The organism is Streptosporangium sp. NPDC001681, from assembly GCF_040298085.1.
Taxonomy (GTDB): Bacteria; Actinomycetota; Actinomycetes; order Streptosporangiales; family Streptosporangiaceae; genus Streptosporangium.
Window position 1 is genome coordinate 1 of sequence record NZ_JBEOZN010000045.1, and the last position, 57,671, is coordinate 57,671.

Consider the following 57,671-nt stretch of genomic DNA (forward strand, 5'->3'; position numbering starts at 1 on the left):
GGCCTGGATGAGGCCGAGCGGCGGCGGCTGCGGCGCCGCGACCGGGACGCCGTTGATCACAATGGATTCGACCAGGGTGGATTCCAACCGGCAGGGCAGCGGGTCGTCCGGGGCGCGGGTGAGCGGCTGGTTCACCCCGCCCCCCGCGATGACCATGGCGGGGTCGGTGGTGCTGTAGTAGGACTCCCGGGCGGCGCGGCGCAACTCCAGGGTCTTGTGCAGGCTGCGGTCGGCGGCGTAGCGGGCGATCTGCGGCTCCAGCTCTTCCGGCGTCGTGGCGTGCGGGAGCTTCTTTTCTTCGAGGATCCGCCGCATCGCCGTCGCCGCCGTTACGGCCCGGTGCGCCAGGGTGCCGGGCGTGGCCTCCTGAAGCTGCCGCTCGGCCGCCTCGGTGAAGCCGGCCGGCCGGTTGGGCAGGTCCTTCATCCACCACAGGATGCGCAGCCGTTCCTGCAGGTGGTCCAACTCCAGCGCGTGCGCCTCGAACTCGGCCTGGTCGGCGTTCAGCTCATCCAGCCAGACGGGCTGGGTGGGGGCGGCGCGCGCCGGCTCCGGGCCGTCGGTGCCGCGGGGGACGACCAGCCAGGTGTAGCCGCCGGCGCGGGAGGAGAACCAGGCGTGCTTGGTGACCTCGTCGGCGTCGACGTCCCCGTCGCCCTCATCCAGCCGGTCGATGGTTCCGCTGTACAGGGCGCTCAGCAGCTCGCCGGTACGGGCCGAACGCGTCTGGTGGGCGGCCAGTGCCTCCAGCGCGTCCGCCGTGCTGTGCCCGAACGCGACCTTCATGCTGTCGTGGCCGGGCCGGGCGGAGACGGGCGCGTCGAGGGCGTAGTACTCCCATGGGATGCCCAGCGCGGTTCCGGCGTACACCGAGCGCTGCGGGGCGGGGATGGGCGGGTCGTCGGTGACGTCGGGGAGGCCGGGCAGGTGCCAGCCGAGGCCCGCCAGCACGCCCGCCAGGCCGGGCGTGTCCGGCGGGATCAGGCCGGGGATGTCGGCGGCCTTGGTCAGGATGTCGCTGTCGTCGGCGGAATACCAGCCGACGACCAGATAGCCGAGCGTGGTGGTGGCGGGCTGGTTGTGCCCGTACCCGATGAGGTCGCTCAGGTCGTCGTGGAAGGAGAACACGTCCTGCTGGTAGGGCTGGAAGGCGGCGAAGCCGAGCACGCCCGGGCCCACCGCGGTCAGGAACGGCTCGGTCGGCTCCGGCTCGATCCACGGCCCCTCGCGCAGGTCGTGCACGCGGCCCAGGAAGTCGACCCGCAGCTCGCCGCTCTCGGGGTCCGGCGAGGGGAACTGCACCGTGCCCCAGTGCTCGCCGCCGTGGGCCAGCTCCAGGTAGTCGCTGTGCACCAGCCAGGCCGCGGCCCGCCGCTGCCCCTCGCCGGGGAACCCGCCGGGCACGGTGTGGTGCCGCACCACCAGCCACCGGTTCGGCACCAGAGGGAACGTCGTCTCCTCGGTGTCGGGATCGTAGTGACCGGACGTCAGCGCCTCCGGCAGCTGCCACTGCACGTACACGCCGTCGCCGAAGTCGTCGGTGTGGCCGGGTGGCGGCTCGGCGGCCTGCTTGTCCTCGCCGAGCATCGCATCGAAGTTGAGCGCCCAGCGCTGGAAGGACTCCTGCTGGCGCACCGGGTCGTTGACGATCAGCGCGTGGACCTGGACGGCAACGATCAGGTCGGTGTCGGGCATCACGAGCTCCGCTCGGGCAGGGGACGCAGTTCCTGGATGATCGGTGTGTTCACCAGCTGGAGGGCGAACTCGCCCGGGCTGAGGTCGTCGCGGCCGAGGGCCGCCGCCAGGCCCGGCACGAACCCGTCGGTGCCGCGCAGCCGCAGCACGTCCCGGGTCTGCCCCTCGGGGCGGGGCCGCAGGTACCGGGTGAACACGGTGTCGTCATTGTCGCCGTCGCCGCGTTCGGGGAAGGTTTCTTCGAGCGGTTTGCCGAGCGGGGGTCGGCCGGTGCCGCCGAGGCTGCGCAGGCTGATCACGTCGCCGTGGTCGAGGCCGAAGTGGATACCTTGGCCAGGTTCGCGGATCTCGATCCGGTCCGGGACGGCGTCGAACAGATAGAGCAGCACGTCGTCGGCGAGCCGTTCGCGGCGCAGCTCGGCGAGCTGCGCGCCGTCGGCGAACATGAAGATGGGGAAGTCGGGCCAGGCCCGGACCAGTGTGGAGTAGATCAGCAGCCCGGCGGCGGGCAGGGCCGCGCTGCGCCGCCGCCCCACGGCGCTGCGGATCTGCGCATCGAGCGCGCGGTCTTGAAAGGTGTGCAGGCCGACGTCGGCCGCGCCCGCCAGCACCGCCTGCACCCACGCCAGGTCGATCCGAAAAAGCCGCAGCGATTCGGGCGGCAGCATCCGCCCATCGGGCACCAGGTAGGCGAACGGGACCCCGGCGAAACGGCTAAGCCCCTCCAGCCACTCCGGCATCGAGCCGACGTGCTCCTCCGCTGTCTCGCGCAGCGCCGAGACGCTCCGCTCATCGGCGAGCAGCGCGTCTGTCGTCAGCCGCGCGGACCGGCGGCGCGGCCGCCGCGGCAGCGGCTCAGCGGCCTGCGGGGCGGCCAGCGCCGCAGCGAGCGCTTGGCCGCCTGCCGTCTCGGCCAGCTCCCGCAGCGCCCGCAGGCTCCGCCCGGTCTCCAGGGAACGCCCGGCGCGGGCCGGGTCAGCGGTGATCTTGCGCAGCACCGCGGCCCGGTTGGCGATCTCGCGGCGGGCCCGCGCCAGCTGCGCCGCGTAGTCGGGGTCGGCGAGGGCGAGGGTGCGGCCGAGCGTCCACGCGGCGGCGTAGCTGACGTCGAACAGGCCGTGCTCTTGTTCGTAGATCAGGGCGTGGTCGGCCGTCGTGTGCCCGGGCGCGAGGCCGGGATCCGGCACCTGCGGCGCGGTGACCGGGGTGAACGGTCCCCGGTACCAGGCGTAGGTCGCCTCGCCTGACAGCGTCCGAAACGGCACCGGCGCATACCCCAGGCGCAGCCGTTCCCGCGCGTAGGTCTCGGCCTCATCCGGCGGGCTCTCCGGTGCGGGGATGTTCACGCGCAGCGCTAGGTTGTCGGGGTCGGTGCGGCTGGGGGCGACCAGGTTCGTGATCAGGCCGGGGATGTCGAGGGCAGTGTCGGGGGCGTGGTGGAACGACCACGACCACAGGGCGCACAGCCGTACGGCGTCGTGGCCGGTGGGCGGGTTCGGCGCGGCGTGTGGCTCATAGCCCTCCAGCGACACCAGGTGGACGGCGTAGCGGCCGGGCACGCGGGCGAACCGATTGGCGGTGATCACCGCATAACGGCCCTCGACGAGGTCCTCGCCGCCCTGGCGCAGGGTCGGGACGTTCACGTCGCGCACGTGCGCCAGGTAGTACAACTCGTCCTGGTAGGGGACGACCGCGCGAAACACCCCGGCCGGCACGTCGATCGTCTCGCACTTGCTGCTCAGCACCTCCGGGGTGAGGGACGGGCCGCTCAGATTCGGGCCGATCACCCCGGCCTCGGCGGGGTCGACCAGGTCGGCGACGGTGCGGCGGGTGGTCTGGCCCATCGCGCTCTCGTCGCCGGGCAGCTCACCCTCGGCGAACACCAGCAGCGCCAGCCAGGGCGCGTGCTCGCGTGCCCGGGTGCCGGTCAGCTCCCGCTCCCACGGCAGGACAGCGCGACTCAGCGTGATGTGCGGCAGCACGGTGTCGTAGCGGCCGGCGCTGCCCGCCGGAGGATAGAGGGCGTGCACGGACGCGCTTTTCAGCACGAACCGGACCGGGCGGATCTCGAACCGCTGCGCAGACTCCGGCAACTCCTGTTCGCCGGTGTCGATGCGCTCGCCGTTTTCCTTATACAGCTCCTGCCGGGCGCGCACGGTGTAGATCCCGGCCGTGGCATGCGGAGTGAAGTGGTCGTTGAAGGTGACGTGCAGTTCGGGGGAGTTGTCCTCAGGCATGGATTTCACCTCACGGGGACTGGGGCGTCGGTGACGAGCGGAGAGCTGGTCATGCTGCGGCCGACCAGTTCGGCGTAGTGGCCGAGCAGGCCGTCGGTGTCCTTACCTGGGCCAGCCCCGAGCCGACCCAGCGCGTCGTGGACGGCGGTGCGCCGCTGCGCGGTCGCCGGCGCCGCGAGCGTCCGGGCGATCACCTCGATGCTGGCCTCGTCCGGGCGCGGGGCCGGGCCGGCGACCGCACCGTCCCGTAGCGGCATGTCACCGTCCTGCAGCGGCTCGTATTTGAACACGCGGGAGCTGATGGGGCCGACGCCCGCGCCCAGCTCGGGCGGCGGGACCGTGAAGCGCACGCCGCTGAGGCGGTCCGGCTCCAGGCCCGGCTCGGTCGCGGCGTCGCCCGGCTTGTCGAGTACCCGGCCCCACATCGACCGGGGCACATCGCGGCGGACCTCCTCCAGGAGCCAGTCGTTGGCGCTGGGGTCGAATTCGGTCTCGGCACCGTTTTCGAACCGGGTGAGGGTCACGATGTGCTTGGAGGTGACGTTCGTCAGCCGCATCGGGCGGATGGTCACCGTCGGCCCGGTGGCGTAGACGTCGCCGTTGATCGAGATCTCCGAGGTCGGCAGGAGCGCCTCGGTCTCGAAGACGAACCCGTCGGTGGAGACCAGCAGCGGCGCTTCGCGGGCGGCCCGCGCCTCGTACTCGCCCTTGTCCACATCCGGCAGCAGACCCTTGACGGGGGTGGTGCGCAGCGGCGACGGCAGCTGCACCTGGAACTCGCTCCATGGCACCGGCGGCGCCCCGGCCCGGCCTGCGCCGAAGTCGAAGCTGAACCCGATGAACCAGACCTTCACCGAGACCCGGCCGCCGGTCGGCGGCGTCCAGAACTGCAAGGTGATGCCGACCTCGATGGACACCCGCACCTTGACGAACCAGACCTTGATGGTGGCGGCGACGCCGATCGAGATGCCCAGCGCCAGATCGAGGTAGAAGGGCCGCCACTGGATCAGCGCGTCCACGTGCGCGGTGAACCAGGCGCTCAGTATGCCTTTTTCGTACCGGGCGGCGAGCGCGGCGCCGAACATGATCGCGCCCGGGGTGAGCGCGGTGTACCCGGACGCCTGCACCACGACCCGGCTGCACGGCAGCCAGCGAAATCCCAGCCGCGCCGGGTTCGGATAGTAGGCCGGTTTGACCGCGTTGAACTGCGGGTGGTAGCCGCCGATGGTGATCACGAAGTCGCCGCCGCGGCCGCCGCCGGTCCACACGCAAAACGCCAGGCCGCCGGTCAGCTCGGCCGACTGGGTGAAGACGAACGAGCCGGGGCCGACGGCGGCCTCCAGGCTGAGCTTGTGCTCCTCGGACAAAAACGCCAGCCGCAGGTCGATGTTGAGCCGGGCGTGCACCTTTTTGGAGGCGTCGGCGTTCTTCGGCAGCGTGATCGAGGTGCGGCCCAGCAGCATCACGTTCAGCCGGTTGCCGAACTCGATCACCGCCAGCGCGCGGGTCTCGATGAACCGGAACGAGGTGAACGTCAGCCCGGCCGCGATCCAATACGAGCCCGCCTCCGGCCGCACCCAGCCGGTCCTGCTGGTCAGGTCGTTGAGCACCTCCAGCGGTTCGGGCGGCGGGGGCGGCGGCTCGCCGGGGACCTTCGGGGCCTCCTCCAGCCGGGCCAGCAGCGGGAAGCCGGGAAGCTGGGCCACCTCCGGCGGGCGCATCCTGCTGTTGACGCCGAACCCGGCCGCCAGCCCGGTCACGGTGAACGGCGGCGGCCCGAACAGCGACGCGCCCGAGGTCAGCAGCGCCTCTGCGTACAGGAAGATCATCTGATGGCCGTCGGCGGTGCGTGACCAGGCTCCGGCCCCCATGACCGACAGCGCCGGCGTCTCCACCCGCACCAGCCCGGCCAGCCCGTAGGAGATCGCATCATCACCGAGGCCGGTGTAGCGCAGCGCCGCGTTGATCGTCAGCGGCGGCGCGTCCCGGCGAATGCTGAGCCCGGCCCCGATCAGCTCGGGTCTGGGCACGAACCCCTTCGCCGTCAGCGGGATCATGAAGCCCAGCCCGTCGAGCTGCAACACCTGCCCGCCGACCTTCAGCTCGGCCACCAGCAGCACCCGCAGGTAGTCCTTGGCCTTATCCCGGCCGCGCTTGACCCCAAAGATCGTCAGCGGCCCGAAGGACTTCGGCAGCCCGGGGAAGGAGATCTCCTCCTCCTTCGCCTCGTCATCGTCGTCCTTGTCCTTGTCCAGCCAGATCGACAGGGCGGGCATCTCGCCGCCCCCCAGCTGCCAGGTGATCGCGGCGGCGAAGTACTTCGGCCACACATCGGCGCTCATCGCGTTCGGCACCGGGAAGCGCGCCGCCACCCCGTAGCCGGCGAGCAGGCCGTTGAGCTGATTGACCTCGCCCACGTTCAGCGTCCGGTCCAGGCAGAGAATCTTGAGGCTGGGGAAGACGATCGCGCCCTTGGGCACCACCTCCCCCACCAGGGCCAGGCTCGAGCCGTCGAAGCGCAGCTGCACATCCAGCAGCAGCCCGATGACGCCCGAGCCGCCGACCCGTTTCGTCTGGATGAACACCGCGTCCACCGGGCTGCCTTGGGCCGGATCGTCATACCCCGGGGACCGCGCGGTGACCAGCCGCTCCCCGGCAGGCAGGTTCTGGTATCGGTGGACGTTTTCCAGGATCGGCACCAGCGCGGCCGGCAACTCGATCGGCTCCCCGAAGAACTCATTGATCAGCTCGACGAGCGACATGCGCTCAGGCAGGGACATCAGGCTCTCCTTTTTCGCTTTTTCCCGCCGATCGAGGGCCGCATGCCGCCTTAGGCAGCGCAGCGAACGAGGGGAAGGGCACATGCGGCGACCGTCGGCGGCCAGGTCCGCGGCCCATGGCGGCTCCTGCCACCCGGCGATCGCCAAGGGCGGCGCCGGGCCGCCCGGGTCAGAACGGGGCGAAGATCGCCCAGAACACACGGTCTCCGGGCAGAGAAATGGAAGCGACCTTCTGGCGCGCCTCGACATCGATCACGGCAAGCGAGTAACCGGAATCCTCGGACACCTCGGCGACGTAGGCGAACGCGCCGCCGTGACTGAGAGAGAGGCCATTGCCGGTGCCGCGCCCGCCGGTCGCCTCGATCGGAATGCGGTCTTGCAGCTGATGTGTGGCCGGGTCGGCGACCAGGACACCCTCACCGTCCGCGTTGGGCAGGCAGAGCAGGGTGCTGCCGTCCGGAGTGAGCGCGAGCTCCCTGGAGGCGGGCAGAACGCCCTGAAGGAGGATCTCTCCGGTGCGCGTGCTGAATGCCAGTGTGCGCCCGCCGGCGGCGGTGTGGGCGACCAAGCCGTCCGGGGAGAGCGCCAGGTCGTTAGGCGCGGTCTGTCCGGACAGTGGGAAGAGCTGGCGGACCAGCTTCTGCTCCAGATCGACCTCGGCCACCATCGGGCCGCGGCCCATCACCCCCCCGCTGATGTAGACGAACCGCCCATCCCGGTGCGGCGCGATCCGGTACGGCCCTCCGAGGACAACCGGTGCCCGGCTGGAGTTCTCCGTCGTCGTGGCCCCGGCGAAAACCGTTGCCTTGAGCTCGATCCGGCTTACCTCGTTGAACGTGCCGACCTGCACCGTCTCCAGATAGTTGGAGTAGGAGGAGTCGCCGTTCTGTTGCCAGGAGGTGAAGTGGTAGTGCGCCCCGTCGGGGCTGTAGGCGTTGGCCGGGTCATAGCTGACATACCGGGGGAAGGTCGCCACGATCTGATGGTTCGCCGCGCCCACGCAGACGTAGCCGGAGGGCATGGTTGCCACGTAGAGGAACCGGCCGTCCGGGGTGGGGCTGATGCTCCGGGTGACGTTGAGGGGCATGTCGAGCGTCCCGGTCACGGTGCGCGTCGCAAGGTCCACCACAGCCGCTGATATGGGGTCGCCAGATTCCCCTATTCTCTGCACCACGTACACGCGGCCGGGGCTGAAGGTGCGCCGCAGCCCCGGCCAGCTGCCCTCGTCGACCGGGGCCGCGGCCGTCTCGACGGTCCGAGTGCTCAACGCGACCCGCACGAACTCAGAACCCTTGAAGAAGAAGGCCTTACCCGTCACGGGGTTGACGGCGGCGGCGCTGATCCCGTTGACGAAGGCGGGGGCCTTGGCGCTCAGCCCCTGCCAGGTGTCGGCCAGCGATGTGGTCTCCACCGGCATCTCCGAGCGCAGGTCGTAGCGCACGCACTGGCCGCCCTTGAAGAAGTAGGCCTCCCCGGCGGTGGCCGCCGGCAGCGCCGCGTCGATCCCGGCGCGGAATGCGGCCGGCAGTCCCGGGTACTGGCCGTCGATCGAACCGACCTGCCCGACCGACCCGTCCACCGGGTGCAGCCGCAGGCACTGGCTCCCGCGAAACACCATCGTCCACGGGTCGTCCGCGGGCGCAGCGAGCGCGGCGTCGAATCCGCCGGTGAAGGCCGCCGGGAGCGCCGGCCACCGTTTCCCCAGTACGGGGGCGTAGGGCTCGAGCATCCGCTCTTCAGCCCACCCGAAGCGGGCCGCCTGCCCGCCCTGGACCACGAACCCGACCTTGGCGCCGGAGTCTGTTACCGAGAAAAACGCGTCCACCAATTCCGCAGGCACAAAAATCCTTTCGCCGGAAAGAATCGAAAGATCGGGAAATTCTTTATTGACTATGAAATACGTCGCGAGCACTGTCAATACTAGGAATGAAGATGGGGAGCTAGATCAGCAAATGTCATTTATGGCCGCAAAATAGCTGCGCGTCTGATATGTGGAATGGCGAGGTATCCGAAAAGCGGCGAATTGACCACCGAAAACCGAGCCTGATGCGAGGCGGCACGCCCTGAGAAGGCCGGACGCCGGGCCGTGGGTTGTAAGGCGTCGCCTCGACTCTGACCGCCAGGCACCGCCGTAGCGAACTGCGCAGATTGAAGACTCCGGCGCCCGCATGGGCGCTGCCTGTGGGACAACGAGCCGCTGAATCCCTCCAGCCGACGGCGCTCGGCGACCACTGGTCCTGTCCTGCGGGCCGCATTTCGCAACGACGAATGGAGGCGTTCGCGCCGGCGGCTGTGGCCCGCGTCATACGCGCGACGTGGGCGAAGCGGTCTTGCTCGCCTGGACGACGGCCGAATGCACGCCGTCGCCGTGGTCGGCGGTGAGAGGGATCGAGATGCCGACGAAGCCCGCCCGGCGCAGCAGGTCGCGGTACTCGTCGGCCGTCAGGCAGTCCGCCGCTCGGAGTCGACGGGGCCGTCGGTGACCACGTCGCTCGCCCCGAACCGCCCGCTGGGCCGCAGCACGCGGAAGGCCCCGGCGGCGACGGCGGCCTTGTCGTCGGACAGGTTGATCACGCAGTTGAAGATGACCACGTCGACCGCGTGGCCGGGCAGCGGGACGGCCTCGATCGGGCCGTGTAGGAACTCCACCTTGGTCGCGCCCGCCTGCTCGGCGTTGCGCCGGGCTGGCTCCACCATGTCGGCGCCGACGGCCAACCATAAGCTCTGCCGTACGGGCCGACAGCAGCACGTCGATGCCGCCACCGGAGCCGAGGTCGAGCACGCTCTCCCCGGCGCGCAACTCGGCGACGGCGAGCAGGGTGCCGCAGCCCAGGCTGACCCACAGCGCGTCGTCGGGAAGCTCTGTGGTGTCACCCGAAGCAGCCTCGCTCGAACTCGCCGGCCTCGCAGGTGAGGACGGCCCTGCCGGTGAGAGCGGCGCGGGCCAGTCCGGAGTAACGTTCGACGACCTCGTCGTGTGCCATCGCAGTTCTGCTTCAGTCGCAGGCGGGCGTGGCCGGTAGGGGGCTGCCCATCACCACGTCGGCGGAAGTGGGGAAGCAACTCACGCAGGCCTCGTTGATCCGGTACAGGCTGGTGGTTCCCTGTCTTTCGACCAGCACGAACCGCGCCTCGGTCAGGATCTTCAGGTGGTGGGAGATCGTCGACTGCCCCACCCCGGAGGCGGCGAAGATCTCTTCGACGGTCATCGGCTGACAGCGGGCCGGCAGGGACACGATCTGGATGCGTGTGGCGTCGGCCAGCGCCTTGGACCAGCTTGCGTACTCCTCCGCCTCCGCCCGGCCCAGCGGTTCAGCAGTCTCCTTCATCAATATTCGATGAATCAGAGCAAGGCAATGCTTTCGACTTTTATCATCCTCGGCCCGCGTTTATCACCATCCCTCGGCCTTCAGCCGACCTGCGACCTTGTCTGTGACCCCGCAGTGAGTTATTCGGGACCATCGACAGTGGCGGCCTGTTTGAGGCGGCTGGCGACGTAGCTGGCGCGGTCTCCGCCGCTGGCGGTGTGCCAGCGATAGGCGGTGTTATCGGAGATTCCCAGCAGATCAGCGAGCAGTTTCCAGTGGACCTGGTCGACCATCGCGAGCAACGCGCCGTTGCGGGCGAGTCTGGCGCTGGTCGCACAGCCGGCCCGCGAGGGTGTCGGCTGCGATCGGCCGGCCAGGCCGACGCCCGGGAAAGAGATAGGACGCCTTGGGGTCGGGGTCGGCGATGCGCCGCTCGTCGAGAAGTCGTGCGAGAAGTTGGGAGAGGCGGGGGCGCAGCCAGAGCGGATCGGCGCCGAGCTGAAGTCCGAGAGCTCCCGATTCCTGAGGGTGGTCGAGAACCTGGTCGAGGGTGATTTTGGCGATGTGGGTGACGTGCTGGCCGTATTGGAGGACCAGGCATCCGGCGATTCGGTCTTGCAGGGCGATAGTCTCGTCGTCTTCGAGCTTGAGGGCGAGCAGGACCCGGTCGGAGTCGGCCATGATCGACCGGTCGTCTGAGTGGTCATGGCGGCGATGGCGACGTCGTCGGGGGCCAACCCGCGGGAGGCCGCCCAGACCAGGAAACGTTTGAGGTCACCGCGACGCCGACCGTGCCTGCCGGCCCAGAGGTCGACGAGGGGTTGCGGGCAGTCGGCCAACGTCACATCATGGGCGCGCAGGTGATCGAGGAACATGTGGGCGCCGGTGAACTGCCGGATCACATAGCGGATGCTGGAATGGTGGCTTCCGTCCTGGTGGCCGCGCTGGTGAAGGAACGGCAACAGATACCAGCGCATGAACTGGCCCAGCACCCGGCGGTCCTCGTCCTGCTGAACCTGGGTCAGTAGTTGCCGTAGCCGTCTGTCGGCTCGGGCTTGCTCCTCATTGCGATCTTCGAGCAGGCCGGAGACCACCAGGAGCATGCGGAGGTGGTCGACGACACCGGTCTGGCGGAGCCCGTCGAGGCCTTCGTGGCTGCAGGCCACCTCGCCGGCGACCAGGCGTCGGATCAGCTTCCCGCCAGTGCCCTTGAGGTAGGCGATCAGGGTATAGGCGCTGTCGTAGTGCCGTTCGAGCTGCTCGGCGAGGGCTCTCAGGGAATGCGGGGCCCCGGCCGCCGGCGGGGCGAACATTCTCCGGAGAAAAGTGAGGTGCTCCAGAGATTCCGGACAGACCACTCACCGAGGAAACCACCCCCCACCCCCGGCGGAGGCGGACCCGTCCCGCCCCCTGACCCCCTTCGGCCACGAACACCTCTCGGCGAGGGACGTCGGCCTGTGCCGGCGTGGCCGGGGGTCACCGAGCCACCCGGACCGGGCAGGGCCGATCCGGGACTCCGGGTCAGAACACAGGGTCAGGATGTGCGGACGGCGAGGCCCCCTACGGCTTGCGGCCCACGCCGCCGTACTGGAAGACGTCGCGGTCGCGGAAGCTGGTCTGCGGTTCGGGCCGCCACTTGGGCAGCGACACCACGCCGGGCTCCAGGAACTCCAGCCCGTCGAGGAACTCCTCCAGCTGCTGCCGGGTGCGGAGGGTGAGCGGGGTGGCGGCGCTGGCGTTCCACTTGGCGGCGGCCTCGTCCATCGACGGGCTGTGCACGCTGTGCGCGATGGCCAGGTAGCTGCCTGAGGGGAGCGCGTCCAGCAGCGTGCGCACCGCGCTGTGGGCCTGGTCCCCGTCGGGGACGAACTCCAGGACGCCCATCAGCATCAGCGCGACCGGCCGGGAGAAGTCCAGCGTCCGCGCGGCCTGTCGCAGGATGGGCTCGGGATCGCGCAGGTCGGCGTCGATGTAGGCGGTCTCCCCATCGGGGGTGCCGCGCAGCAACGCCCTGGCGTGGGCCAGCACGATCGGGTCGTTGTCGACGTAGACGATCCGCGCCTTGGGGTTGACCCGCTGGGCGACCTGGTGGGTGTTGTCCGCGGCCGGAATGCCGGTGCCCACGTCCAGGAACTGGTCGATGCCCGCCTCACCGGCCAGATGGCTCACGACCCGGCCGATGAACTCCCGCTCGGCCCGCGCGTTGACCGGCAGATCCGGCATGACCTTCACGATCTCGTCGCCGACCGCACGGTCGGGACCGTAGTTGTCCTTACCGCCAAGCCAGTAGTCCCACACCCGCGCCGAATGTGGGATCGAGGTGTCGATTCGCGCCAACACCTCGGTGTCGACCTCTGTGATTTCCTCGCTCATCAGAGCCTCCTCACCAGCACACCCCGTAACAACACGATCGAAGCCCACCTTAGATGATCTCCGATCGGCCCGGCGAAAAAAACGCCGTACATCAGGGCAATTCAGCCTAGGAACCCCCAAAACATGACGTCTTACCGCACCGGTGAGCCGTAACGGCAGGGGCTCCCCCGGTACGGATAGCCGCCCATACCACGGCGTTATGGGATTTTGTGAGGTATTCGTCTGCCTCGCTCGGTGTCAGCTTTGGGGTAGCCCCGACTCTTAGGGCTCCTTGTATCCCTCTTCCCCCCCAGGGACACCGAGAGGAGTCACCCCCCGTGAATCCGAAGACCAAACTGGGCGCCGTGGCCGTGCTGGCCGTCACCGCCCTGGTCACCCCCACCGCGGTGAGCGCCGCCTCAGCACCGGCGGACATCGCCGCCCGCACCGTCTCCGCCGACCCTCCGCCGTACTCACCGCCGGACGCGGAGGCGCGCAACCGCGCCGTGACCACGGCCAACGCCACCATCGCGATGAGGTCGGAAGCCCTCCTCAAGGGGCAGAACGAGAAGTTCACCCTGACCGCCAACGTCTCCGGCGCCCAGGGCCTGCAGTACCTGACCTACGCGCGCACCTACCGAGGGCTGCCGGTGTACGGCGGTGACGTGATCGTGTCCACCGACCGGGCCGGCGAGCTGGTCGGGTCGGTGAGCTCGGGCCAGCAGTCCAGGATCACGGTCGACGTCACGAGCAAGGTGGACGCCGCCGCGGCGACCGCCACCGCCCGCGCGCAGGTGTCCACCGTGGAGAGCGTGAGCACCCCCCGGTTGCTCGTGCACGCCGCCACCACCACGCCCAAGCTGGCCTGGGAGGTGGTCGTCACCGGCACCAACGGCGAGACCCCGAGCGTCCTGCACGTCTTCGTGGACGCCGTCGACGGGTCGATCTTCGACTCCTACGACGACGTCCGCGCCGGGACCGGCAACAGCTACTACAACGGCAACCCGGTGACCATCCAGACCTCGGGTTCCGGCAGTTCGTACTCGATGACCGACACCACCCGTCCCGGCCTGCGCTGTGGCGGGCAGGGCGGCACCGCCTACACCGGGACCGACGACTCCTGGGGCAACGGCTCGGGCACCAACCTGGAGACCGCCTGCGTCGACGCCCTGTACGCGGCACAGACGGAATGGAACATGCTCCGCAACTGGCTGGGCCGCAACGGGTTCAACGGCTCCGGCGGCGCGTTCCCGGCCCGGGTCGGCCTGAGCGCCGTCAACGCCTACTGGACCGGCACCTATACCAACTTCGGACGCAACCAGGCCAACAACCGGCAGGCCACCCCGATGGACGTGGTCGGCCACGAGTACGGCCACGCCGTCTTCCAGTACTCCGGGGGGCCCGGGGGCAGCAGCACCGAGACCGGCGGCCTGAACGAGTCGACCGGCGACATCTTCGGCGCGCTGACCGAGCACTACGCCAACCAGCCCGCCAGCCTCGACCCGCCGGACTACCTGGTGGGCGAGGAGGTCGACCTGGTCGGCTCGGGCGAGATCCGCAACATGTACAACCCGTCGGCCGAGGGACACCCGAACTGCTACAGCTCCCCCTTCAACTTCGAGGTGCACGCGGGAGCGGGCCCGCAGAACCACTGGTTCTACCTGCTCGCCGAGGGCACCAACCCGGTGGGCAAGCCGGCCAGCTCCGTCTGCTCGGGTCCGGCCACGCTGACCGGCATCGGCATCCAGAAGGCCGGCCAGATCTTCCAGGCCGGGCTGAACAGCAAGACCGCGCCGTGGACGCACCCCAAGGCACGGAAGGCCACCGTGGCCGCCGCCAAGGCGCTCTTCCCGAGTAGCTGCGTCGAGGTCAACGCGGTCAAGGCCGCCTGGACCGCGGTGAACGTCCCGGTGCAGAGCGGCGAGGCGACGTGCCCGTAGCACCGGGCGACTCCCCGCTCCGCAGATGAGCCACGGTTCGGGCCCCGGCGACTCGCCGGGGCCCGAACGGTGATTTGAACATCCGAAAGGGGTACGTATCGGCTGCTGAAAGCCGAAGGCGGAGAACGGGGGCGGCATGCTGGTCCTCAGCCGGTCACCCGTACCGCCCGAAGATCTGGAACGCGGCGGGAGGAGAAGACCGGCGGACCGGGAGGCCGGGCCCCCGCACCGCGCGACCGGATGAGCGACGAGACGACGGCTCTGAGAGACCAGGAGGGAGCCGACCCACGCCGCTGGAAGGCGCTGACCGTCTGCCTCGTCGCCGGCTTCATGACCCTGCTGGACGTCAGCATCGTCAACGTGGCGCTGCCGGCCATCCGCAACGGGCTGAACGCCCCGCAGAGCGACCTGCAGTGGGTGGTGTCGGGGTACGCGCTCACCTTCGGGCTGGCGCTGATCCCCGCGGGGCGGTTCGGCGACATGCACGGCCGGCGCAACGTGTTCGTCCTCGGTGTCGTCCTGTTCACCCTGTCCAGCGCGGCGGCCGGGATGGCCGGGGACCCGAGGTTGCTGGTCATCGCGAGACTCATCCAGGGGATGGCCGGCGGGGTGTTGAATCCGCAGGTCAGCGGATTGATCCAGCAACTCTTCCGGGGAGCGGAACGGGGCCGGGCGTTCGGGATGCTGGGCACCGTCATCGGCTTCTCGACCGCGATCGGCCCGCTGCTCGGCGGGGCGCTCATCCAGCTCGGCGGCGGCCCCGACGCCTGGCGCCTCGTCTTCTACGTCAACGTGCCGATCGGCATCCTGGCCGTGGTCCTGGCGTACCGCTACATCCGGCCTCCGGCGCACGAAAGGCGCCCCCGGGAGAGCATGGATCCGGTGGGCGTGCTGCTGCTCGCCCTCGGCGTCGTGCTGGTGCTCCTGCCGTTCGTCGAGGGGCAGCAGTGGCAGGGCGCGGAGAGGTGGCCGACGCTGTTCACCGGGCTCGTCGTGCTCGCCGCCTTCGTGGCCTGGGAGCGCCGGTACGGGCGGCGGCGCCAGCCGGTCGTCGACCTGTTCCTGTTCCGCAGACGCTCGTACGCGCTCGGCGCCCTGCTCGGCACGCTCTACTTCGCCGGCTTCAGCGCGATCTTCTTCATTCTCACCCTCTACCTGCAGAACGGCCTGGGCTACTCGGCACTGGAGGCAGGGCTGGCGACCACCCCCTTCGCGGCGGGGTCGGCCGTGGCCGCCGCGCTGGGCGGCCGGACCGTCACCCGGCTGGGCCGGCCGCTGGTGGTGGCGGGGCTGCTGCTGGTCGCGGCCGCGCTGGGCGTCACGGCGCTCGCCGTGCGGCTGGTCCCCGGCGAGCACGTGGCCTGGGCCATCGCGCTGCCGCTGCTCCTCGCCGGCCTGGGCAGCGGCCTGGTGATCTCCCCCAACCAGACGCTGACCCTGTCGGAGGTGCCGGTCGCGATGGCCGGCACCGCCGGCGGGGTGCTCCAGACGGGACAGCGGCTCGGCACGGCCGTCGGCATCGCGGCGATCGGCTCGGTGTTCTTCGCCGAGGTCGCCTCCTCCCGCGGCGACTACGCGACGGCGTTCCGGCACTCGCTGCTGGTCGCCATCGCCTTCGTACTGGTCTCGCTGGTCGTGGCCGTCGTCGACGTGGTCACCGCCCGGCGTGCCGGGCTCCGCTGAGAGCGAGGGCGGTCACTCCGTGAGCACGCAGCGGGTGCCGGAGTAGATCGTCGACATACACCGGTTGCAGTGGATGCACCGGGATTCGACGGCCCGGTTCTTCATGATCCGGTTGGGCAGGTCCGGCTCCATGAGCAGGGCCCGGCCCATGGCGGCGAACTGGAAGCCCTCGCGCAGGGCCAGTTCCATGGTCGCCAGGTTGGTGACGCCGCCGAGGAGCACCAGCGGCATCCTCAGGGCGGCGCGGAAGGCGCGGGCGTCGTCGAGCAGGTAGCCGTCCCGGTAGGGGTAGGAGCGCAGGAACCGGCCGCCCAGCAGCCGCACCCCCAGCCGCTGCGGCTGCCGCAGGGCCGCGGCGAAGTCACGGATCGGGGCGTCGCCCTTGAACAGGTACATCGGGTTGAGCAGCGAGCTGCCCACCGTCAGCTCGATGGCGTCGAGGCCGCCGTCCGCCTCCAGCCAGGTCGCGACCTGGAGGCTCTCGTCGGGCGTCAGGCCGCCGCTGACCCCGTCGTCCATGTTGAGCTTGGCCAGGATCGCGATCCGGCCGCCGACGGCCTCCCTTACCGCCAGGGCGACCTCGCGCGCCAGCCGGGCCCGGTTGGCCAGGCTGCCGCCGTAGCCGTCGGTCCTGTTGTTGAGCCGGGGGCTGAGGAAGGAGCTGACCAGGTAGTTGTGCCCCAGGTGGATCTCGACGGCGTCAAAGCCCGACTCCTCCGCCAGGAGCGCCGCGTCGGCGTGCGCGCGGACGATGCGCTCGATGTCCGCGACGGTCGTCGCCTGGGTCATGCTCATGCCCAGCCAGTTGAACCGCCGGGACGGGCCCAGCGCGGGGAGCCTGTTGGAGGCGGGGTTGGCCACCGGGCCGGCGTGGCCGATCTGCGCGGAGATGGCGGCGCCCTCGGCGTGTACCGCCTCGGCGAGGCGGCGCAGGCCGGGCACGGCCTCCGGGCGCATCCAGATCTGCCGCCACTGCGTGCGGCCTTCCGGTGCCACCGTGCAGTAGGCCACCGTGGTCATGCCGACGCCTCCGGCGGCCACCCGCCGGTGAAAGTCGATCAGCTCGTCGGAGACCAGCGCCTCGGGGGTCATGCCCTCGAAGGTGGCCGCCTTGATCAGGCGGTTGCGCAGGGTGATCGGCCCGAGCTTCGCGGGCGCGAAGACATCGGCGGCGGTTTCTGCCATGGGCCAGTGTTACCAAACAAGCGCTTGGATGCCAAGGGGCCGGGCCACCGTCCCGTCGCCGTACGGCTCGCCCGCCGTCAGGCCGGCGCGTACGTGAGGCAGTCGATGTCCTTCTGCGCGTAACCGACGACGATGCCGGAGGCCTGGCATTCGTACTGGACGTTGTGCTGGCAGTCGGACATCTTGCAGGCGCCGACGCGGCCGGTGGCGGCGGGGTCGCCACCCTTCAAGTCGACCTTGAAGAAGGTCTCGCACTCCGCGTGATGACTGTTGCCGACCGTGATGGCCAGCGCGTGGCAGACGTGGTCCGCGTTGTAGGCGCACGCATCGACCTGACACTCGTTGACTGTGGGCATTTTCATGGCTGACGTCTCCTAGGACTCGGGCCGGCCCCGGACGCGACCAGCCGTCGTCGGGGCCGGTCCCCCGACGCTCTGTTCGGTATCACCGCGCGGCGGTGCCGGCGCGTCCGGCCGGCACTCGGGCCGTCAGGTCCTCATCACGCTCTCTCGCGCTCACGAGTCGGACATGACACGGCCCCCGTTCCCGCACGCGGACTACCCGGTTTAGTACCGTGCCCGGATCACCTTCACGCTCATCCGGTCCCCAAGGCTTCTCCAAGAGCGGCTTCCGGCGGACCTACACGATCGGGAAAGGCTGGACGGCGTCGCCCTCGACGGTGACCTAGGCGGCGCCGTAGTCGGTGTGGAGGGCGAAGTCGTACGGCGTGAGCGTGTCGCGCGCGACGTTGCCGCGGACCACCGCGCCGTTGTCGTGGGAGTCGCCCTGCGGGCCCGGCCGATCCCGTCCACGATCGTCACACCGGAACCCGGGAGCCGCTCGTCCCGAGCGGACGCCTACTTGCGCGAGTCGCTCAGCACCGTGAAGGTGATGCCCGCCCGCACCAGGCGGCCGATCAGCGCGTCGCCCATCGCCACGGCGGTGGTCAGCTGACCGGAGACCTCCGGGAGGTCGTCCGTCGCCAGGCAGAGCGCCGACTCGCCGAGCATCTTGGCGGTCTCGCCGTAGCCGGGGTCGCCGCCCGCGACCTCGGTGACGACGCGCGCCCCGCCGCCCAGGCCGAGGAAGGTGACCTTGAACCAGCTCCTGGCCCGCTGCTCGACGCCGGGCCCCTCACCGGGTGCGAAGCGGCGCAGCAGCAGGGAGCGCGCCGGTGGGATCTGGGCGAGCAGCGCGAGGGCGCCCACCCCGGTGGCGAGGCCGAGCGCGACGGGCAGTCGCCTGACCGCGAAGTGGTGGCGGTAGGTGAAGTCGGGGCCGTAGCGGTCCAGCGCGCGGGCCGAGCGGGCGACGATCTGCGGGTCGAGCGTGGGCAGCGGCAGTGCCCACCCTCCGACGTAGCGGACCGGGCCGGGCATGCCACGCGTCTTCCTGGTCCTGGAGGCCGCGGCGGCCCCGGGCACGATTTCCAGCTCGCGCCGGACGTGCGCGGCCTCGGCCGTCTGCCGGAAGCGGGAGATCGCCATGACGGCGGAGTGCGCGGTGCCGCCGGAGGCGGCGCCGGAGGCCCGGACGAAGCCGCTGACCTCCAGCGGCACTCCCTCGGGCAGCCGCCTGACCGTGAAGTAGGCGCCGAGGTCGTGCGGGACGGAGTCGAAGCCGCAGGCGTGCACGAGCTTGGCCCCGGTCCTCCTGGCCCGCTCGTGATGGCGGATGAACATGCGGTCGACGAACTCGGGCTCGCCGGTGATGTCGGCGTAGTGGGTGCCCGCGTCGGCGCAGGCGGCCACCAGCGGCTCGCCGTAGGAGACGTAGGGGCCCACGGTGGTCGCCACGACCCTGGCCTGCCTGGCGATCTCCACCAGTGAGGCCGGGTCGGTCACGTCGGCGTGCAGCAGCGGCAGTTCGGGCAGGCCGATCCGGTCCCTGACCGCTTCGAGCTTGGCCCGGTTACGCCCGGCCAGTGCCCAGCGGAGGGCGGGAGCGGCGTTGCGCGCGAGGTATTCCGCGGTGAGCGCCCCGGTGAACCCGGTGGCGCCGAACAGCACGATGTCGTACGGGCGGTCGTCAGGCATGCACCGAGATTCCTCCCCGCGGAGATCACGCGCAAGACGGGCTCGCCGGATGTGGCCGTGATCACCCCTGGACGGGCGCGGCGACGCGGGGAAGCACGTTCTCGCCGAACCAGTACGCCTCCTCCAGGTGGGGGTAGCCGGACAGGACGAACTCCTCGATGCCGAGCGAGGCGTACTCCTCGATCCGCTCGGCGACCTGGGAGTGGCTGCCGACCAGCGCGGTGCCGGCACCGCCCCGCACGAGGCCGACCCCGGCCCAGAGGTTCGGATGGATCTCCAGGTCGCGGGCGGTGCCACCGGTGAAGCCCTCGTGCAGCTCCAGCATGCGCCGCTGGCCGACCGACTCGCTACGGCCGAGCAGCTTCCTGGCCGAGACGATGTCGGCCGGGTCGATGGCGGCCAGCAGCCGCTCGGCCTCCGCCCAGGCGTCGCGCTCGCTGTCGCGGGTGATCACGTGCAGCCGGATGCCGAAGCGGAGCTTGCGGCCCTGCTCCTCCGCCAGCTCCCGAATCCACTCGATCTTCTTCGCCACCTGCTCGGGGGGCTCGCCCCAGGTGAGGTAGACGTCCACGTGCCTGGCCGCGACCGGTCCGGCAGCCTTCGAGGAGCCGCCGAAGTAGATCTCCGGGACGGGATCGGGCGTCTCGGCGACCATCGCGCCCTCGACGCGGTAGTGGCCGCCGTCGAAGTCGTAGGGGGTACCGCTCCAGGCACCGCGCACGACCGACAGGAACTCGTCGGTGCGCGCGTAGCGTTCGTCCTTGGACAGGTGGTCGCCGAACCTGGCCTGCTCGGCGCTCTCCCCGCCGGTCACCACGTTGAGCAGGAGCCTGCCGCGCGAGAGCCGCTGGTAGGTGGCGGCCATCTGCGCGGCCAGCGTCGGTGACATGAAGCCTGGCCGGAAGGCGACGAGGAACTTCAGCCGCTCGGTCTCGCGGGTCAGCGCGGCGGTGACCAGCCAGGCGTCCTCGCACCAAGTGCCGGTCGGGGTCAGGACCGCCTCGAAGCCGAGCTGCTCGGCGGAGCGGGCGACCTGCGCCAGGTACTCGATGTCCGGCGGGCGGAACGTGGCCGCCTCGGAGCGGCCGTGTCCCCTGCTGAGGCCGTGGCCGCCCCCGGTGAGGACCCGGCTGTCACCGGCGGTGGGCAGGAACCAGTGGAACTTCATCGGATGCCTCCAGGCGTGGATCCCCCGGGCACGGACCTCGGGGCGGGCGTCACGAGGGGTTGTCCAGGGTGGCGTCGAACCTGGTGTCGACGAAGTCCGCGAACGTGACGGGGGCGGGGATGAGCTTGGCCTCGCTGAACGCGTCGGCGACGAGCTGCTCGCGGTCGACGACATCGCCGGCGAGCTTGAGGTCCCGGTACGAGCTGCGCCTGACCGCCGTACTGATGATCGTCTGGTCCAGCCCGGTGAGCTCGGAGAAGACCTTGGACCACACGATTGTTAATCCTTCATATGGGGGTGCCATTACCACCCTCGGATAATCAGCCAGCGGACATACACATATTAACCGATCGGATGTACATGAAACGATGGCCAAAAAGCGATACCCGGTCCTCGAATTCGAGGACCGGGTATCGCGCACGCCGACGATCACAACCAGGGCATCGACCCCGCCCACACCGCGCCGCCGCCCGCGTCCAGCCGATACCAGCCCGGGCCGTACGCCGCTCGCAGCAACACCGGCTCCGTGCACGGGTCCCCCCGGCCCCAGTAGCAGACCCGGCTTCCGCACGATCGTTCGGTTCAATGGCCAAGTGCGTGTCGCGATCACAGCCGAGCCTGGGCGGGGCAGTGGTTCGACGATAACCGTTCTACGTACGCGGCCCGAAGGAGATGATCGCGGCGTTCCACGCGATCGAGCACCAGGCGCCCGCCGGAGACGAGGTCTTCCTCGACGTGTTCGAGACCATCAGCAGCGTGGTGGTGCCGCTGCCACATGAGATCTTCAACGGCCCGCATGACCGCCGGTTCGCGCCCACGCCGGACGGCGATGGGCTGAGTCTGCTGCCACAAAACGCCTGAACCTCCCGCCTGGGCACCGTTGTGGCGTCGATCGGTGGCCCCGGCCCATGGGGCGGCCTGGTAGCCGACGGCCAGTTCGGCTACCCGCCGATGCAGGACCGACACCGGGATCAGGTTGCCGCCGGGGGTGGTCCATACAGCGAGGTTGGCAGGCATGCCCAGGTTCAGCAGCACCCAGAGGACCCCGGCGGCTCACCCCTCATCGAGCAGCGGGTAGGCCAGCTGGGTGAGAAAGTCAGCGTAGTCGTCGGACAGGACGAGCCTGCCGACGAGCTCACGGGCCGAGGTCCAGTGGCCCAGGGCGTACGCGGCCTCGCCGAGTTCCTCGCGGATCGCGGCCAGACGCTCGTCGAGAGCATGGGTCAGCATCTGCGCGGTGACGGTGACGCCGTCGTCGAGCCGTACCGCGTTGTGGCGCCACTGCCACAGTTGAGAGCGGCAGATCTCGGCGGTCGCGACGTCCTCCATGAGGTTGTGGATGCCGACCGCGCCGCTGCCGCCGAGCCAGGCCGCCAAGTAGCGCAGGAGCACGTCGGCGGCGTTGTCGAGACCTGCGCGGGTGAAGCGGTCACCCGCCGAGCGCACGTCGAGGAGCTGGTCGGCGGTGATCTGCACCTCGCGTCGCAGCCCGAGCTGGTGGGGACGGTCTCCGAGGGTCTCGTCGAAAACCTCATGGCAGACGGGCACCAGGTCGGGGTGGGCCACCCAGGAGCCGTCGAATCCGTCACCGGCCTCTCGCCGTTTGTCGGTGCGCACGTGGTCCAGTGTGATCCGGTTGGCCTCCGGATCCCGTCGCGAGGGGATGAAGGCCGACATGCCGCCGATGGCGTGCGCCCCCCTGCGGTGGCAGGTGGCGACCAGCAGGTCGGTGTAGGCACGCATGAAGCCGGCGGTCATGGTGACGGTGTTGCGATCGGGTAGCACGAAGGCCGGGCCCACGTCACGGAACGTTTTGACGATGGAGAACAGGTAGTCCCAGCGTCCGGCGTTGAGCCCGGCGGCGTGCGGGCCGAGGGCGTGCAGGATCTCGTCCATCTCGAACGCGGCGGTGATCGTCTCGATCAGCACCGTGGCGCGGACCGTCCCGGCGGGCAGCCCGAGGGCCGCCTGGGCGGCGAGGAAGACCTCATTCCACAGTGCGGCCTCGCGGTGGCTTTCGAGCTTGGGCAGATAAAAGTACGGCCCGCTGTCCCGTTCGAGGAGGATCTGGGCGTTACGCAGGAAGTAGAGGCCAAAGTCGACGAGGGCCGCGACCGCCGGTTCACCGTCGATCTCCAGATTCCGCTCGTCGAGGTGCCACCCCCGAGGGCGCATCACGATCGTGGCCAGCGGGCCCTCAGGCAGCCGGTAGCGCTTTCCGTCGATCTCCTCGTCGATGTCCCGGGCGATCGCGGCCGAGAGGTTGATCTGCCCGGCGATCACGTTGCTCCAGCGGGGGGCGAGGGAGTCCTCGAAGTCGGCGAGCCAGACCTTGGCCCCGGAGCGCAGCGCGTTGACGGTCATCTTGCGCTCGGCCGGACCGGTGATCTCCACACGACGGTCGGTCAGGTCGGCGGGGGGAGGCGGTACGCGCCAGTCCCCGGCTCGCACGCCAGCGGTCTCGGGCAGGAAGTCGCACCGCCCTTCGGCAGCGATCTTCTCCCGCCGGACGGCCCTTGCCGTCATCAACTCGTTCCTGACCGGGGCGAACCTGCGGTGCAGTTCGGCGATGAATGCCAGGGCAGGGCCGGTCAGCACTTCCTCGACACCCGCCACCGGTGGACCGGCGACCCGGACGCCGGGCGGGGGGGTGACGGCGGACTTGGTCATGGAATCTCCCTGTGGGCCGGACGGGATCACCCCGCACGAATTTCTGACACATTAGTCTAATATTTAACGCATGAGAAGGGTGTTTCGGGGCGCCGACCGGAAGGGCCCGTTGCACCGGCATGGCAGATGATTTACGGTTACGTAAAATATTCTACGCAAAACTAAGGAGCTCCATGGGCAATCGCACCCTGGTCAGCCTGGGTGGTGGCCCGGCCGGCCTGTTCCTGGCCCGGCTATTGCGTCGGGCAGACCCGTCCTGGCACGTCACGGTCTACGAGCGGGACGCTCCGAGCTCGACCTTCGGCTTCGGCATCGGCCTGGCGGACCGCACCATCGCGGCGCTGGCCGAGATCGACCCCGAAACGCAGCGTCGCATCGTCGAGGCCGGAGTGGTCGGCCACGGCATCTCACTGCGTCACCGCGCCACCGACGTGCGGTGGGGCCCACGAGGCGGGACCGCCATCGCGCGCGCCGCACTGCTGGACGTCCTGCGCGAGCAGGCCCTCGCGGTGGGAGTCACCCTCAAGTACGGCACCCCCGCCGAGCTCGGCGAGATCGGCGCCGACGTGATCGTGGCAGCCGACGGCGCCAACAGTGCCACCCGGACCGCGCTCAGCCACGAGTTCGGGGTGACTGACGGGCTCGGCCGGGCCAAGTACATCTGGTTGGGCGCCGAACTCGAACTGGCGGGGATGACCTTCAGCTTCGTCGCCGACGAGCACGGCGCGTGGGCCGCGCACGCCTACCCCTACGCGCCGGGCATGGTGACCTTCCTCGTCGAAACCGATGAGGACACCTGGCGCCGTGCCGGACTCGACCGGCCCTACGCCCCCCTGGGACCCGACGGCACCGATCTGCGCAGCAAGGAATACCTGGAGCGGCTGTTCGCCGCCGACCTCGAAGGCCGCCCGCTGCTCGGCAACAGGTCACGCTGGGCGAACTTCCGCAACGTCGACTGCGCACGCTGGAGTACCGGCAAAGTCGTCCTCATCGGCGACGCGGCCCACACCGCCCACTTCTCCGTCGGCTCGGGCACCACACTGGCCATGGAGGACGCGGTCGTACTCGCCCGATGCCTGGCCGCCGAATCCGACCCCGCTACGGCTTTCGCGCGTTACGAGGCCGAACGCCGCCCCGCCGTCGAACACCTCCAGACGCGGGCCATGGCCAGCCAGATCTGGTGGGAGACCTTCGGACAGCGCATGGACCGCGCTCCCAGCCAGCTCGCCTTTCAATGGCTGACCCGGACCGGGGCCCTGTCCTACGACCGGTTGCGCGCCACCGATCCCGGCCTCGCCCGCGACGTCGAACGCTGGTTCACCGAAGCGACCTCCGCCGAGGTCGAACTCCCCCTCAGCACGGGCGCCGACCCCCTGTGCACCCCGGTCCGGATCGCCGGCCGCACGCTCCCCACCCGCGTCGTCGTCACCCGGCCTCCGGCCCCCGCGGACTCGGCGGGTCGCCACGAGCGCGACCTCACCTTGTTCGGCGGCCTCGCCCTGGCCGGCGCCGGTCTCGTCGTCGCCGACCTTGCCGCGGTTCCGGCCGACACCCTTGACTGGACCGCCCTGTCTGGACTCGCCGACTTCGTCACCACCCACACCGAGGCGCTCGCCGGACTGCGGCTTCCCACCGACACCACCTTGGCCAAGGCCGCCGCCGAGGCCGGTTTCGGCTATGTCGAGTACACCTGCCCTGACGTGTCCGAGACCTCGGCCCAAACCTCACCGATGGACCTGGCCACCGTGATCCGGGCCACCGCCACCCCGCTGCGCGGTGTCGCCCTCACCGTACGGGCCGAGACCGCCACGGCCGCCGTCGTCGCCTGTGTCCGGGAGCTGAAGGCCGCAGGAGTGAACCTCGTGCGCCTCCTCCACACGGCGGGGCAGCCCGAAACCCCCACCTCAGAACTGGCGCTGACCGCGCTGGCCGAAGAGATCCGGGCCCTGGCCGGAGTGGCCACCCTGGTGGGCGACGGATCCGCCCGCACCGAGCACCTCCGCACCGCCGTGGTGGCAGGCCAGGCCGACCTGGTCGAATGCTGGCCCATCACCTCGGCTGCCACTGACCGCGGACCGGCTTCCCAGCCGGGCTCCCCTCGTAGTGGGTGAACCGGCCGGGCGCCCATAGCAGGGTAGTGGGATCGGGGAATCCCACTACCCCCGGAGGCTGAGGGCGAGCAGTTCCATCACGTGCATGACCTGCACCTCGGAGCCGGAGTCGCGCAGGGCGTGGCGGATCTGCATGGCGCAGCCCGGGTTGGCGGTGGCGAGGACCGCCGCGCCGGTGTCCCGTACGTATTCCGCCTTGCGGTGGCCGAGGCGGGAGGCGGTGCCGGGCTGCAGGAGGTTTTGAACTCCTCCCCGGCCTGGGGGCCGGAGACTCTCCCGTCGCGTCGCGGTCAAGCGGCGCGCGGGGGTTGACGCTTCGCAGACCGGGTAACCCCGAGGTCTCCACGTCCTGACACCGGCGTTCCGACGGCGTTCTTGATATTGATCGCGGCGTTGGTGTCGGCATGCCCGACCCAACCGCACGCAGAGTTGGCGCAGGCGTACCGTGTCCCGTCCCGGGCCGCCGGGTCACGGTGGCCGCACCGGTGACAGGTCTGCGAGGTCCCCCGCGCGGGGACCTTCACCACCTGGCCGCCCCGCTCGGAGGTCTTGTACTCCAGCAGGGTGACCGTCCGGCCCCACGCCTGCCCGGCGATCGAGCGGTTCAGCCCGGCCTTCTGCGCGACGTTCACGCCGGGGCTCTCGACCGTGCCCCTGGCTGAACGGACCATGTTCGTGATCTTCAACTCTTCCACCACGACCACGCCGAAGGTAGCGGCGAGTTCGGTGGTGGTCTGGTGCTGCCAGTCGACGGCTCGGCGCTTGGCTCTCGCGCGCAGCCGGGCGATCTGGTCGTAGGTGCGGGCCAGCCGATGCGAGGCCGGCTCAGCGCGAGGCCGGGTGCGCCGCTGGCGGGCCGACTTCTTCTCCAGCCGGCGCAGGTGTTCCTTCTCGCCGTTGCGAAGCCAGGGTGCGTGCTCACGCATGGTGCCGTCCGACAGGGCCAGGGCGACGGTGATGCCCCGGTCGATCCCTACCGTGTGGCCTGGGTGCACGGTAGGGGTCGGCGCGATGAGGGTTTGGGTGCGGAACACGACCTGCCAGCCGTGGGCATCCTTGACCAGCCGCGCTCCGGTGATCCGCCCGGCAGGGCCGCCCCTGGTGAGGCCGGGCAGGTCCTTGGTCCACCGAAACCGTACCCGCCCGACCTTGGGCAGGTTGATCGCGCCCCAGCGCCGGTTGACCCGCGTGATCTGCAGATCGCGGGCCTGGGGGACGTCCACGGCCAACCGGGTCCGTAACCGGCTCTTGAACGTGGGCCGCTTGGCCGGATGATCGGGGTTGAAGAAGTTCGCCCACGCCTGCCGATACGTTTTCAGCACCGCTTGTGCCGCCTGGGCGGGTAGTTGTCCCATCCAGTCGATCTCGCGGCGGGCTGCCCGGATCGCCGCGTCGCAGTCCTTCAACGTCGCGAACCGGCCTTGGCGGAAGGTGAAGTACTCATGCAGCAGATTCCACAGCGCGCGGGCGGTGTGCGCCTGAGCGTCCAGCACAGCCACCTGCTCCGCGCCCAGATCGAGTCGCGCCACGTGCGCACGAGCCCGCCTCGCCAACTCCACACAGTGATCGTATCCTTCGGTTTACGTCACCGCCGTGGAATCCAACCCCGAGGTACGCACCGGACGCCCTGTTGTGCACCACCTCCACGCACACGTGGTGTTCGTGACGAAGTATCGGCGTGGGGTGTTCATCGACCCGATGCCGGTCCGCTGTGAGGAACTCATGGGCGAGGTCCGCGCCGACTTCGAGGTCGAACCTCGCGAGTTCAACGGCGACCACGACCACGTCCACCCGCTGGTCCACTACCTGCCGAAGGTCGCCCTGTCCAAGCTCGTCAACTCACTGAAGGGCGTCTCGGCGCGGATGCTCCGCAGGGAATACAGCGCTCACGTCCGCCGCCGCCCTGTAGGGCGGGCATTTCCGGTCCGGCTCCTACGTCGCCGCAAGCGTGGGCGGCGCACCGCTCACGGTCCTCAAGCAGTACATCGAACAGCAGAAACGACCCGCGTGGGTCGGCCTGCTCACGGGCACGGGAGGCTAGGGCACTCCCGCGTGGGCCTTCACCCCCGGCGTGAACGCCGGAGCACTGGCCCACAGTTCGTAGATTCCGGCGGATCCGCAACAGACACCGGATTCGGCGATCTCCCGGAGGTCGAGGCCGGGAATGCCGCTCAGCAGGGCACTGGGCTGGGCGGCGTTCCCGGCCGCGGGCACCGGGGACGGGCCCGGCCGGGACGGTCACCCGCGCTCCGCGAGGAGTGCCCCGGCGTCCGGCACCACCGGGGCCAGTCCGAGGGAGGTGAGCAGCGCGTGTGTGGTGGCGGTCGCGGCGCTGAGCACCGGGATGCCGACCTCGTCCTCGACCCGCTGGATCATCTGGAGTGACGGCATCTGCACGCAGGCCGACAGCACCAGCGCGTCACAACCGGAAAGGTCGAGCCTGCGGTAGTGCTTGAGCAGGTCGGCCGGGTCGAGGCAGCCGACGGCGAGGTTGTCGGCGACGCCCAAGCTGAGGGCGTCGCGCACCGTGACGCCGTGGCTTTCGAGGTAGCCGCGTACCAGGTCGGTCAGTTCCGGCAGGTACGGCGTGACCATGGCGACGGTGTGCGCGCCGAGCACGTCGAGGCCGGCGAGCAGGGCGCCGGCGCTGGAGATGACCGGGGCGGCCCCGCCCGCGTCGGCGGCGACCCGGGCCAGGCGCTTCTCCGCGGCGTCGTGGTAGCCGGGGCCCGCAGCCATGATGGCGACCAGGCAGGCGTAAGCGTAGGCGTCGCAGCGGGCGTCGGCGAGTTCGGCGACGCAGCGGTCCGCCTCGGCGTCCATGCGGCGCAGTTCCTCGGCGGTGACATGGCGCATGCGCATCCGGCTGCCGTGCACGGTGAACATGTCGCCGGGGTGGCGGCTCGTTCTCCGGCGCAGGAGCTCGGGGATCTCCGTCTCCATGGTGATGTTGGAGCTGGGCACGATCAGGCCCACCCGGTGGGTGCTCATCGGTTCTCTCCCGGCTTGCGGTACAGGAACCAGAGCCGCGGGCCGCCGTCGGGGAGTTCGGCCTCGGCGACGACGTCGAATCCGGCTCTGCGATAGAAGCGCACGTTGGCCTCGGTGGCGGTCTCGGTGAAGGCGGGGACCCCCTCGGCGTCGCACCGGCTGAGCACCGGTTCGAGGACCCGGCTGCCGAGGCCGCGGTTCTGCCAGTCGGGGTGGGTGCCCATGGAGGCGAGGTACCAGTGCGGCTCGGCCGGCCGCATCGGGTCGACGATCTCGGCCGCGGACATGGCGGCGGGCAGCCGGTCGCCCATCAGTTCCACGATCGTCGATCCGTGGCGTTCCTGGAACGCCTCGTCGGGGCCGACGACACCGGGCGGGAGCCAGGAGGCGACGGCGGCGCAGTCGTCGGTGACCCAGACCCCGTCGAGGCTCGCGGCGAACTCGGCGACGAACAGGGTGTAGAGCCCGCGCAGCCGCTCGTGCCGGTCATCGGCCTGAACGGTCCAGAGGGTGTAGGGGTAGTCGGCGAAGGCCCTGGCCATGGTGAGAGCCATCTGGGTGGTGTCGCCGGGCAGAAAGGGACGCACGTCGGTCATGCCGACCTCCGGAATACGGGTAGGGGCGGGGCGTCGGCGCGGGGCATCCAGGCCACCTCGACGACGTCGCCGATCTCACAGGTGGGGCCGGGCGCGCCGTCTTCGCCGACGATGAGGGTGGTCATCCGAGGGCCCTCGGCGAGCGCGACGACGACGACGGTGTACGGCGGAACCAACTCGGGCCGTACCTTGACGTGGACCTCGGTGCGCGAGTAGATCACGCCGGTGCCGCTCGCGGACGTCCAGGTCAGCCCGTCGTGGTCGCAGGCCAGGCAGAACAGCCTGGGGTAGAACTGATGGGCGCCGCAGCAGTCACATCGCTGCAGCAGCAGGCCGTGGCCGGCTGCCTCCCAGAAGGGGGCGGTGATGGCGTCGCCGTACGCCTCGGTCATGGGGCTCTCCTGTTTGACGGTCGTTGTCATCTGGCCAGGACCACCGTGGACGCGGTGGAGTTGTAGCCACCCACGCCGTGGGCGACGGCGATCTCGGCGCCGGCCACCTGCCGGTCACCGGCCTCGCCGCGCACCTGCCGTACGGCCTCGACGAGCAGCAGCGCGCCGAGGGCGCCTGGGTGGTTGTAGGACAGGCCGCCCCCCGAGGTCATGGCCGGCAGGTCACCGCCGGGGGCGAGGCGGCCACCGGCCACGAAGGCGCCGCCCTCGCCCTTGGCGCAGAAGCCCAGGTCCTCCAGCGCGAGCAGCACGGTGACGGTGAAGGAGTCGTAGGGCTGGAGCACGTCCACGTCGGCCGCGGTGATTCCGGCCATGCCGAATGCCTCGCGTGCGGAGGCCGCTCCGGCCGTGACGGTCATGTCGGGCATGCTGGCCAGATGCCAGTGAGTCTGGCTCTCGCCCGCGCCGAGCACACGTACCGAGGGTTTGCGCGCGTCGCGGGCGCGCGCGGCGGTGGTGACGACGATGGCCGCGCCGCCGTCGGTGACCAGGCAGCAGTCGCTGCGCCGGAGCGGGGTGGAGATCATCCGGCTGGCCAGGGCCTGCTCGACGGTGAGCGGGTCGCGGGACCAGGCCTTGGGGTTCAGCCGGGCCCAGGAGCGGGCGGCGACGGCGACCTCGGCGAGTTGTTCGGGGGTCGTGCCGTACTGGTGCATGTGCCGGGTGGCCATCATCGCGTAGTGGCCGATGGGGGCGGGCAGGCCGTACGGCGACTGGAACTGCGCGGCCAGGCTGTCGGTGTCGACCACGCCGCCGCCGATGCTGCGGGCGCGGCGGGTGCGCTGGCGTGAGGCGTAGCCGATGAGCGCGACCTCGCAGCGTCCCTCGGCGACGGCGAGCATGGCGTGATGCACGAACGCCTCGAACGCGGCGCCGCCGATGTCGGTGGAGTCGACGTAACGCGGCGCGGTGATGCCGAGGTACTCGCCGACCTGGACGGTGCCCTCCTCCCCCATGTAGTTGACGAACAGGCCGTCCACGTCGCGCAGGGTCATCCCCGCCTCGGAGAGCGCCTCCCGCGCGGCGGTGGCGAACATCGACAGTTCGGTCTGGCCGTACACCTCGCCGAGCGCGGTCTCGGCGACCCCGGCGATGTGCACGCCGTACCTGTCCCGGACGGAGCGGGTCATGCGGTCCTGCTTTCCTGGTGAGTCTCGTGCGTGAGTGGCCCGGCGGCCGGAAGGCCGTCCTTGACCACGAGAGCGATCCGGTCACGTAGACCGGTCAGGTCGGTGATGTCACCGCGGAGGGCGACCAGGTCGGCGCGTTTGCCCGGCGCGATCGTGCCCAGGTCGCCGTCCAGGCCGAGCAGCGCGGCCGCGGCACCGGTGGCGGCGTGCAGGGCGCGGTGCGGAGTCATTCCCCCGGCCCGCATGAGGTCGAGTTCTTCCAGGTTGCGGCCGTGCGGGTAGCCGATCGCGTCGGTGCCCATGGCGACGGTCACCCCGGCGGCGACGGCCCGGCGGAAGGAGTCGGCGTGCGCTTCGACGATCTCGGCGACCTTGCGCTGGGACTGCTCGCTGAACGCGGCGCCCGAGGCGGCGGCGGACAGGACGCTGTGCGGGGCGAGCAGGGTCGGGACGAGGACGGTACCCCGTTCGCACATCATCTCGATCAGCTCGTCGTCGAGGTAGATCCCGTGCTCGATCGAGCGGACCCCGGCGCGTACGGCGTTGCGGATGCCTCCGCCTCCCTGCGCGTGCGCCATGACCCCGAGATCCGCCGCGGCGGCCTCGGTGACAGCGGCGTGAAGCTCCTCGGCGGAGAACTGGGCTCGGCGCGGGTCGGTGCGGGGTGACATGACACCGCCGGAGGCGGCCACCTTGACCCAGTCGGCCCCGGCCCGCACCAGCTCGCGTACGCGCAGGCGCATCTCGTCGGGGCCGTCCACCACCGGCTGCGGCGCGCCGGGTGTGACGGGCAGCACCGGGACACAGCTTCCCGAGGGCAGCCAGGGGTCGGCGTGGCCGCCCGTCTGGCTGAGCATGGTGACGGCGATCCGCAGTCTGGGGCCGCGCACCACGCCGGTGTCCACCGCGACCTTGGTTCCCAGGTCGGCCCCGCCGGCGTCGCGTACGGTGGTCAGCCCGGTGTCCAGCAGGTCGCCGAGGTTACGCACGGTCTGGTAGTAGCGGAGCGAGTAGGGGTCTCCGAGGTGCTTGAGGGTATCGATGCCGTCGACGGTGACGTGGACGTGGCAGTCGATGAAGCCGGGCAGCAGGACGGCCCCGGCCAGGTCGACGCGGGTGTCGCCGTCGAGGCCGGGGCCGACCTCCACGATGCGGTCGCCGTCGACCACGACGTCGGCGGGCGCGGGAGCCGCCCCGGTGCCGTCGAAGACGGTCGCTCCGGTGTAGAGGGTTCTCATCGGCCTGACTCCGTGCCGCTTCGCGCGGGCTCGGCACCACCGAAGAAGTCGTCCAGGACGGGCGGGGTGCGGAGCGCCTCGGGGAGCCTGCGGTCCAGTTCGGGAAGGGTCCATCGGCCCTCGGTGCGCAGCCTGGCAGCGACCCTGGGCATGTCGACGACGATGATCTCCTCACCCGAGCAGTGGAAGACCTGGCCGTCGGCGGGGCAGCCGGCCTGGGCGAGCCAGGCCACCAGGGGGGAGACGTTGGCCGGGTCGGCGGGGTCGAAGGCTCCGTCGGGAACCTCGTTCGCCCCGGAAAGCCCCGCGCTCTCGGTGATGCGCGTGCGCGCGCCGGGTGAGACCGCGTTGGAGCGCACGCCGTGGCGGCCGGCCTCCAGCGAGACGCAGCGCGACAGGGCGAGCATGGCCATTTTCGCCGCGCCGTAGTTGGCCTGGCCGATGTTGCCGGCGAAGGCGGCGACCGAGGTCGTGTGTATGACGGAGGCCTCCGGCTTCGCGCCTTCCCCGGCCCTCCGCCGCCAATAGGCCAGGGCGTGGGCGGTGGGGGCGGCGTGGCCCTTGAGGTGGACGCGGACGACCGAGTCCCACTCGGCCTCGCTCATCTTGGCCAGTGTCCGGTCCCGGAGGATGCCCGCGTTGTTGACCAGGACGTGCAGGTCTCCGAAGGTCGTGACGGCGAGGCCGACGAGGGCGGCTGCCTGGGCCCAGTCGGCGACATCGTGGCCGCTGACGACGGCCTGGCCGCCCGCGTGGCGGATCTCGTCCACGACCTGCCGGGCGGGGGTGGTGTCCTGGCCCGCGCCGTGGACGTCGCCGCCCAGGTCGTTGACCACGACGGCGGCGCCGAGCCTGGCGAGGAGCAGCGCGTGGGCCCGGCCGAGACCGCGACCGGCACCGGTGACGATCGCGACGCGACCGGCGAGTGCGGACACTGGGGCTCCTTTCGGTTGGTTGATCTTTTCCATGAGGACTGCCGAGGGGCTGCTGAGGGTTTTGTGAAGGTCGCGGGGTTTCGCGCGGGCCGGCCGGGTCAGCCGAGACGGTCGCGCAGCCAGTCGACGACGACGGTTCTGGCCCGGCCCGGCACATCGGGACCGTCCCCCTGAAGCGGGCCGCCGAAGTGGTCGCCCCGCACCCGGACATGGGTCTTGTCGGTGGCACCGAGCGCGTCGTGGATGGCCCGCACCTGGGTGGGGAAGACGCAGTTGTCGCCGGTGTACTCGACCACCAGGCAGGGCAGCGTCATCTCCGGCGCGGTGCGGGCCATCTCTGCGTTGCTGCTCAGCCCGGACCAGGTGGACAGCCACGCCTCGGGGGTGGTCGTGCGGCCGAATCCGACGAGGCCGTAGTTCGTCACGTCGGGGCGGACGCCGAAGACCGAGCCGTAGCGCCGCTCTGAGGGGTCGAGCGACAGGTCGACGGTGCGGGGGTCGGCGTCGGTGCGGTGCACGGTGACGACCGGCATGTGGGTGGCCAGGCGCAGGTCGGCGGCGGCTCCCAACCGCTTGTGCCGGGCTCGGGCGGCCCTGCGCCGCTCGATGAGCGAGCGGGCCCTGTCGTCGATGCGGGCGACCCTGGCCCGCTGGGCGGCGCGATAGCGCTGGAGGAACTCGGCGGTGAAGGACGCGGAGGCCGGAGGTTCGGCGAATCCGTTCGCCGGGTCGAAGGGGTCGAGCGCGGGGTCGGCGGACAGGGCGTCGTCCTCGTCGGTCACCGAGGGGTCGATGCATTCGAGGAGCAGTGCCCCCTGCCCCGGGTGGGGCGCCAGGTAGGCGACCGCGTCGGGGGCCGGGAGGTCGGCGGTGTCCAGACCGCTCGGGCGGCCTGCCGGGGTGACCGCGATGCGGTCGGCCGGGCCGCGCAGGGCCTGCTGCACGTAGAAGGTGTACAGGCTCGCGCCGCCGGAGTTGCCGAGGGCGGCGACCTGCTCGAAGCCACGCCCGCGCAGGAACGTCATTCCGGCCGCGACATCGAGCAGGGCGCTCTCATGGACGAGCCTGAGGTCGCTGCCACCTCCCCTGCCGGTCTGCGCCCAGACCGCGAATCCGGCCTTGAGCAGGTCGGGAATCAGGTAGTGGCGGCTGGCGTCGGCCCGTGGGTGCATGACGGTGACCACGGAGCGGGCGCGGGGCGGGGCGTAGAGCCAGCCTCGGGTCGCCGATCCGTCAGCGGTGACCAGCAGGTGGGAGGAGACGTCGATCCCGGCGGGCAGGTCCCGGGGATACCAGTCGCCGTTGAGCGCCGCAGGCGGGCGGCGGGCGGTCGTGGTGCGCACCCCGCCTCATCTCCCGTCCGGGAGGACCCGGATGCGGTCCTGGTCGAAGCATTCCAGGACGCCCGTGTATCCCCCGGTGAGCGCGCTGAACCAGACCGCGTCGACCAGGTCGGTACCGGCCCGCCGTACGGTGATGGGCCCTTCCGCGGTCAGCCGGATGTAGCCCGCGCGGCGGGTCAGGAGCAGATCGTCGGCGACGGCGGCGTCGGCCAGCGGCGAGAACTCGGGAACGTCGAGCACGTATATCGCGGTCATGTCAGTTGGCCTCCTCGGTGTGGCCGTCGGCGGAGTCGTCCGGAGTGACCTCGTTGTCCAGTTCCTTGGCGACGAGTTCGGCCTTGCGACGCCAGAAGGCTTCGAGGGTCGGCTCGGTGTCGTCTGCGAGGGAGTCGAGGAGTGCCTCCAGGGAGAGTTCGGCGTCCCGCCGGTCGCGCTCGGTGAGGTCCCGCAGGGGCCGGGTGATCTCGAAGACCATGCCGTTGGGGTCGCGGACGTAGATCGACTCGATGGTCTCGTGGACGATCTGGGCGATGACCCGGACGCCGTGCTCCTCGAAGCGCCTGCGCCAGGCGAGCAGTTCCTCCTCGGTGTCCACGTGCAGAGCCAGGTGGTAGTTGGGCGGCTTGGCCTCTGGATCCTCGGGCACGCCGAAGTAGTAGAAGAAGGCGAGCCGGTCGCCGTTGCCGATGTCGAAGAAGAAGTGGACGAAGTCGGGATGGGGCTTGCCGCCCCACCCCTTCGCCGTGATGGCGTGCGGGGTGGGCAGACCCATGACGTCGCGGTAGAAGCGGATGGTCTCGGCGGGCTTGGTCGTCACATATGCGGCGTGGTCCACACCCCGGGTCCGCATTACCTTCGGCACCCCACCACCTCCTGTCGCTATAGTAGATAATTTTACGCTCAAGTCAAATAATTGGACGGCGTGTTCCCGGCGCACCCGTGTGCCCTGTCCTGCCCCTCTGCGGACCGGCCGCCGGACGTTCCCGGCGCGGTCTATGGCAGGCGGCGCGCCCGCCTACCCGGAGGGTGAACCGCTAGCCGAGCGCGGCGGCCCCGCGCATCTCGAACGGGCCCATGGGCCAGCGCAACGCGTCCTTCATGATCGTGTCGACCTGCTCGGGGGTGGCCACCCCCTCTGCGACGATCATGTCGGCCTCCCTGCGGACCGCGGCGTTTATCCGGTTGGCGACGAACCCCCAGGCCAGCGGCTGGTCGTTGACGGTGACCACCCGCCGCCCGCACGACTCGGCGACCTCGACGGTCAGCCGGTGGGCCTCGGGGGTGACCGCGTCGTGCACGACCAGCTCGGCGCACCGCATCGCGGCGCACGGCTGGAACCAGTGCCAGCCGAAGACCTGCCCGGGCCGGTCCGTGGCGTAGGCCAGGGCGGCGACCGACAGCCCGGCCGTGTTGGACAGCAGCACGGCTGCGGGCGGGCTGACCAGGTCCAGCTCGCGGAAGACACGGACCTTCAGGCCCATGTCCTCCGGTACGGCCTCCTGCACGAGATCCACCCCGTCGCAGGCGGCGGCCAGGTCGGTGACGTAGGTCAGCCGGTCCTGGACGGCCTGCGAGTCCTCCTCGGCGAGCTTGCCCCGCGCCACCGAGGCACGCAGCCCGAAGCGGCCGTCGAGGATGCGCTCGCGCGCCGCGGCGAGCCTGTCCTCGGTGAGGTCGTGGACGCGGACGGTGTGGCCGTGGGTGGCGAAGACCTGTGCGATCTGCGCTCCCATCACGCCGCCACCGGTCACGGCGATGGTCTTGGGCTTCATCAAATACCTCCAGCGTGGAAACCTCGTCCTTCGGGACGGGAAGGAAACGCGGCGCGGTGCCGTACGGGTTCGGTAAGGTTTTCGGCGGTGGCGACAACCAAGCCGTCGTATGCGTGAGGTGAGACCCTCGCCGCCGGGCTGGCGGAGAGGTGAAACGCCTGTGGAGCCGGTGTAAGACCTCAAAGGAGGAGTTTTCTCCTGGCGGGCGACTGGCGGTGAAGCAGGAATTCCCACGGGTGACCGCGGGAGTCCCCTCCCTTCAGGGAGGGGAGAATGTCAAGAGTCACTCCTGACGGGAATGTCGGGGACGAGTCCGCGCCTGCGCAACTTCCCCGCCTCGTCGCGGGGGAGCCTGGCGCGGAACTCCACACTGCGTGGCACCTTCTCCGACGACAGCCGCTCACGGCAGAAGGCGGCCAGCTCGGTCTCGGTGAGTTCCATGCCGGCGGTGAGCTCCACCACGGCGTGCACGCGCTGGCCGTACTCCTCGTCGGGCAGGCCCACGACCGAGACGTCGGCGACGGCGGGATGCTCGGAGATCACCGCCTCCACCTCGGCGGGGTAGACGTTGGTCCCAGCATTGTTGATCATGTCCGAGAGGCGATCGGCCAGGTAGAGGTAGCCCTCCTCGTCCAACCGGCCCATGTCGCCGACGCTGGTGTAGCCGTCGAGGGTGCTGGTCGCCGGGGACGAGCCCAGATACTCGTAGGTCGGCCCGGTGACGTGCAGAGGGCGGGTGAAGACCTCGCCGACCGTGCCGGTGGGCACGTCGCGCCGGTCCTCGTCCAGGATGCGGATGTGGGTGTTCTCGCCGCGGCCGACGCTTCCCGGATGGGTCAGCCACTCACTTCCGGTGATGCAGGTGTTGCCCACCGCCTCCGAGGCGCCGAAGCGCTCGACGACCCGCTCCGGTCCGATTCTGTCGATCCAGGCCCGCTTCAGCCAAGGCGGACAGGGCGCGGCCGTGTGGAACAAGGTTTCGATGCTGGACAGGTCTCGCTCGGCGATGCCGGGCAGCCGCATGACGCGCTGCATCATCACCGGGGCCATGAACAGGAACTGCACGCGGTGCCGTTCGATCAGGTCCACCGAGTGGGCCGGGTCGAATCGGTCGGTCAGCACGAGGTGGTGTTCCTCACACAGGCCGAGGTAGGCCCAGCAGAAGGGCGCGTTGTGATAGAGCGCCCCGGCCACGAGCTGGGTCTGGCCGTGGCCGAACCCGTGCGCCGAGCCCACGCCCATCACCTCGCCTGATCGGTGCACCCAGGGGCGGGGGTCGACGATCACCTTCGGGCGGCCCGTCGAGCCGCCGGAGGCCACCGCCTTGCCCGGATGGGGCACGATCGGGGGCAGCGCTCCGGAGTCCAGGTTCCCGGTGGCGTCGAGTTCGGCCGTGCCGAGCAGCGTGACTGCCGGGGGCCGGTCCCACCCGTCGGCCACGACCACGACCGGCTCGACCAACTCGACGAAGCCGGCCTGTTCCCTCGGGGGCAGGGAGTGCTTCAGCGGAAGCACCATCGCTCCCACCTTCCAGGCGCCGATGCAGGCCAGGAAGTGCGCGGGCCCGTTGCGCAGCGCCACGATCACGCGCGTTCCCGGCCCCGCGCCGTGGGCGGCCAGCAGGCGGGCCACCTGATTGGCGCGGCTTTCCAGGTCGGCCCAGGTGAGCACGGTCTCGGGGCCGCCGACCGGGGCGAAGGTGAGTGCCGGACGGTCGGGGGTTCTGGCGGCGATGTGCGTGATCCGGGTGCCGAACCCCACCGGATCAGCCATTGGCCCGTTCCCTCTCCAGCGTCTCGGCGATCCGGGTGCGCAGATCACGCTTGGACACCTTGCCGACCTTGGTCCGGGGCAGGTCGTCGACGATCTCAACCCGTTCCGGCAGCTTGTACTTGGCCAGTCCCAGATCGAACAGGAACTTGGCCAGATCGGCGACGGTGGGCGCCCAGTCCCCTGCCGGGCGGACGAACGCGCACACCTTCTCGCCCAGCAGCCGGTCCGGCATCCCGACCACCGAGACCTCCGCGACGGCCGGGTGCCGGAGCAGGAGCGCCTCCAGCTCGTCCGCGTGGATCTTCTCTCCACCTCGGCTGATGTTGTCGGTGATGCGTCCCTCGTGGGAGTAGTAGGTGACGCCGCCGATCACGTGCGCGCGGGTGAGGTCTCCGGTGCGGTAGAAGCCGTCGCCGGTGAAGGCGTCACGGTTGCGCTCAGGCGCCCGGAAGTAGCCATGGATGGTGTAGGGCCCCCGCGCGGTCAGCTCACCGATCTCGCCGACCGGCGTCTCCTCCTCGGTGCCGGGAACCAGCACCCGTATCTCGTCGAGGGGAGACAGCGGCGCGCCGCAGGTGCCCTTGCGGACGTGCTCGGGAGCGTCGTCGGGGGCGGTGAGGAAGATGCCCTCCCCCGCCCCGAAGAGCGGCACCACCGTGCAGCCGAAGAGTTCCTCCGCCTGGTCTCCCGCGGCCGGGATGGAGGGGGCGAAGAAGACGCGCCTGAGTGAGGAGAAGTCGAAGGTGTCCAGCTCGGGGTGTTCGGCGATGCGGGTCATCAGGCCGAGCCCCATCATCGTGTCCGTCACCCGCTCGGTGGCCACGGCCTCGACGATCGTCTTGACGTCGATGCGCGGGACCAGCACCAGGGTCGCCCCGGTGAGGTGAGCCGACTGGACGGCCACGATGACGCCCGCGTTGTGCATCATCGGGGCCGCGTGCAGCACCACGCTGCCGGGGCCCCAGTCCCAGAACTGGCCCCAGGCCCTGGCGTTGTAGGCGTACTCGCAGTGCAGGCGCGGGATCACCTTCGGATCGCCCGTGGTGCCGCCGGAGAGCTGGAAGACCGCGACCGACTCGGGGTCGATGCGCCAGGTGGCCACCTCGGCCGCCGCCTCGTCGGGGTCCACGCCTTCGATCAGCGTTTCGTAGGCGTGCTGCCCGGTGCCGGCCGGGCCGCCGCACACCACGATGGTGTGCACGTTTCCGTGCTCGGCGGCGAGCGAGGCGGCGAATCCGGGCAGGTCGTAGTCGCGGAACTCGGCCTCGACCAGATGGGCACGCGCCGCGGTATGCCGGATCAGGTAGCCGATCTCCCGCTCCCGGTGCTGGGCCAGCGAGCAGATCGGGATGAGCCCGGCGCGCAGCACCCCGTAGTAGGCGACCACGGTGTGGACCTCGTTCGCGAGCTGGAACACCACCGGGTCACCGGGCTCAAGCCCCAGGCGGCGCAGCGCCACGGCGAACCGGTCGGCGCGGCGGTCCAGCTCGCGATAGGTGATCCGCTCGGCGGCGGTGACCACGGCGAGCGTGTCCGGCTGGCGCGCGGCGACCAGCTTCAGCTCACCGGCGATGGTGTACGGGCGCCACATCCCGGATTCCCGGTAGGCACGGGCCAGATGGGCCGGATAGGGAACGACATCGAGGGCGTCGGGGACGTTGGAGAGCGTCATGGAACCTCCGGGGCGGGGCCGCCCGGTTATACGGGTGCGCGGTCAAGCGAGATCGGCTGGTCGACGGGGACGACCTGGGTGAGCAGGGCGGTATAGCAGCCCGGGCAGTAGAACTGGCGGAACTCGATCGGAACATCGACGTAGTCGGCGGGGTCGGCCCAGGCGGTGGGCCCGGCCTCGCCGGGCGACCCGGCACGGCGAGGCAGCGTGGCGAGGTAGTTCTCCCCCCACCGGCCGAGCGGGTGGTCACAGTGCGCGCAGACGACGACGCTGCCGCCCTCGCCGTCGGGGGCGAGTTTGAGGTTGTCGTCCAGCGGGCGGCGCTCACCGGCGACCGCGAGCACCGGCTCCGCCGCGCTCGCCGGGGCCGTCGCCGACTCCCGGCGCCGGACACGGGCCCGCCGCCTGGCGGCGTCCGTGGCCGTCGGATCGGCGGCGCCGGCCTCGTCCAGCACGACCGCGTAGAGCGTGCGGGCCGCCTCCGGTGACACCTTGCCGTCGACCACATCACGCGCGACCCCGGCCGGCTCGCGTAACAGGGGATCGCCGTAACCACCGCCGGCGCCCCAGCGCAGCACCACCGCGCTGTCGGGGTGTACCAGCACCTCGTCGTGGGCCTGCACCAGGTAGCGCTCGCCACCGAGTTCCTCCGTCGAGGTGGGGATGCGTCCCCCGGCGAGCGCCTGGCGTGCCCCGCTGTCGTGGACGACCAGGTCGAGCTGGGTTCCGCCGGGGTAGCCGCCGGCCAGTCCCGGGCTCATCGACGCGGCCTTGCCGGAACCGGTGAACATCGCCGTCATCGATCCCCGGGTGCCGTGCCCGATGACGCAGACCGAGCCGCTGAGACCTCCACGACGGCGCCCCGCGCCTCCGGTGTCGGCCTCCTCCCGCCGCCACAGGTAGAGCAGCGGCTGGGTCAGCTCGGTCATCTCCACGTCGGGCGCGCGGCCCATCGGGATGACGAACAGACCCGCGGTGTCCACACCGTCGGCGTCGGTCTGCGCCCCGTATCCGGAGGCCATCGTGTCGGCGAGGCCGCCGATGAAGGGGCGCCCCTCGGCGTCCATCCCGGACAGCAGGCATCCGTCGTAGGTGCCCGCGCACACCGACTGCACGCGGGGCCTGGACTCCAGCGTGGTGTCGAGCATCTTGCCCAGGCACTCGGCGACCAGGTTGGCCGTCGCCCAGGCCGGGCCGACCGGGGCCTTGGCCACCGCAGCGGGGAAGGAGGCGTTGTTGATCGTGCCCTCCTCGCTGACGAGGTCGAAGCAGCGCATCAGGCCACCGGCCGCCCAGGGGATGTCCCCTGCCAGGACCGGAAGAAGGGCGAACATGACTCCCGCGCGCATTCCCGCGTAGGGACAGTTGATCATGCCCTGCTGCGGGTCGGTGCCGGTGAAGTCGAACGTCAGATGGTCGCCGATTTTGGTCATCCGCAGTTCGATCTGGTAAATGCCTCGGTCGCCCAGTTTGGCCTGCTCCTGGTATCCGACCGCATGCCAGGAGCCGTCCGGCAGCGCGGCGAGCTTGGCGCGCAACCGGTGCTCCGCGTCGTCCATCATCCGCTTCATCACGGCCTTGACCAGGTCCGGTCCGTAGCGGCCGACCAGGGTGAGCAGGCGTTCGGTGGCCAGGCGGTTGGCGCCGATCTTGGCACGCAGATCGAGGCCGACCATCTCGGGCACCCGGGACCGGCGCAGGTAGGCGTCGACCACGTCGTCCTGGATCTCGCCGCCACGTACGATCTTGATCGGCGGGGTGGGGACGGCCTCGGAGAAGATGTCGGTGGCGGACGGCGAGAACGAGCCGGGCGCGCTGCCCCCCAGGTCGGCGACGTGGCAGATGGCCGTGGACCATCCGAACAACTGCCCGTCGTGGAAGACCGGGGCGAGCACGGCCACGTCGTTCTGGTGCAGGCCGCCGCCCACCCATGGGTCGTTGCACAGGAACATGTCGCCCTCGGCGATGCCGGGGTTGTCTGCCCGATGGAGCAGGGTCCAGTAGATCGCCAGATCCATGGCGGCGACCAGGCCCGTGTTGAACAGGCCGACCTGGACCTCCTGGCCCAGTTCGTCGCCGATGGTGAAGTCGAAGTCGTTGACCTCGGTCACCGAGGTGGAGCCGGACATGCGCTTGAGCGTGTCCCCCATCTCGTCGGTGATCGACCAGATGCGATGCCGTACGACCTCGTAGGTCAGCGGGTCGATCGCGTCGATCGCCGCCTGGTTCACGGTGTGCAGCCGCAGCTTCGGCGAGATGGCGCGGCGCAGTTCTTCGAGCGGGATCGGCCGGCTGGCGAACCGGTCGGAAAATGCGGCAGGCACGTGCGTCCCTCCTAGCTGTGAACTCAGGGCAGGTGGATGGCGAGGTTGCCGAGCCTGTCGATGTGGCCCTCGGCGTCGGCGGGGATGACGACGGTGGTGGTCGCCACTTCGACGACCGCCGGTCCGGCGATGACGTGTCCGGGACCGAGGGCCCGGTAGTCGTAGACGGCGGTGTCCGCCCAGCCGTGCGCGATGTCCAGGAAGACCGGCCTGCTCCCCTTGCGTGCCTCCTCGACCTTGCCGGACGGGGCGGGCGGCGTCGGCAGCCTGGGGTCGACCGGGAGTGTGCCGACACCATGGACGCGGTAGGTGATGACCTGGATGCCAGCCTCGCGGTAGCCGGTGCCCGGGCCGAACTGCCGGGCGTACTGGGCTTCGAAGTCGTCGCCGATGGCGGCCACCGAGGCCTCGTCGAAGGCGCCGTCGGCCACCGGGGTGGTGACCTCGCAGATCTGCGGGCCGTATCTGGCGTCGACCTCCCGGCGCAGGACCACCGATGTGAAGTCCAGTTCCTGATCGGCCAGGGCGGCCCTGACCCGCGCGGTGAGCACGTCGAAGTTGGCCTGCACCCGGGCCGGGTCGAGGGGCAACGACGCCGGATCGCTCAGCTCGGCCGAGACGGTCACAGCGCTGGAGGCCAGGCCGTACGCGGAGAACACCCCGGCTGTCGGGCCGAGCGGCACGACCAGCCGACGCGCGCCCAGTTCGGCGGCGTAGGCGAAGCTGTGCATCGGCCCCGCGCCGCCGAAAGCATAGACCACGAAGTCACGCGGGTCGTGTCCCGTCTCGACCACGACCTTGCGAACCAGGTCGCCGGTCTGACCGTTCTGGACGGCGAAGACCGCCGCCGCGGCGCCCTCGGCGTCCAGCCCGAGAGGCCTGCCGACCTGTTCGAGCAGGGCCTTCTCCGCCAGCTCCCTGGACAGCGGCTGGCGGCCGCCGAGGAAGAAGTCGGGGTTGAGGATGCCGACGACGAGGTCGGCGTCGGTGACCGTCGGGTTGAGGCCGCCCTGCCCGTAGCAGGCCGGCCCCGGCCTGGCTCCGGCACTGTTCGGTCCCACCCTCAGGTTGCCGCCGGCGTCGACGGCGGCGATGGCGCCTCCGCCCGACCCGATCGCGTGCACCCGCAGCGCGGGGGTGTTGACCGGATGCTGGTTCAGGATCGTTCCAGCGGTGGACACCGGCCGGCCGTCGACGATCAGCCCGACCAGGAACGTCGTGCCGCCCACGTCGGTGGAGACCACGTTCGGGTGGCCGAGCTGCTCGGCGAGCCTGGCCGCGCCGACCACTCCGCCGGTGAGCACCGAGCCCACCGTGGTGATCGCCACCTCGGGCGCCTTGCGCGCCGAGACCGTGCCCCCGGAACCCTGCATGACCAGCAGCGGCCCGGTCAGGCCACGGTCGCGCAGGCGTCGCTCCAGCGGGTCGAGGTAGGCCCGGAGCGTGGGTCCCACCTGAGCGTTCATGATCGTCGTCGCGGCGCGGGCGAACTCGCGAATGCGCGGGGTCAGTTCACTGGAGAGCGTGACGTAGAGGCCGGGCGCCTCCTCCCGGGCCAGCTCCCTGATCCGCAGCTCGTGCGCCTGGTTGCGGAACGACCACAGCAGGCTGACCGCGAGCGCGCCCACTCCCCTGGCGACCAGTTCGCGCAGGTGCGCACGGACCTCGTCCTCGTTGAGCGGCACGACGACCTTGCCGTCACGGTCGATCCGCTCGGTGACCTCACATCGCAACGACTTCTCGACCAGCGGGTCCGGTTTGCGGGTGCGCAGGGTGTCCTGGGCATCATGGGGGGAGAGCCCGAGGTAGCGGCCCTCGACGTTCATGATGGTGATCGCGTCACCGTGTCCCCGGGTGGTCAGGAATCCCACGGTCGCCACGTCACCGGTGACCAGCGCGTTGAGCGCCGCCGTTGTGCCGTGCGCCACATGGCTGGTCCGGGCGAGCAGTTCCTCGGTGGTCAGGCCCGCCTGTGAGGCCAGCAGATCAAGGGCGTCCTCAAAGCCGCGCGCGAAGTCGGGCGGCGTCGATGGGGTCTTCGCGGTGTACAGCGCGCCGGACGAATCCGCCGCGACGGCGTCGGTGAAGGTCCCTCCGACGTCCAGGCCGATCACATATGTCACGCCCGCCTGCCTTCCTGGTCGGGTGGCCGTCGTCATAATCTGACAGTAACGAAAACTATTCGAATGAAGCGTCAAAGTCAACGGGAAACGGGGGCGCCGACCGGCAGCCCGGCACCGCCCACCCCACATGACCGTACGGAGACGTGACGCCGCCGCTGGAACGCCGGCGGCGTCACGTGGCAGGAGTCTGCGCAGGTCGCACGCGGGGGCCAGGAACGGGATGGGGACGGAAGAGGTGGCGGAGCCTTCGGGAGCAGGCATCCACAGGATCGGGAGAACCCGGGCGGGGACCCTGGAGGCGGGCGCCCCACGGAGGACGGCCTCCTTCAGGAGGCGGACAGGGGACTGGGGCGGACAGGGGGCGGCAGGGGGGTGCTTCAGGAGGCGGGACGCTCACCGTCGGCGAGCAGGCGCTCCAGATGCGTGAGATCCTCGCGGAGCAGCGCGACCGCGCCCTCGACCCCCCGCGCCGGAACCCTGTCCTCGCCCCGGAGCAGGCCGCGCGAGACCAGCGTATACATCTCCTCGGCGATCTCCTCGGGGGTGTTGGGCCCCTCCGGGTTGTACCACCAGGCGATCCAGTTGATCATCCCGATGACGGAGAAGGCCGCGACCCGCTCGTTGACCGGCCGGAACTCCCCCGACCTGACACCATCGCCGATGATTATGCTGAGCTCGTCGAGGATGCGCCCCTTGCTGGCGTTGTGCTCCTGGAGGATGTTGTCGGGCAGTTCCGCCTCGTTCCGCTCCAGCAGCCGGAACTGCACCGGGCTCTCCGCGACGCGTATCGCGGTGCCGATCACCACCGTCCGCAGTTTCGCCGCCGCGCTGAGATCGGCGCGTTCCCTGAGCTTGCGGAGCTCCTGCGAGCCGACCCCGGTGATGCCCCGGACCAGCTCCCGCAGGAGCGTCTCCTTGCTGTCGAAGTAGTAATAGAGCGCGGGCCGGGTCATGCCCATCGCATCGGCGATGTCGCGCAGACTGGTGCCCGCGAAGCCGCGTTCAGCGAACAGCACGGCCGCTTTCTCCAGCACCGCGTTGCTCATGAGTTCCTTGCGCGAGCTGGTCTTGGCCACCGGGCACCTTCCGTCACCGCCTACGGGTACGTCCAATACTTTACGGCAGTAGCAACATCCGGACGGCAACTGCGGTGATCACCTACCTTCACCGGGCTTGGAGCCTTCAGAGACGCCGGTACGGCGAGCGGAGACACCGACCCGATCGGCGCCGGCGGGCGGTGAGCGGCCCGGTGAACGTCGGTGGTCACCCCGCTAAGTCCGTTCGACGATCATGGCCATTCCCTGACCGCCTCCGACGCACATCGTCACCAGACCGACCGCGCCGTCCGTCTCGCGGAGCCCGTGCAGCACCGTACCGATCATGCGTGCGCCTGTCATGCCCGGCGGGTGACCCATCGCGATCGCCCCACCCCACACGTTCAGCCGGTCGTCACCGATGCCCAAATCCTCGGCACAGGGGATGACCTGGGCGGCGAACGCCTCGTTCAGCTCCACGAGGTCCACATCCCGCATGCTCATCCGCGCCCTGGCGAGGGCACGGCGAGCAGCCTCGACCGGGCCCAGTCCCATGATCTCGGGGCTGAGCGCGGACAGGCCGGTGGAGACGACCCTTCCCAGCGGCACGATCCCGAGGTCGCGGGCCAGCCGGTCGCTCACCACCATCAGGGCCGCCGCCCCGTCGTTGACCGGACAGGCGTTGCCCGCGGTGACCTTCCCCTCGGGATGCAGAAGGGGTTCGAGCGCGGCCAGCCCTTCGAGGGTCACCCCCCGGCGCGGGCCGTCGTCCCGGTCGGCGACCGTGCCGTCCGGCAGCGTGATCGGAGTGATCTCAGAGGTCCAGAACTCGTGATGGAGCGCCGCCCGCGTCTGCGACCGCAGCGCGAACTCGTCCATGGCGGCCCTGCCGACTCCCCGCAGCGCGGCCACGTACTCCGCCGTCTGAATCATCGTCAGGTAGGCGTCCGGCCGCTCCAGACGATCGCGGGGGTCGCCCCAGGCGAAGTCACCCCGGCCGCGGTGCTCCGCCGTACGGCTCGCCGCCGCCGTGTAGCACGTGTTGGGGGCGCCGGAGCTCTCGGCGTATCCGTGCTCGTAGCGGCTGGCCGTCTCCACCCCCGCCACGACGAACGCGTCCCCCTCGCCCGCCCGGATCGCGTGGGCCGCCATCCGGGTGGCCTGGAGACTGGACGCGCAGTGCCGGGTGACCGTGGTTCCCGGCAGGCCGTCGAGACCGAGCAGCACGGCGACCATTCTGGCGAGGTTCCAGCCCTGTTCACCGCCGGGGCTGCCACAGCCGAGCACCAGGTCGTCCAGACGCGCCAGGTCGACCTGAGGCACCTGGGCGAGGACCGCCGACACGACGGCCGCGGTCAGGTCGTCGGCACGCATCTGGCGCAGACACCCCTTGCCCGCCCGGCCGATCGGCGAGCGGGCAGCAGCCACGATGACCGCTTCTGTCATCTTTCCTCCTGGATGAAGTCCCCGGTGAGGTCCTCGGTGAAGACGGTGCCGGGGATGGGGTCGAGCGCGTCGAGCAACGCGCGGGTGTGCGGATGGGCGGGAGTGACCAGGACCTCCGCGCACGGGCCGCGCTCGACGCACTCGCCGAGATACATGACCGCGACCGAGTCGCACAGGTATCGCACGATCGGCAGGTCGTGCGCGATGACCAGATAGGACAGGTCCAACTCGGCCCGTAGGTCGCGCAGCAGGTTGAGGATCAGGGCCTGCACTGAGATGTCCAGCGCCGAGGTGACCTCGTCGAGCACCAGTGTCCTGGGCCTGACCGCCAGTGCGCGGGCGATGGCCACGCGCTGGCGCTGGCCGCCGGAAAGCTCGTGGGGATAACGGTCGAGCAGGCCGGCGGGCAGGCCGACGAGGTCGAGCGCCTGCCGTACGGCGGCCCGGCCGCTGTCACCGGCCTGCCTGGCGGCCTCGGCGATGACGGCCGCCACGGTCATGCGGGGGTTGAGCGACCCGTTGGGGTCCTGGAAGACCATCTGGATCTCAGGGTGGGGCCGAGGGCTGCGGCCGGCCGCCTGGAGCACGGTTCCCTCCCCGCGGATCTCGCCCGCGGAAAGCGGCACCATGCCGGTGACCGCGCGAGCCAGGGTGGACTTGCCGGAACCCGACTCGCCAACCACCCCGACCGCGCCGCCCGCCGGGACGTCGAGCTCCACGCCGGAGACCGCGGTCACGGCCTTCCCTCTCCGGCCGTAGCGCACACTCACGCCTCGCAGTTCGAGCCGGTTCAAAGGAGACTCCCCTCGACCACCCAGCAGGCGGTGCTGCGCCCGCCTGGGACCTCACGCGGCACGGGACGGGACTGCAGACAACGGTCCTCGGCCAGCGCGCATCTGGGTGCGAACGCGCAGCCCGGCGGCTCCTCGCCCGGCCGGGGCGGCTGCCCGTCGATGGCGGGCACCGGACGGCTGAGGTCGGTGGTCATGGTGAGCGAGCTGTCGAGCAGCGCCCGGGTGTAGGGATGCCTCGGGGCCGCCATCACGTCGGCGGTCGGCCCTTCCTCCACGATCCGGCCCGCGTACATGACCGCGATCCGGTGACAGAGCCCGCTGACCACGGACAGGTCGTGGGAGACCAACACGATCGCCGTTCCGTGGGCGGTGTTGACCTCGCGCAGCAGGTCGAGCATCCCTCGGCGGAGTGTGTTGTCCAGCGCGGTGGTCGGCTCGTCGGCGAGCAGCAGACTGGGCGCGCCGACCAGAGCCATCGCGATCGTCGCCCGCTGCCGCTGCCCGCCGGACAGCTCGTGCGGGTACTGTCGCAGCCGCCGTTCGGCTTCGGGGATCCGCACGTTCCGCAGCCCTTCCAGGGCCAGTTCACGAGCCCGCGCACGGTCGGCACCCCGGTGCGCGCGTGACGCCTCGGCGAGCTGGACCCCCAGCTTCAGCGCAGGGTTCAGGCAGGCCGCCGGGTTCTGGAAGACCAGCGCCAGCCTGGTGCCAAGCAGTCTCCTGAGCTCTTCCGGCCGATCGGAGTACAGGTCGTGCCCGTCAAGTGTGAGCGTGTCCGCGTCTGAGTCCACCGGGTACGGCAGGAGCCTGGCGACGGCGAGCATCGTCATCGACTTGCCCGAGCCGGACTCGCCGACCAGCCCGAGGATCTCGCCTCGGCCGACCCGCAGATCCACCTCGGACACGATGGCGGCGCTGTCCGGGCTGCGGTCCACCGTGACGGTCAGGCCACGCACGTCAAGCAGGGCCGGACCGTCCACGGCATCGCCCACCATTCGTTCCGCGCCCTTCGCGCCGGATGCCCTCCGGACCCGGTGACCACGCCCGGCATCGCCGGTCGTCCAGAGCGAGGGGTTGGCCACGCGGGCCAGTGCCTCGCCGAGCAGGCCGAAGGCCAGCCCGGTCAGCGCGATCATGGCCGCCGGGGCCAGCGCGACCAGCGGGGTGACGTAGAGGTCGCGGACCCCCTGCGACAGCATGCCGCCCCAGTCGTAGGCGGGCGGCTGGACCCCGACTCCGAGGAAGCTCAGCGACGACACCACGACCAGGCTCATCCCCGCGACCACCGACAGGCTCACCGCGAGGCTGTCGGCCACGTTGGGCACGACGTGCCGCACGAACACCCTGATCCGGCCGACTCCGAGCCCTCTGGCCGCCGCGACGTAGTCACGGGCGAGCACTGTCATGGCCAGAGTGACCACGATGCGGGCCACCCCGGGGGCGCCGGCCACGCCGACCGCCACCGCGGCGCTCACGGTCGCCGGCGGCAGGACCAGGGTGGCCAGGATCGCCACCAGGATCGAGGGGAAGGCGAGCACGGCGTCGAGCACGCGCAGGCCGGCCGACCGCGCCCGGGGGCCGGCCGCGGCCACCGCGCCGCCGAGGACCATCCCGCCCAGCGTGGCCACCGCGGCCGCGGTCAGGCCGAGCAGCAGAGAGCTGCGGGTCGCGACCAGCGTGCGGGCGAACACGTCACGACCGAGCCGATCGGTGCCGAGCCAGTGTTCGGTGCTCGGCCCGAGCACCGCGTCGGCGGCGTTCACCGTGACGGCGGGACCGTTCCCCAGCGCGGGCGCGACCAGTGCGACGATGGCCAGCGCCGCCAGCACCGTAAGGGCCACCGGCCCCACCAGCGTGGACCGGAACGCCCGCCAGCCTCCCGGCCGCGCCGAGGCCGAAACGGCCTGGGGCACGGCCGGGCCCATGATCGCGGTCACGGGGTGGCCGTCCGGACGCGGGGGTCGAGCAACTTGACGGCTGCCTCGACACAACTGTTCACCAGGACGATCGCCGCGCCGAGCAGCAGGATCACGGCCTGCACCACCGGATAGTCGCGGGCCATGACCGACTCGACGAGCTTCGACCCCAGCCCCGGCAACGCGAACACGTTCTCGACCACCACCGTCCCGCCGAGTAGCCCGGCGAACACCAGACCTCCGATGGTCAGGGCGGCCGTCAACGCGTTGGGCAGCACGTGCATGCCGTACACCCAGAGTGGGCGCAGCCGCTTGGCCCAGGCCGCCCGCGTGTATTCCTGCGCGAGTACGGCCAACGTCTCCACCCGCACGATCCGGGAGAGCACGGCCGTGGGCGCCAGGCTCACCGCGATCGTCGGCAGGATCAGACCGGCCGGATCGGCCAGGCCCGCGACCGGCAGCCAGCCGAGCACGACCGCGAACACGAGCGCCAGAAGCGTCCCCATCACGTATTCCGGGACCGCGCCGACCAGCGAGGTGCCCAGCGCGAACGAGGCCTCGGTTCCCCGGCGCCTGCCCTCCCGGGTCAGCGCGCCCATCACGAGCCCGATGATCACGCCGACCGACATCGTCACCACGATCCCGGCCACCGCGAGGCGCAGTGTCACCCCAAAGCGTGAGCCGATGACCTCGGTGACGGGTTCACCGGTCTGGAAGGAGCGGCCGAAGTCGAACTGGAACACGTGCGCCACGTAATCGACGAACTGCCGGTGGATCGGCTGGTCCAGTCCGAGTCTCTGACGCACCGCCATAACCTGCTCGGGAGTCGCGTTGAGACCCGCGACCCGGACAGCGGGGTCACCGGGAACCAGGTGCAGCAGCAGGAACGACACCACCAGCAGCCCGGCCAGCAGGGCCGCCGTCACGCCGATCCGGCGCGCGACCCAGGTCAGCACATGCACAACCGTCACCGTCTACGACCGGAGGAGGTGGTGAAGATCGACCATGGTGCCGCCCCCGGCCAGCCTGGCAGTGAGCCCCGCACGGGCGAACCAGGAAGGCTTCAGGTGCACCAGCGGGACGACGTCGGCGGACTCGACGATCGCCTTCTGCGCCTCGGCCCAGAAGGCACAGCGCTTCGCACCGAGCGACGCCTGCGCCTTGGCGACGGCACTCTCGAAACCGGAGTTGCGGATGCCGGCGAAGTTGGCCCCCTTCGGAGGGGCCTCACCCGTCACGAACAGCCCCAGCGCGCCGAGACTGGGGGCCAAGGGGGTGAACGGATAGACCGTGACATCCCAGTCGTCGCCCTTGAACAGGGTTTCGGCGAAGGCGTTGAGCTCGACGAGCTGGAGTTCGACGGAGGCACCGGTTTTGCGCAGGGCCTCCAGTACGTATTCGAACCCGGCCGCGTAGTCGGTCGAGCCAAGCAGCTTGATCCTCAACTGCTTGCCGTCCCGGACCAGCTCGCCCCCTTCCAGGGACCAGCCCGCCTCGGTGAGCGCCTTGGTCACCGCAGCCGAGTCGACCGTGGCGACGGGAGGTCTGACCTGGTTATGGCAGGGGACCTCGGGACTCACCGGGCTGGCGGCCGGATCACCCGCGCCGAAGAAGGCCGACGTGTTGAAGTCCGTGGCGCTGACCGCCCCAGCGAGCGCCGCGCGCAACGCGGGGTCGGCCCCCGGCCTTCCACTGGCCTGGTTGAACACCAGGAAGAACGCCCCGTAGATGGACTGCGTCACCGCGGTCAGCGACTTGTCCCCCTGGGCCCGGCGCACGTCCGGCCCGCCGATCCACGCCAGGTCGAGATCGCCCGAGCCGAGCATGTTCGCGGCTGTGCTGTCGTTCTGCACGACGCGGAAGGTCACCTCGCGCGGATAGGCACCCGTGTGGCCTGCCGGACCCCACGCGTATCCCGGCCTGGCCTTGAGCGTGTAACTCGCGCCCCTGGTCGTCCCGCCCAGCGTGTAGGGCCCGCTCCCGGCCGGAGTGGCGGCCAGGGTGTCGGAACTGCGCAGTCCTCCGGGGCAGACGATCGAGGCCATCGGCTGGGCCAGGCCGATCAGCAGGTCACTATAGGGCCGGCCCGTCTTCACCGTCACCGTACGGGCGGCGTCGTCGGCCTCGACGGTGTATCCGGCGTTGCCGAAGACCAGGTTGGCGTACGGCGCGCCGGTCTCCTCGGCCCCGAGCCGCTTCAGCGAGGCGGCGACCGCCGCCGGCGTCAGCTCCGCACCGTCGGCGCACGTCACGCCTTTGCGTAAGGTCAGCGTGACCGAGTCGGGGGTCTGCTTCCAGGACTCAGCGAGATAGGGGACGACCTTGCCCCCCTCGACCGCGACCACCCTGTCGTACAGGGCCGTGACGAGCTGGTAGCCGTTGGTCGTCCGTGTCTTGGCCGGGTCGAGGGAGTCCCAGTCGGAGTTGAGCCGCACCACGACGGCGGCGGCTGGATCGGGGGCGTGCTTCCCCGCCCCCGCACCGCCACAGCCGGCCGCCGTGAGAGCGGTCACTATGGCGATGGAGGTGAGTGTGCGCAGCCGAACACGGGACATTCGGTCGGATGGGGGGGCGCTGAGGCCGCGAGCCTTCGCCATGAGGCATCACCTAATTTCTCGACAGGTGCGTCAAATAATGCACGCTAACGTCAACGAATGTGGCGCGTCAACGCCCCGCCCTCGAGCAACACCTACCGGCGGTTTGTTGGATCAAGGGTTGCGGCTGGTAGTGCGCCGATGCAGGGGTTCCTGGTGAAGGGAGCCGGTGATGACCAGGCGGTTGCCGTGCCCGCCCACCTGGTTCGCCGATCTTGCCGAAGGAGAGCGCGGCCAAGGCGTCCAGGGCGCCGAACGGCTCGTCGAGCAGACGATCACGTCGGCGCGGAGGATGAAGAGCGAGATCAGGCCGAACAGCGGGAGCGCCCGCAGCATCTGCAGCGGCGGGTCGACGGCGTTCTCGCCCACGCGACCGAGCCCCGCGACGAGGGCCAGGCCGATCGCGGCCCGCTGGAACGAGACGGCGATCGCCTCGGACAGGACTCCTTAACCTACAAAACAAATCGGTAATACCGGTTATGCTCGGCGTCACTCGACAAAGCCCGAGTTGGTAGGTTCTCCTGGCAAGAGAATCAGTCATACACACGCAAGGAGCTGGCACGGTGGAGGTCGAGCAGACGGCACTGCCAGGTATAGGGCTGCGGCACGAGTTCACGACGCGGTCAGGCAGGCGAATAGGAATCGTCTCTCACCGCACGGGCCGTCGTGACCTGGTGCTGTACGACCCGGATGATCCCGACAGCGCATGCGAGACCATAAAACTGAACGACGAGGAGGCCGACGCGCTCGCCGAACTGCTCGGCGCCCCGCGCATCGTGCAGCGCCTCAACGCCCTGCACAGCGAGGTCGAGGGGCTCGTCAGCCTGCAACTGCCGATCGTGCCCGGTTCGCCGTACGCCGGCCGGCCGATGGGGGACGCGCGCGTCCGCACCCGCACCGGCGCCTCCATCGTGGCCGTGGTTCGCGAGGGCCAGGTGTTCGCCAGCCCCGCCCCTGATTTCGGGCTGCTCGGAAACGACGTGGTGGTCGTGGTGGGCAGCCCGGAGAGCACCTCCGCCGTCTCCGACATCTTGTCCGGCGGGTAGGAAACCTGGTGCACACGGCTATTCTTTTTCTTGAGCTCGGTGCTGTCCTTCTCGGGCTCGGCATCCTCGGTGCACTGGCCCTCAAAGTCGGCATCTCGCCCATCCCCCTGTATCTCATCGCCGGACTGGCCTTCGGCACCGGCGGCATCCTGCCCCTGGCCACCAGCGAGGAGTTCACCTCCGTCGGCGCCGAGCTCGGCGTCATCCTGCTGCTGCTCACCCTCGGCCTGGAGTACAACGCCTCCGAGCTGGTGACGAGCCTGAAGGGCAACGCCCGCGCGGGCGTGGTCGACCTGGTGCTCAACGCCGCGCCGGGCGCGATCACCGCGCTGCTGCTGGGCTGGGGGCCGGTGGCCGCCATCGCCATGGCCGGTGTCACCTACGCCACCTCCTCCGGCATCACCGCCAAGGTCCTGTCCGACCTGGGGTGGATCGGTAACCGCGAGACACCGGTGGTGCTGTCGCTGCTGGTCTTCGAGGACCTGACGATGGCCGTCTACCTGCCGATCCTCACCGCGGTGCTGGCCGGGCTGAGCTTCGCCAGCGGTGCGATCGCCGTGGCGATCGCACTGGGCACGGTCAGCGTCGTGCTGCTGGTCGCGCTCCGCTACGGCAGGTTCATCGAGGCGTTCGTCTCCAGCCCCAACTCCGAGGTGCTGCTGCTGAAGGTCATCGGTCTCGCACTGCTGGTCGCCGGGGTGGCCCAGCAGCTCCAGGTCTCGGCCGCGGTCGGCGCCTTCCTGGTCGGCATCGCCCTCTCCGGCGAGCTGGCCGAGGACGCCCAGGAGCTGCTCACCCCGATCCGCGACCTGTTCGCCGCGGTGTTCTTCGTCTTCTTCGGCCTTCAGACCGATCCGACCAAGATTCTCCCGGTTGCCGGGCTGGCCGTGCTCCTCGCCGTGATCAGCATGATCACGAAGCTGCTCACCGGCGCCTACGCCGCCCACCGGGCGGGTATCGCCAGAGCCGGACAGGCTCGGGCCGGAATCGCGCTCATCCCCCGGGGCGAGTTCAACATCGTGATCGCCGGTCTCGCGGTGGCCGCCGGGGTCCATCCCGACCTGGGCCCGCTGGCCGCCGCCTACGTGCTCATCCTCGCCGCGTTCGGCCCGCTGGCCGCCCGGATCATGCAGCCCTTCATCACCGCCATCGCCAAACGCGCCTGACGCGCCCGACCTGACCTGTGGGCCCGGCCGCGGCCGGGCCCACAGGTCATCGCTCCGCCGCGGCGAGGTACTCCTCGCTGAGCTCGATGATCTGGATGTAGTTGCCGTCCGGGTCCACCAGCGTGCCGAACAGCCCGGCGTCCCGCCGCTCGACCTCGACCAGCCAGGTCGCCCCCAGACCGTCGAGGTGCGCGGCCGTGGCACGGGCGTCCTCCACGTGGAAATTGAAGATCACCCGGCCGGGCTCGGCGGTCGCCGGAGCGACGTCGGTGCGGTTTTCGAAGAGGACCCGGACACCGCCGAAGTCGATGAAGCCGTCTCCGAAGTGCTCGGGTGCCAGCGCGGCGAGGTACCAGGCGTGGAGCCTGACGGGGTCGACGCTACCGAGCAGGATGCTGCCGAGGGCAGAGCTCTTCATGTCTTGTCCTTTCCCGCACCCGGCACGGGGCGGTTCTCTTCCGGCGGCGAATCTCAGGACGCCCTCGTCGGGGGCGTCTCACCTGGGACGTCGGAGCCGACGACGCGTTCTCGACATCACGCCGGAAATATCTTCGGCGGCGGCCGTGGCCGCCACCGGGTGCCGGGTGCAGGAAGCCGGGGAGGCCGAGTACGGGCGGCCTCCCCGGCCTTGGGCGCGCCGGGACGGTGTCCGCCCGGCAGGCCGTCTGGGGCTCAGGCGACGAGCCTCGACCACTCCTCGGCGAGCAGCTCGTAGGAGCGGACCCGGTCGGCGTGGTCGTGGGTGATGGTGGTGACGAGCAGTTCGTGGGCGCCGGTGACGTCACGCAGGACGCGCAGCCTCTCGGCGACGGTACGCGGGGAGCCGACGAACTGGGTGTCCAGCCGGTCGGCGACCAGCGCGCGGTCCTCCTGGCTCCACTCGTGGGCCGCGGCCTCCGCCGGTGTCGGGAAGGGGATCGCCCCGGCACCGCTGCGGATGCTGCGGACCCAGAGCCCGTACGGGGAGGCGAGCTCGCGGGCCCTCTCGTCGTCCTCGGCCACCACGACGTCCGCCGAGACGATCAGGTGGGGTTCCGCCAGGGTCTCCGAGGGCTTGAACGCCTCCCGGTACGCCTCCGCGGCCTCCAGCACACCGGACGGGCTGACGTGGTAGTTCGCCGCGAACGGCAGCCCCCGCTCCCCCGCCACCTGCGCGCTCTGCCCGCCGCTGCTGCCCAGGATCCACAGCCGCAGGTCCGCGCCCTCGCCGGGCACCGCGTGCGCGGCCACCCCCTCCGGGGAGCGGTAGGTGCCGGCGATCAGCGCCGCGATGTCGTCCACCTGGTCGGCGAAGTCAGGGCTTTCCGCGCCGGGCTGCTGGAGCAGCGAGCCGTACAGGGAGAGCAGCGGCGACCTCGCGAGCGCGGTGAAGGAGAAGGGTTCGGGGATGAGCAGGCCGTCCACGACCCTGGCGGGCCTCGGCGCGGGCGGGGCCTTCTTCGCCAGCTCGGCGAACTCGGCCTTGCGCTGGCCCGACCGGCCCAGGCCGAGGTCGATCCGGCCGGGGTGGAGCGCGTCGATGAGACCGAACTGCTCGACCACCGACAGCGCGGTCTGGTGCCCGAGCTGTACGGCTCCCGAGCCGACCCTGATCGTGCTGGTCGCGGCGGCCACCAGGGCGATGAGCACGGCCGGGGCGGCGCTGGCGACGCCGGACGCGAAGTGGTGCTCGGCCACCCAGTAGCGGAGGTAGCCGAACTCCTCGGCCCGCCTGGCCAGGTCCAGGGTGTTGCGCAGCGCGTCGCCCGGCGTGCCACCGGACGGGACGGGGGCCAGGTCGAGGACGGACAGGGAGGTCATGAGCGCCCCCCGTGCTCCGTGTCCTCGTACCGGGGGAACGGTCTGCTGGGGATCTCCGCGCGCAGCACCGGGGCGATGTCGCTCTGGAAGAGTTCCAGTGCCGTCCGGTGCTGCTTGTCGGTGAGGCCGTCCGCGTCCGCGTGCAGGTGCATGACCTCGTGCCCGAGCCGCTCGTGGTAGCGGTGCACCTTGTCGATGATCTGCTGCGGGCTGCCGACCAGGATCGAGCTGCGCTCGATCGCGTCCTCCAGGGTGTGGAAGACCGGGTCCACCCCGACCTTCTTGAACAGCTCCAGCCTGGCGTTGAAGATCGGCCGGTAGGTCTCTATCGCGTCCTGGGAGTTCCTGGCCGCGTAGTACCCGGCGGTGCCCGCTCCCACCAGGGCGTCGGCGGGGTCGTGACCGTGGAACTCCCAGCGTTCCCGGTAGTAACGGATCAGCTCGGCGTACGGCTCGACCGGGTTGCTGACGTTGGCGGAGAACAGCGGGTCTCCGTACTGGGCGGCGAGGTCCACCGACTCCTTGCTGGTGGCGCTGCCGTGCCAGACGCGGATGGGCCGCTGCAGCGGGCGCGGCCAGGTCTCGGCGTCGGTCAGGGACGGCCTGAACCTACCGGACCAGGTCACCCTGTCCTCCCGCCACAGGCGGCGGAACAGCTCGTAGCCCTCCCGGTTGCGCTCCCACTGGTCCTCGCCGGTCACATGGAAGAGCTGGGCCTGCGCGGCTCCGTTGCCCTTGCCGATGATGAGCTCCAGGCGGCCGTCGGAGAGGTGGTCGAGGGTGGCGTAGTCCTCGTAGGCCCGTACCGGGTCCAGCAGGCTCAGCGTGGTGACCGCGGTGAACAGTTTGATCGTCGACGTCTTCGCCGCGATGTGGCTGAGCACGACCGGCGGGGAGGAGGAGATGAACGGGCGCTCGTGCCGCTCCCCGACGCCGAAGCCGTCAAAACCGAGTTCCTCGGCCAGCACGGCGTTCTCGACCACCTCGCGCAGGCGCGCGTTGGTCGACTTGAGCTCGCCGGTGACGGGGTTGGGGCCGTGGACGATGAGGGTGATGGCGAGGAATTTCAACGGTGCTCCTCCAGCCCCAGGTGACCGCGTAGCGTGGTGGTCTCGTACTCCGCGCGGAGGACTCCGCGCTCCTGCAGCAACGGGACGACCTTGTCGACGAAGCCGTCCAGGCCGCCGGGGGTGAGGTGCGGCACCAGGATGAAGCCGTCGGCGGCGTCGCTCTGCACGAACTCGTTGATCTCCTCGGCGACGCGCGAGGGCGAGCCGATGAAGGACTGCCTGCCGGTCACCTCGATGACCAGGTCGCGGATGCCGAGCCGTTTGGACTCGGCCAGGGCCCGCCACTCCGCCGCCGTGGCGAGCGGGTCCCTGGACATCCGGGTCCGGCCCTTGATGATCGAGTCTTCCGAGACGTCCGGGTCGATCTCGGGCAGCGGGCCCTCGGGGTCGTAGGCCGACAGGTCGCGGTTCCACAGCTGCTCGAGCAGCAGGATCGCGGTCTGCGGGCTGACCTGCTGGCGGCGGATGTGGTCGGCGTTCTCCTGGGCCTCGGCGTCGGTGTCACCGAGCGCGAACGTGACACCGGGGAGGATCTTCAGCGAGTCGGGGGACCTGCCGTGCGCGGCCAGCCTCGACTTGATGTCGCGGTAGAAGGCCTGCCCCTCTTCGAGCCTGCTGTGCCGGGAGAAGACGGCGTCGGCGGTGGCCGCCGCGAAGGCCCTGCCGCCCTCGGAGTCTCCGGCCTGGATGGTCAGCGGGTGGCCCTGCGGGCCGCGCGGCACGGTGAAGTGACCGCCGATGTCGAAGTGGGTGCCCCGGTGGGCGAACTCCCCGGCCTCCCGCCTGGCGAACGTGCCCGCGGCCGGGTCCGCGACGAGGTCGCCGGCGGCCCAGGAGTCCCAGAGCTCGCGGACCGTCCGGACGAACTCCTCGGCCCGCTCGTAGCGTTGCGAGTGCTCCAGGAAGCCGCCCCTGCGGAAGTTCTCGCCGGTGAACGCGTCGGAGGAGGTGACGACGTTCCACCCGGCCCGGCCGCCGGACAGGTGGTCGAGGGTGGCGAGCCTGCGGGCGAGCTCGTACGGCTCGTTGAAGGTGGCGTTGATGGTCCCGGCCAGGCCCAGGTGGTCGGTGACCGCGGCCAGTCCTGAGAGCACGGTGAGCGAGTCGGGGCGGCCGACCACGTCGAGGTCGTGGATCCTGCCGCGCTGCTCGCGCAGCCGCTGCCCGTCGGCCAGGAAGAAGAAGTCGAACCTGCCGCGCTCGGCGGTCCGCGCCAGGTGGACGAAGGAGGCGAAGTCGATCTGGCTGCCCGAGGCCGGATCGCTCCAGACCGTGTGGTTGTTCACGCCCG

The 57,671-nt window shown here is 70.6% G+C and carries 47 protein-coding genes and 1 pseudogene (1 of these 48 running past the window's edge); 8 read left to right on the plus strand and 40 right to left on the minus strand.

Annotated elements, in window-relative coordinates:
• The 8 genes from ABT130_RS21315 to ABT130_RS21350 form a co-directional block, all read right to left on the minus strand.
• Positions 1–1,695: hypothetical protein (locus tag ABT130_RS21315; RefSeq protein ID WP_350957661.1), on the minus strand; the 1,695-nt coding region annotated here is incomplete at its 3' end.
• Complete coding sequence (locus tag ABT130_RS21320) at positions 1,695–3,932, minus strand: hypothetical protein (RefSeq protein WP_350957664.1); 2,238 nt, start codon at positions 3,930–3,932, stop codon at positions 1,695–1,697. The genes ABT130_RS21315 and ABT130_RS21320, both read right to left, overlap by 1 nt.
• A gap of 5 nt (positions 3,933–3,937) precedes the next feature.
• Positions 3,938–6,712, minus strand: a complete 2,775-nt coding sequence (locus ABT130_RS21325; protein WP_350957666.1) for a DUF6603 domain-containing protein — start codon at positions 6,710–6,712, stop codon at positions 3,938–3,940.
• A 169-nt stretch (positions 6,713–6,881) separates the two neighbouring features.
• Positions 6,882–8,552: a hemopexin repeat-containing protein gene (locus ABT130_RS21330; protein WP_350957668.1), complete on the minus strand. Its 1,671-nt coding sequence runs from the start codon at positions 8,550–8,552 to the stop codon at positions 6,882–6,884.
• A gap of 602 nt (positions 8,553–9,154) precedes the next feature.
• Positions 9,155–9,409, minus strand: coding sequence for a methyltransferase domain-containing protein (locus ABT130_RS21335; protein ID WP_350957670.1), 255 nt, complete (start codon positions 9,407–9,409; stop codon positions 9,155–9,157).
• A gap of 299 nt (positions 9,410–9,708) precedes the next feature.
• Positions 9,709–10,041, minus strand: coding sequence for an ArsR/SmtB family transcription factor (locus ABT130_RS21340; RefSeq protein WP_350957673.1), 333 nt, complete (start codon positions 10,039–10,041; stop codon positions 9,709–9,711).
• Positions 10,042–10,160: 119 nt separating this feature from the next.
• The gene (locus ABT130_RS21345; protein ID WP_350957675.1) at positions 10,161–11,333 is read right to left on the minus strand and encodes a hypothetical protein; all 1,173 of its coding nucleotides are present in this window, start codon (positions 11,331–11,333) and stop codon (positions 10,161–10,163) included.
• A gap of 247 nt (positions 11,334–11,580) precedes the next feature.
• Positions 11,581–12,393, minus strand: coding sequence for an SAM-dependent methyltransferase (locus ABT130_RS21350; RefSeq protein ID WP_350957677.1), 813 nt, complete (start codon positions 12,391–12,393; stop codon positions 11,581–11,583).
• Positions 12,394–12,710: 317 nt separating this feature from the next.
• Here ABT130_RS21350 and ABT130_RS21355 point away from each other — a divergent pair, with 317 nt between their 5' ends.
• A complete protein-coding gene (locus ABT130_RS21355) occupies positions 12,711–14,312 on the plus strand; it encodes a M4 family metallopeptidase (protein WP_350957679.1) in 1,602 nt (533 codons plus the stop codon).
• Between the two features lie 240 nt (positions 14,313–14,552).
• Complete coding sequence (locus ABT130_RS21360) at positions 14,553–15,995, plus strand: MFS transporter (protein ID WP_350957681.1); 1,443 nt, start codon at positions 14,553–14,555, stop codon at positions 15,993–15,995.
• A 12-nt stretch (positions 15,996–16,007) separates the two neighbouring features.
• Here ABT130_RS21360 and ABT130_RS21365 read toward each other — a convergent pair whose 3' ends face one another.
• The 5 genes from ABT130_RS21365 to ABT130_RS21385 form a co-directional block, all read right to left on the minus strand.
• Positions 16,008–17,180 (minus strand): NADH:flavin oxidoreductase, encoded by a 1,173-nt coding sequence (locus tag ABT130_RS21365; protein WP_350957683.1) that lies wholly within the window; start codon positions 17,178–17,180, stop codon positions 16,008–16,010.
• Positions 17,181–17,257: 77 nt separating this feature from the next.
• Entirely contained in the window at positions 17,258–17,542 is a 285-nt protein-coding gene (locus ABT130_RS21370) for a DUF1540 domain-containing protein (RefSeq protein WP_350957686.1), read from the minus strand.
• A gap of 495 nt (positions 17,543–18,037) precedes the next feature.
• Positions 18,038–19,216: a saccharopine dehydrogenase family protein gene (locus ABT130_RS21375; protein ID WP_350957689.1), complete on the minus strand. Its 1,179-nt coding sequence runs from the start codon at positions 19,214–19,216 to the stop codon at positions 18,038–18,040.
• A gap of 61 nt (positions 19,217–19,277) precedes the next feature.
• Positions 19,278–20,384, minus strand: coding sequence for an LLM class flavin-dependent oxidoreductase (locus ABT130_RS21380; RefSeq protein WP_350957690.1), 1,107 nt, complete (start codon positions 20,382–20,384; stop codon positions 19,278–19,280).
• A 49-nt stretch (positions 20,385–20,433) separates the two neighbouring features.
• Entirely contained in the window at positions 20,434–20,658 is a 225-nt protein-coding gene (locus ABT130_RS21385; protein ID WP_350957692.1) for a hypothetical protein, read from the minus strand.
• A 398-nt stretch (positions 20,659–21,056) separates the two neighbouring features.
• Here ABT130_RS21385 and ABT130_RS21390 point away from each other — a divergent pair, with 398 nt between their 5' ends.
• Positions 21,057–21,245, plus strand: a complete 189-nt coding sequence (locus tag ABT130_RS21390) for a hypothetical protein (RefSeq protein ID WP_350927458.1) — start codon at positions 21,057–21,059, stop codon at positions 21,243–21,245.
• Positions 21,246–21,437: 192 nt separating this feature from the next.
• On the opposite strand, the gene aceB is transcribed toward ABT130_RS21390, so the two are convergent.
• A complete protein-coding gene (gene aceB / locus ABT130_RS21395; protein ID WP_350957695.1) occupies positions 21,438–23,054 on the minus strand; it encodes a malate synthase A in 1,617 nt (538 codons plus the stop codon).
• A 173-nt stretch (positions 23,055–23,227) separates the two neighbouring features.
• On the opposite strand from aceB, the gene ABT130_RS21400 reads away from it, so the two are divergent.
• A complete protein-coding gene (locus tag ABT130_RS21400) occupies positions 23,228–25,165 on the plus strand; it encodes an FAD-dependent monooxygenase (protein WP_350957698.1) in 1,938 nt (645 codons plus the stop codon).
• Positions 25,166–25,210: 45 nt separating this feature from the next.
• Here the strand turns inward: ABT130_RS21400 and ABT130_RS21405 are convergent, their stop codons facing one another.
• Together ABT130_RS21405 and ABT130_RS21410 are read right to left on the minus strand one after the other, a co-directional pair.
• Positions 25,211–25,459 (minus strand): heterodisulfide reductase-related iron-sulfur binding cluster, encoded by a 249-nt coding sequence (locus tag ABT130_RS21405; RefSeq protein ID WP_350957700.1) that lies wholly within the window; start codon positions 25,457–25,459, stop codon positions 25,211–25,213.
• Entirely contained in the window at positions 25,456–26,724 is a 1,269-nt protein-coding gene (locus ABT130_RS21410) for an RNA-guided endonuclease InsQ/TnpB family protein (RefSeq protein WP_350957703.1), read from the minus strand. Before ABT130_RS21410 ends, ABT130_RS21405 begins: the two co-directional genes overlap by 4 nt.
• Positions 26,725–26,758: 34 nt before the next feature.
• Here ABT130_RS21410 and tnpA point away from each other — a divergent pair.
• A pseudogene (tnpA, locus tag ABT130_RS21415) lies at positions 26,759–27,206 on the plus strand (IS200/IS605 family transposase).
• Between the two features lie 197 nt (positions 27,207–27,403).
• Here tnpA and ABT130_RS21420 read toward each other — a convergent pair.
• From ABT130_RS21420 to ABT130_RS21515, 20 genes are all read right to left on the minus strand, one after another.
• A complete protein-coding gene (locus ABT130_RS21420) occupies positions 27,404–28,156 on the minus strand; it encodes a maleate cis-trans isomerase family protein (RefSeq protein ID WP_350927448.1) in 753 nt (250 codons plus the stop codon).
• Positions 28,153–28,752: a GNAT family N-acetyltransferase gene (locus tag ABT130_RS21425; RefSeq protein WP_350927446.1), complete on the minus strand. Its 600-nt coding sequence runs from the start codon at positions 28,750–28,752 to the stop codon at positions 28,153–28,155. The genes ABT130_RS21420 and ABT130_RS21425 overlap by 4 nt, the downstream gene beginning before the upstream one ends.
• Entirely contained in the window at positions 28,749–29,144 is a 396-nt protein-coding gene (locus tag ABT130_RS21430; RefSeq protein ID WP_350927444.1) for a Zn-ribbon domain-containing OB-fold protein, read from the minus strand. The genes ABT130_RS21425 and ABT130_RS21430 overlap by 4 nt, the downstream gene beginning before the upstream one ends.
• A gap of 26 nt (positions 29,145–29,170) precedes the next feature.
• Entirely contained in the window at positions 29,171–30,334 is a 1,164-nt protein-coding gene (locus ABT130_RS21435) for an acetyl-CoA acetyltransferase (RefSeq protein WP_350927442.1), read from the minus strand.
• Positions 30,331–31,572 carry a metal-dependent hydrolase family protein gene (locus tag ABT130_RS21440; protein WP_350957706.1) on the minus strand — a complete coding sequence of 414 codons (1,242 nt, stop codon included), beginning with the start codon at positions 31,570–31,572 and terminating at the stop codon, positions 30,331–30,333. The genes ABT130_RS21435 and ABT130_RS21440 overlap by 4 nt, the downstream gene beginning before the upstream one ends.
• Positions 31,569–32,507, minus strand: coding sequence for an SDR family NAD(P)-dependent oxidoreductase (locus ABT130_RS21445; protein WP_350927438.1), 939 nt, complete (start codon positions 32,505–32,507; stop codon positions 31,569–31,571). The genes ABT130_RS21440 and ABT130_RS21445 overlap by 4 nt, the downstream gene beginning before the upstream one ends.
• Positions 32,508–32,605: 98 nt before the next feature.
• Positions 32,606–33,850, minus strand: coding sequence for an alpha/beta fold hydrolase (locus ABT130_RS21450; protein WP_350927436.1), 1,245 nt, complete (start codon positions 33,848–33,850; stop codon positions 32,606–32,608).
• A 6-nt stretch (positions 33,851–33,856) separates the two neighbouring features.
• Positions 33,857–34,105, minus strand: coding sequence for a hypothetical protein (locus ABT130_RS21455; protein WP_350927434.1), 249 nt, complete (start codon positions 34,103–34,105; stop codon positions 33,857–33,859).
• Between the two features lies 1 nt (position 34,106).
• Entirely contained in the window at positions 34,107–34,712 is a 606-nt protein-coding gene (locus ABT130_RS21460; protein WP_350927432.1) for a VOC family protein, read from the minus strand.
• Between the two features lie 172 nt (positions 34,713–34,884).
• Positions 34,885–35,622 carry a 3-hydroxyacyl-CoA dehydrogenase family protein gene (locus ABT130_RS21465; protein ID WP_350927430.1) on the minus strand — a complete coding sequence of 246 codons (738 nt, stop codon included), beginning with the start codon at positions 35,620–35,622 and terminating at the stop codon, positions 34,885–34,887.
• A 276-nt stretch (positions 35,623–35,898) separates the two neighbouring features.
• Positions 35,899–37,395: an AMP-binding protein gene (locus tag ABT130_RS21470; protein ID WP_350927428.1), complete on the minus strand. Its 1,497-nt coding sequence runs from the start codon at positions 37,393–37,395 to the stop codon at positions 35,899–35,901.
• The gene (locus ABT130_RS21475; RefSeq protein WP_350957709.1) at positions 37,388–39,067 is read right to left on the minus strand and encodes an AMP-binding protein; all 1,680 of its coding nucleotides are present in this window, start codon (positions 39,065–39,067) and stop codon (positions 37,388–37,390) included. The genes ABT130_RS21470 and ABT130_RS21475 overlap by 8 nt, the downstream gene beginning before the upstream one ends.
• Positions 39,068–39,093: 26 nt before the next feature.
• Positions 39,094–41,391 carry a hydantoinase B/oxoprolinase family protein gene (locus ABT130_RS21480; protein WP_350957711.1) on the minus strand — a complete coding sequence of 766 codons (2,298 nt, stop codon included), beginning with the start codon at positions 41,389–41,391 and terminating at the stop codon, positions 39,094–39,096.
• Between the two features lie 23 nt (positions 41,392–41,414).
• On the minus strand, positions 41,415–43,550 hold the full coding sequence (locus ABT130_RS21485; RefSeq protein ID WP_350927422.1) for a hydantoinase/oxoprolinase family protein: 2,136 nt from the start codon (positions 43,548–43,550) through the stop codon (positions 41,415–41,417).
• Positions 43,551–43,891: 341 nt separating this feature from the next.
• Positions 43,892–44,590 (minus strand): TetR/AcrR family transcriptional regulator, encoded by a 699-nt coding sequence (locus tag ABT130_RS21490; RefSeq protein WP_350927420.1) that lies wholly within the window; start codon positions 44,588–44,590, stop codon positions 43,892–43,894.
• A gap of 195 nt (positions 44,591–44,785) precedes the next feature.
• Positions 44,786–45,994 carry an acetyl-CoA C-acetyltransferase gene (locus ABT130_RS21495; protein WP_350927418.1) on the minus strand — a complete coding sequence of 403 codons (1,209 nt, stop codon included), beginning with the start codon at positions 45,992–45,994 and terminating at the stop codon, positions 44,786–44,788.
• Positions 45,991–46,788 carry an ATP-binding cassette domain-containing protein gene (locus ABT130_RS21500; RefSeq protein WP_350927416.1) on the minus strand — a complete coding sequence of 266 codons (798 nt, stop codon included), beginning with the start codon at positions 46,786–46,788 and terminating at the stop codon, positions 45,991–45,993. The genes ABT130_RS21495 and ABT130_RS21500 overlap by 4 nt, the downstream gene beginning before the upstream one ends.
• Positions 46,785–48,725, minus strand: a complete 1,941-nt coding sequence (locus ABT130_RS21505; RefSeq protein WP_350927414.1) for a dipeptide/oligopeptide/nickel ABC transporter permease/ATP-binding protein — start codon at positions 48,723–48,725, stop codon at positions 46,785–46,787. The genes ABT130_RS21500 and ABT130_RS21505 overlap by 4 nt, the downstream gene beginning before the upstream one ends.
• Positions 48,722–49,675 carry an ABC transporter permease gene (locus ABT130_RS21510; RefSeq protein WP_350957714.1) on the minus strand — a complete coding sequence of 318 codons (954 nt, stop codon included), beginning with the start codon at positions 49,673–49,675 and terminating at the stop codon, positions 48,722–48,724. The genes ABT130_RS21505 and ABT130_RS21510 overlap by 4 nt, the downstream gene beginning before the upstream one ends.
• Before the next feature lie 3 nt (positions 49,676–49,678).
• Positions 49,679–51,217, minus strand: coding sequence for an ABC transporter substrate-binding protein (locus ABT130_RS21515; RefSeq protein ID WP_350927410.1), 1,539 nt, complete (start codon positions 51,215–51,217; stop codon positions 49,679–49,681).
• A 253-nt stretch (positions 51,218–51,470) separates the two neighbouring features.
• Here ABT130_RS21515 and ABT130_RS21520 point away from each other — a divergent pair, with 253 nt between their 5' ends.
• From ABT130_RS21520 to ABT130_RS21530, 3 genes are all read left to right on the plus strand, one after another.
• Positions 51,471–51,749: a hypothetical protein gene (locus ABT130_RS21520; protein WP_350927408.1), complete on the plus strand. Its 279-nt coding sequence runs from the start codon at positions 51,471–51,473 to the stop codon at positions 51,747–51,749.
• Positions 51,750–51,861: 112 nt separating this feature from the next.
• Positions 51,862–52,344, plus strand: coding sequence for a cation:proton antiporter regulatory subunit (locus tag ABT130_RS21525; protein ID WP_350927407.1), 483 nt, complete (start codon positions 51,862–51,864; stop codon positions 52,342–52,344).
• Between the two features lie 8 nt (positions 52,345–52,352).
• Positions 52,353–53,510, plus strand: a complete 1,158-nt coding sequence (locus ABT130_RS21530) for a cation:proton antiporter (RefSeq protein ID WP_350927405.1) — start codon at positions 52,353–52,355, stop codon at positions 53,508–53,510.
• Positions 53,511–53,556: 46 nt separating this feature from the next.
• Here the strand turns inward: ABT130_RS21530 and ABT130_RS21535 are convergent, their stop codons facing one another.
• The 4 genes from ABT130_RS21535 to ABT130_RS21550 all read right to left on the minus strand — a co-directional run.
• Positions 53,557–53,928 (minus strand): VOC family protein, encoded by a 372-nt coding sequence (locus ABT130_RS21535; RefSeq protein WP_350927403.1) that lies wholly within the window; start codon positions 53,926–53,928, stop codon positions 53,557–53,559.
• A gap of 254 nt (positions 53,929–54,182) precedes the next feature.
• Entirely contained in the window at positions 54,183–55,310 is a 1,128-nt protein-coding gene (locus tag ABT130_RS21540) for an LLM class flavin-dependent oxidoreductase (RefSeq protein WP_350927401.1), read from the minus strand.
• Positions 55,307–56,380 carry an LLM class flavin-dependent oxidoreductase gene (locus tag ABT130_RS21545; protein ID WP_350957718.1) on the minus strand — a complete coding sequence of 358 codons (1,074 nt, stop codon included), beginning with the start codon at positions 56,378–56,380 and terminating at the stop codon, positions 55,307–55,309. The genes ABT130_RS21540 and ABT130_RS21545 overlap by 4 nt, the downstream gene beginning before the upstream one ends.
• On the minus strand, positions 56,377–57,671 hold the 3' portion of the coding sequence (locus ABT130_RS21550) for an NtaA/DmoA family FMN-dependent monooxygenase (protein ID WP_350927397.1). 31 nt of this gene lie beyond the right edge of the window; 1,295 of the gene's 1,326 nt are visible here — the last part of the coding sequence; the start codon falls outside the window, past its right edge; it ends in the stop codon at positions 56,377–56,379. The genes ABT130_RS21545 and ABT130_RS21550 overlap by 4 nt, the downstream gene beginning before the upstream one ends.

What these genes read in the sequence shown, in the direction of transcription:
- ABT130_RS21390 (WP_350927458.1), top strand. Translation starts at nt 21,057, where the DNA reads ATGATCGCGGCGTTCCACGCGATCGAGCACCAGGCGCCCGCCGGAGAC.
- ABT130_RS21335 (WP_350957670.1), bottom strand. Translation starts at nt 9,409, where the DNA reads ATGGTGGAGCCAGCCCGGCGCAACGCCGAGCAGGCGGGCGCGACCAAG.
- ABT130_RS21475 (WP_350957709.1), bottom strand. Translation starts at nt 39,067, where the DNA reads ATGACGCTCTCCAACGTCCCCGACGCCCTCGATGTCGTTCCCTATCCG.
- ABT130_RS21470 (WP_350927428.1), bottom strand. Translation starts at nt 37,395, where the DNA reads ATGGCTGATCCGGTGGGGTTCGGCACCCGGATCACGCACATCGCCGCC.
- ABT130_RS21420 (WP_350927448.1), bottom strand. Translation starts at nt 28,156, where the DNA reads ATGAGCACCCACCGGGTGGGCCTGATCGTGCCCAGCTCCAACATCACC.
- ABT130_RS21345 (WP_350957675.1), bottom strand. Translation starts at nt 11,333, where the DNA reads ATGTTCGCCCCGCCGGCGGCCGGGGCCCCGCATTCCCTGAGAGCCCTC.
- ABT130_RS21465 (WP_350927430.1), bottom strand. Translation starts at nt 35,622, where the DNA reads ATGAAGCCCAAGACCATCGCCGTGACCGGTGGCGGCGTGATGGGAGCG.
- ABT130_RS21535 (WP_350927403.1), bottom strand. Translation starts at nt 53,928, where the DNA reads ATGAAGAGCTCTGCCCTCGGCAGCATCCTGCTCGGTAGCGTCGACCCC.
- ABT130_RS21340 (WP_350957673.1), bottom strand. Translation starts at nt 10,041, where the DNA reads ATGAAGGAGACTGCTGAACCGCTGGGCCGGGCGGAGGCGGAGGAGTAC.
- ABT130_RS21495 (WP_350927418.1), bottom strand. Translation starts at nt 45,994, where the DNA reads ATGACAGAAGCGGTCATCGTGGCTGCTGCCCGCTCGCCGATCGGCCGG.
- ABT130_RS21455 (WP_350927434.1), bottom strand. Translation starts at nt 34,105, where the DNA reads ATGACCGCGATATACGTGCTCGACGTTCCCGAGTTCTCGCCGCTGGCC.
- aceB (WP_350957695.1), bottom strand. Translation starts at nt 23,054, where the DNA reads ATGACCAAGTCCGCCGTCACCCCCCCGCCCGGCGTCCGGGTCGCCGGT.
- ABT130_RS21370 (WP_350957686.1), bottom strand. Translation starts at nt 17,542, where the DNA reads ATGAAAATGCCCACAGTCAACGAGTGTCAGGTCGATGCGTGCGCCTAC.
- ABT130_RS21320 (WP_350957664.1), bottom strand. Translation starts at nt 3,932, where the DNA reads ATGCCTGAGGACAACTCCCCCGAACTGCACGTCACCTTCAACGACCAC.
- ABT130_RS21350 (WP_350957677.1), bottom strand. Translation starts at nt 12,393, where the DNA reads ATGAGCGAGGAAATCACAGAGGTCGACACCGAGGTGTTGGCGCGAATC.
- ABT130_RS21540 (WP_350927401.1), bottom strand. Translation starts at nt 55,310, where the DNA reads ATGACCTCCCTGTCCGTCCTCGACCTGGCCCCCGTCCCGTCCGGTGGC.
- ABT130_RS21360 (WP_350957681.1), top strand. Translation starts at nt 14,553, where the DNA reads ATGAGCGACGAGACGACGGCTCTGAGAGACCAGGAGGGAGCCGACCCA.
- ABT130_RS21435 (WP_350927442.1), bottom strand. Translation starts at nt 30,334, where the DNA reads ATGACCCGCTCCGTCCGGGACAGGTACGGCGTGCACATCGCCGGGGTC.
- ABT130_RS21485 (WP_350927422.1), bottom strand. Translation starts at nt 43,550, where the DNA reads ATGACGACGGCCACCCGACCAGGAAGGCAGGCGGGCGTGACATATGTG.
- ABT130_RS21440 (WP_350957706.1), bottom strand. Translation starts at nt 31,572, where the DNA reads ATGAGAACCCTCTACACCGGAGCGACCGTCTTCGACGGCACCGGGGCG.
- ABT130_RS21365 (WP_350957683.1), bottom strand. Translation starts at nt 17,180, where the DNA reads ATGGCAGAAACCGCCGCCGATGTCTTCGCGCCCGCGAAGCTCGGGCCG.
- ABT130_RS21425 (WP_350927446.1), bottom strand. Translation starts at nt 28,752, where the DNA reads ATGACCGACGTGCGTCCCTTTCTGCCCGGCGACACCACCCAGATGGCT.
- ABT130_RS21380 (WP_350957690.1), bottom strand. Translation starts at nt 20,384, where the DNA reads ATGAAGTTCCACTGGTTCCTGCCCACCGCCGGTGACAGCCGGGTCCTC.
- ABT130_RS21375 (WP_350957689.1), bottom strand. Translation starts at nt 19,216, where the DNA reads ATGCCTGACGACCGCCCGTACGACATCGTGCTGTTCGGCGCCACCGGG.
- ABT130_RS21520 (WP_350927408.1), top strand. Translation starts at nt 51,471, where the DNA reads ATGACCAGGCGGTTGCCGTGCCCGCCCACCTGGTTCGCCGATCTTGCC.
- ABT130_RS21400 (WP_350957698.1), top strand. Translation starts at nt 23,228, where the DNA reads ATGGGCAATCGCACCCTGGTCAGCCTGGGTGGTGGCCCGGCCGGCCTG.
- ABT130_RS21325 (WP_350957666.1), bottom strand. Translation starts at nt 6,712, where the DNA reads ATGTCCCTGCCTGAGCGCATGTCGCTCGTCGAGCTGATCAATGAGTTC.
- ABT130_RS21430 (WP_350927444.1), bottom strand. Translation starts at nt 29,144, where the DNA reads ATGACCGAGGCGTACGGCGACGCCATCACCGCCCCCTTCTGGGAGGCA.